Source organism: Mycobacterium sp. NTMscope_Eco_3 (assembly GCF_976985685.1).
Window position 1 is genome coordinate 57672 of the sequence record NZ_CDRJYZ010000001.1, and the last position, 57671, is coordinate 115342.

At 64.7% G+C, this 57671-nt stretch carries 46 protein-coding genes and 1 pseudogene (1 of these 47 only partly in view); 29 read left to right on the forward strand and 18 right to left on the reverse strand.

Translation table 11 applies throughout. The annotated features are described in order from the left end of the window. The 13 genes from eccCb to AC0KTM_RS00345 all read left to right on the forward strand — a co-directional run. Window positions 1–2215: the 3' portion of a type VII secretion protein EccCb gene (eccCb, locus tag AC0KTM_RS00285; protein WP_007172149.1), read on the forward strand. Its footprint begins 884 nt before the window's first position; the window shows 2215 of its 3099 coding nt (coding positions 885–3099); its start codon lies beyond the left edge, outside the window; its stop codon occupies window positions 2213–2215. Beyond that, window positions 2212–2628, forward strand: coding sequence for a helix-turn-helix domain-containing protein (locus tag AC0KTM_RS00290; protein ID WP_007172150.1), 417 nt, complete (start codon window positions 2212–2214; stop codon window positions 2626–2628). The genes eccCb and AC0KTM_RS00290 overlap by 4 nt, the downstream gene beginning before the upstream one ends. 236 nt (window positions 2629–2864) lie before the next feature. Beyond that, window positions 2865–3161, forward strand: a complete 297-nt coding sequence (locus tag AC0KTM_RS00295; protein ID WP_040624290.1) for a PE domain-containing protein — start codon at window positions 2865–2867, stop codon at window positions 3159–3161. 15 nt (window positions 3162–3176) lie between these two features. Beyond that, window positions 3177–4658, forward strand: a complete 1482-nt coding sequence (locus AC0KTM_RS00300; RefSeq protein ID WP_007172152.1) for a PPE family protein — start codon at window positions 3177–3179, stop codon at window positions 4656–4658. 78 nt (window positions 4659–4736) lie between these two features. Continuing rightward, complete coding sequence (locus AC0KTM_RS00305) at window positions 4737–5039, forward strand: WXG100 family type VII secretion target (RefSeq protein WP_007172153.1); 303 nt, start codon at window positions 4737–4739, stop codon at window positions 5037–5039. A gap of 48 nt (window positions 5040–5087) precedes the next feature. Beyond that, entirely contained in the window at window positions 5088–5381 is a 294-nt protein-coding gene (locus AC0KTM_RS00310) for a hypothetical protein (RefSeq protein WP_042910680.1), read from the forward strand. Window positions 5382–5437: 56 nt separating this feature from the next. After that, the gene (locus AC0KTM_RS00315; RefSeq protein ID WP_157859019.1) at window positions 5438–6319 is read left to right on the forward strand and encodes an ESX secretion-associated protein EspG; all 882 of its coding nucleotides are present in this window, start codon (window positions 5438–5440) and stop codon (window positions 6317–6319) included. Window positions 6320–7087: 768 nt separating this feature from the next. Beyond that, window positions 7088–7969 (forward strand): MinD/ParA family ATP-binding protein, encoded by an 882-nt coding sequence (locus AC0KTM_RS00320; RefSeq protein WP_007172156.1) that lies wholly within the window; start codon window positions 7088–7090, stop codon window positions 7967–7969. Beyond that, window positions 7966–9462: a type VII secretion integral membrane protein EccD gene (gene eccD / locus AC0KTM_RS00325; protein WP_007172157.1), complete on the forward strand. Its 1497-nt coding sequence runs from the start codon at window positions 7966–7968 to the stop codon at window positions 9460–9462. Before AC0KTM_RS00320 ends, eccD begins: the two co-directional genes overlap by 4 nt. Continuing rightward, window positions 9462–11099, forward strand: coding sequence for a S8 family serine peptidase (locus AC0KTM_RS00330; RefSeq protein ID WP_040624272.1), 1638 nt, complete (start codon window positions 9462–9464; stop codon window positions 11097–11099). Before eccD ends, AC0KTM_RS00330 begins: the two co-directional genes overlap by 1 nt. Next, the gene (eccE, locus tag AC0KTM_RS00335; protein WP_007172159.1) at window positions 11099–12643 is read left to right on the forward strand and encodes a type VII secretion protein EccE; all 1545 of its coding nucleotides are present in this window, start codon (window positions 11099–11101) and stop codon (window positions 12641–12643) included. Before AC0KTM_RS00330 ends, eccE begins: the two co-directional genes overlap by 1 nt. Before the next feature lie 200 nt (window positions 12644–12843). Further along, window positions 12844–13530, forward strand: a complete 687-nt coding sequence (locus tag AC0KTM_RS00340; protein ID WP_232538305.1) for a DUF2637 domain-containing protein — start codon at window positions 12844–12846, stop codon at window positions 13528–13530. Window positions 13531–13624: 94 nt separating this feature from the next. Next, window positions 13625–15028, forward strand: a complete 1404-nt coding sequence (locus AC0KTM_RS00345) for a type IV secretory system conjugative DNA transfer family protein (RefSeq protein WP_040624275.1) — start codon at window positions 13625–13627, stop codon at window positions 15026–15028. Window positions 15029–15227: 199 nt separating this feature from the next. Here AC0KTM_RS00345 and AC0KTM_RS00350 read toward each other — a convergent pair whose 3' ends face one another. The 3 genes from AC0KTM_RS00350 to AC0KTM_RS00360 form a co-directional block, all read right to left on the reverse strand. Further along, window positions 15228–15506, reverse strand: a complete 279-nt coding sequence (locus tag AC0KTM_RS00350) for a hypothetical protein (protein WP_007172162.1) — start codon at window positions 15504–15506, stop codon at window positions 15228–15230. A 99-nt stretch (window positions 15507–15605) separates the two neighbouring features. Then, complete coding sequence (locus tag AC0KTM_RS00355; protein ID WP_101930852.1) at window positions 15606–16202, reverse strand: hypothetical protein; 597 nt, start codon at window positions 16200–16202, stop codon at window positions 15606–15608. A gap of 211 nt (window positions 16203–16413) precedes the next feature. Next, the gene (locus AC0KTM_RS00360) at window positions 16414–16797 is read right to left on the reverse strand and encodes a helix-turn-helix domain-containing protein (RefSeq protein WP_073877511.1); all 384 of its coding nucleotides are present in this window, start codon (window positions 16795–16797) and stop codon (window positions 16414–16416) included. A gap of 130 nt (window positions 16798–16927) precedes the next feature. Here AC0KTM_RS00360 and AC0KTM_RS00365 point away from each other — a divergent pair, with 130 nt between their 5' ends. From AC0KTM_RS00365 to AC0KTM_RS00395, 7 genes are all read left to right on the forward strand, one after another. Beyond that, entirely contained in the window at window positions 16928–17374 is a 447-nt protein-coding gene (locus AC0KTM_RS00365) for a hypothetical protein (protein ID WP_007172165.1), read from the forward strand. A gap of 38 nt (window positions 17375–17412) precedes the next feature. Beyond that, window positions 17413–18453: a hypothetical protein gene (locus tag AC0KTM_RS00370; protein ID WP_042910684.1), complete on the forward strand. Its 1041-nt coding sequence runs from the start codon at window positions 17413–17415 to the stop codon at window positions 18451–18453. Between the two features lie 10 nt (window positions 18454–18463). Further along, a complete protein-coding gene (locus AC0KTM_RS00375; RefSeq protein WP_073877513.1) occupies window positions 18464–19387 on the forward strand; it encodes a conjugal transfer protein in 924 nt (307 codons plus the stop codon). 61 nt (window positions 19388–19448) lie between these two features. Continuing rightward, entirely contained in the window at window positions 19449–19739 is a 291-nt protein-coding gene (locus AC0KTM_RS00380; RefSeq protein ID WP_225325409.1) for a hypothetical protein, read from the forward strand. Beyond that, window positions 19733–22648 (forward strand): ATP-binding protein, encoded by a 2916-nt coding sequence (locus AC0KTM_RS00385; RefSeq protein ID WP_225325408.1) that lies wholly within the window; start codon window positions 19733–19735, stop codon window positions 22646–22648. Before AC0KTM_RS00380 ends, AC0KTM_RS00385 begins: the two co-directional genes overlap by 7 nt. Before the next feature lie 65 nt (window positions 22649–22713). Then, window positions 22714–24804, forward strand: coding sequence for a hypothetical protein (locus tag AC0KTM_RS00390; protein WP_139273186.1), 2091 nt, complete (start codon window positions 22714–22716; stop codon window positions 24802–24804). After that, window positions 24801–26606 (forward strand): AAA family ATPase, encoded by a 1806-nt coding sequence (locus AC0KTM_RS00395; protein WP_007172172.1) that lies wholly within the window; start codon window positions 24801–24803, stop codon window positions 26604–26606. Before AC0KTM_RS00390 ends, AC0KTM_RS00395 begins: the two co-directional genes overlap by 4 nt. Here the strand turns inward: AC0KTM_RS00395 and AC0KTM_RS00400 are convergent. From AC0KTM_RS00400 to mobF, 4 genes are all read right to left on the reverse strand, one after another. Further along, the gene (locus AC0KTM_RS00400) at window positions 26596–26769 is read right to left on the reverse strand and encodes a hypothetical protein (RefSeq protein ID WP_154074410.1); all 174 of its coding nucleotides are present in this window, start codon (window positions 26767–26769) and stop codon (window positions 26596–26598) included. The two genes, AC0KTM_RS00395 and AC0KTM_RS00400, sit on opposite strands and share 11 nt — an antisense overlap. Before the next feature lie 553 nt (window positions 26770–27322). Then, window positions 27323–29119, reverse strand: coding sequence for a DEAD/DEAH box helicase (locus tag AC0KTM_RS00405; protein ID WP_007172175.1), 1797 nt, complete (start codon window positions 29117–29119; stop codon window positions 27323–27325). A 46-nt stretch (window positions 29120–29165) separates the two neighbouring features. Continuing rightward, complete coding sequence (locus AC0KTM_RS00410) at window positions 29166–30680, reverse strand: serine/threonine-protein kinase (RefSeq protein WP_197083339.1); 1515 nt, start codon at window positions 30678–30680, stop codon at window positions 29166–29168. Window positions 30681–30928: 248 nt separating this feature from the next. Further along, the gene (gene mobF, locus AC0KTM_RS00415; RefSeq protein ID WP_046182041.1) at window positions 30929–36784 is read right to left on the reverse strand and encodes a MobF family relaxase; all 5856 of its coding nucleotides are present in this window, start codon (window positions 36782–36784) and stop codon (window positions 30929–30931) included. A 295-nt stretch (window positions 36785–37079) separates the two neighbouring features. Between mobF and AC0KTM_RS00420 the strand changes: the two genes are divergently transcribed. The 3 genes from AC0KTM_RS00420 (at window position 37080) to AC0KTM_RS00430 (ending at window position 39232) form a co-directional block, all read left to right on the forward strand. After that, window positions 37080–37592 (forward strand): hypothetical protein, encoded by a 513-nt coding sequence (locus AC0KTM_RS00420; protein ID WP_007172179.1) that lies wholly within the window; start codon window positions 37080–37082, stop codon window positions 37590–37592. A gap of 9 nt (window positions 37593–37601) precedes the next feature. Next, window positions 37602–38114 (forward strand): hypothetical protein, encoded by a 513-nt coding sequence (locus tag AC0KTM_RS00425; protein WP_225325864.1) that lies wholly within the window; start codon window positions 37602–37604, stop codon window positions 38112–38114. A gap of 494 nt (window positions 38115–38608) precedes the next feature. Then, window positions 38609–39232 carry a hypothetical protein gene (locus AC0KTM_RS00430; RefSeq protein WP_007172181.1) on the forward strand — a complete coding sequence of 208 codons (624 nt, stop codon included), beginning with the start codon at window positions 38609–38611 and terminating at the stop codon, window positions 39230–39232. Between the two features lie 81 nt (window positions 39233–39313). Here the strand turns inward: AC0KTM_RS00430 and AC0KTM_RS00435 are convergent, their stop codons facing one another. From AC0KTM_RS00435 to AC0KTM_RS00480, 10 genes are all read right to left on the reverse strand, one after another. Further along, complete coding sequence (locus AC0KTM_RS00435; protein WP_007172182.1) at window positions 39314–39907, reverse strand: hypothetical protein; 594 nt, start codon at window positions 39905–39907, stop codon at window positions 39314–39316. After that, window positions 39904–40488 carry a hypothetical protein gene (locus tag AC0KTM_RS00440; RefSeq protein ID WP_007172183.1) on the reverse strand — a complete coding sequence of 195 codons (585 nt, stop codon included), beginning with the start codon at window positions 40486–40488 and terminating at the stop codon, window positions 39904–39906. The genes AC0KTM_RS00435 and AC0KTM_RS00440 overlap by 4 nt, the downstream gene beginning before the upstream one ends. Window positions 40489–40712: 224 nt before the next feature. Continuing rightward, complete coding sequence (locus tag AC0KTM_RS00445) at window positions 40713–41183, reverse strand: hypothetical protein (protein ID WP_007172184.1); 471 nt, start codon at window positions 41181–41183, stop codon at window positions 40713–40715. Then, window positions 41180–43381, reverse strand: a complete 2202-nt coding sequence (locus AC0KTM_RS00450; protein ID WP_007172185.1) for a site-specific integrase — start codon at window positions 43379–43381, stop codon at window positions 41180–41182. The genes AC0KTM_RS00445 and AC0KTM_RS00450 overlap by 4 nt, the downstream gene beginning before the upstream one ends. Continuing rightward, window positions 43378–45102, reverse strand: a complete 1725-nt coding sequence (locus tag AC0KTM_RS00455) for a hypothetical protein (protein WP_007172186.1) — start codon at window positions 45100–45102, stop codon at window positions 43378–43380. Before AC0KTM_RS00455 ends, AC0KTM_RS00450 begins: the two co-directional genes overlap by 4 nt. Beyond that, window positions 45102–46571 carry a tyrosine-type recombinase/integrase gene (locus tag AC0KTM_RS00460; protein WP_162839945.1) on the reverse strand — a complete coding sequence of 490 codons (1470 nt, stop codon included), beginning with the start codon at window positions 46569–46571 and terminating at the stop codon, window positions 45102–45104. The genes AC0KTM_RS00455 and AC0KTM_RS00460 overlap by 1 nt, the downstream gene beginning before the upstream one ends. Window positions 46572–46660: 89 nt before the next feature. Continuing rightward, on the reverse strand, window positions 46661–47290 hold the full coding sequence (locus AC0KTM_RS00465) for a hypothetical protein (protein ID WP_007172188.1): 630 nt from the start codon (window positions 47288–47290) through the stop codon (window positions 46661–46663). Next, a complete protein-coding gene (locus AC0KTM_RS00470; RefSeq protein WP_007172189.1) occupies window positions 47287–48510 on the reverse strand; it encodes a hypothetical protein in 1224 nt (407 codons plus the stop codon). The genes AC0KTM_RS00465 and AC0KTM_RS00470 overlap by 4 nt, the downstream gene beginning before the upstream one ends. Continuing rightward, window positions 48507–49439: a tyrosine-type recombinase/integrase gene (locus AC0KTM_RS00475; RefSeq protein ID WP_007172190.1), complete on the reverse strand. Its 933-nt coding sequence runs from the start codon at window positions 49437–49439 to the stop codon at window positions 48507–48509. The genes AC0KTM_RS00470 and AC0KTM_RS00475 overlap by 4 nt, the downstream gene beginning before the upstream one ends. Then, window positions 49408–49671, reverse strand: coding sequence for a hypothetical protein (locus tag AC0KTM_RS00480; protein WP_225325868.1), 264 nt, complete (start codon window positions 49669–49671; stop codon window positions 49408–49410). The genes AC0KTM_RS00475 and AC0KTM_RS00480 overlap by 32 nt, the downstream gene beginning before the upstream one ends. 150 nt (window positions 49672–49821) lie before the next feature. Between AC0KTM_RS00480 and AC0KTM_RS00485 the strand changes: the two are divergent. From AC0KTM_RS00485 to AC0KTM_RS00510, 6 genes and pseudogenes are all read left to right on the forward strand, one after another. After that, window positions 49822–50389 (forward strand): annotated as a pseudogene (locus tag AC0KTM_RS00485) (tyrosine-type recombinase/integrase); the annotation flags it as partial. After that, a complete protein-coding gene (locus tag AC0KTM_RS00490; RefSeq protein ID WP_007172192.1) occupies window positions 50349–51458 on the forward strand; it encodes a tyrosine-type recombinase/integrase in 1110 nt (369 codons plus the stop codon). The pseudogene AC0KTM_RS00485 and the gene AC0KTM_RS00490, both read left to right, overlap by 41 nt. Beyond that, window positions 51455–53710 carry a tyrosine-type recombinase/integrase gene (locus AC0KTM_RS00495; RefSeq protein WP_007172193.1) on the forward strand — a complete coding sequence of 752 codons (2256 nt, stop codon included), beginning with the start codon at window positions 51455–51457 and terminating at the stop codon, window positions 53708–53710. The genes AC0KTM_RS00490 and AC0KTM_RS00495 overlap by 4 nt, the downstream gene beginning before the upstream one ends. Next, entirely contained in the window at window positions 53700–54140 is a 441-nt protein-coding gene (locus tag AC0KTM_RS00500) for a DUF6262 family protein (protein WP_007172194.1), read from the forward strand. The genes AC0KTM_RS00495 and AC0KTM_RS00500 overlap by 11 nt, the downstream gene beginning before the upstream one ends. 225 nt (window positions 54141–54365) lie before the next feature. Further along, window positions 54366–54692 carry a helix-turn-helix domain-containing protein gene (locus AC0KTM_RS00505; RefSeq protein ID WP_007172195.1) on the forward strand — a complete coding sequence of 109 codons (327 nt, stop codon included), beginning with the start codon at window positions 54366–54368 and terminating at the stop codon, window positions 54690–54692. 848 nt (window positions 54693–55540) lie between these two features. Continuing rightward, window positions 55541–56161: a hypothetical protein gene (locus AC0KTM_RS00510; protein ID WP_007172196.1), complete on the forward strand. Its 621-nt coding sequence runs from the start codon at window positions 55541–55543 to the stop codon at window positions 56159–56161. On the opposite strand, the gene AC0KTM_RS00515 is transcribed toward AC0KTM_RS00510, so the two are convergent. Further along, window positions 56162–57418 carry an IS30 family transposase gene (locus AC0KTM_RS00515; RefSeq protein ID WP_420492635.1) on the reverse strand — a complete coding sequence of 419 codons (1257 nt, stop codon included), beginning with the start codon at window positions 57416–57418 and terminating at the stop codon, window positions 56162–56164. Window positions 57419–57671 lie beyond the last annotated feature (253 nt).

Below are 57671 nucleotides of genomic sequence, written 5' to 3' on the forward strand. Positions count from 1 at the left end.
CATCATGAGTAACATCCCGGTGCGGGTGGCGCTGCGAACTGTCGGCGACACCGATTCCCACGAGGTGTTGGGTAGCGATGAGGCCAATCATCTGCCCAAAAAACCTGCTGGGGCTGGGCTTTTGAAGGTAGGTGCCAACAAGAACCTGACGAGGTTTCAGACGGCGTTCGTGCTCAAGAGCTATGTACCGCCCCAACGGGCAGCAGCTGCTGCGGCCAGGCAGGAAGCCGGTTACCTTGAGCCACAAGAGTTCCAGGCGGTCGGTATGCCTGCTCTGCAGATGGCCCGCGACGGCGAGGGCGAGCAGACCAAAATCCCGGAACCACGCGCCATCATTGGCGCCGATGGCCGCACCGTCAAACAGGTGCAGGCAACGGTGGATTGCTTGAATCGGCTGAATCTTCCTCCACTGCAAGCGATGTGGCTGCCGCCGCTGCAGCCGGTCCCTGCTGATGAGCTGGTGCGGCGGTTGCGGGGCCAACCGTGGGATGTCGACTATGGCTCGGCCCAAAGCGAGCTCTCGAGGCTGATGTTTCCGGTCGGGATCGAAGACAGGCCGCGCGACCACCGCCAGCTTGTCTATGCGCCCAATCTGGCCGAAGGTAACTGCGCGGTCATTGGTATGGGGCAATCGGGTAAGACGGTGGCCATCGCGACGATGATCTCGGGTGCCGCTTTGTTGTATCATCCTCGGCGGCTTCAGTTCTACGTCATCGCACTCAGCGGGCCGGACCTCAACCTGGTAGCTGGTTTGCCGCACGTCGGTGGTTTCGCACGCGAGGTGGACCCCGAGCAGGTCAAACGAATCATCGCCGAGATGCTGGCGCTGATCGATCAGCGCGAGCAGGCGTTCACCAAGCTAGGTCTGACGCTAACCAAGCTGCGTGAACGCAAATTTGGCGGCGTGCCAGGTGAGGTGCCTCAAGACTCGTTCGGCGATGTGTTTTTGGTGATCGATGGCTGGCCAACGTTTGTGAAGAACTGGGAGCTGTTGGTTTCTGACGTGGAACGAATCTTGGCTAAAGGACCCGATGTTGGGGTGCACGCCATTGTGTCGACCAGTGGCTGGGTGGCCAACAAATTCCCGTCAGGAATGACCAAGAATTTCACCAGCAACGTGGAGCTCAAGCTCGGTGACAACGATGACATGACGGTCAACAATGTGAAGGTCGCGCGCGACGTTCCCTTCGGGGAGCAGAAGATGTTCCTCGACGAAGAGGACGACACTGGCGGTGAGGTCGAGCAGGTCAACGTGGTCAAGATCAGGGGCCGCGGCACGACGATGGAGGGGTACCATTTTCAGGCCGGGTTACCGGAGATAACCGTGCAAGGGCGGCGCGCCGACGTGGCAGCAGCCGTTGAGCCAATTCAGCGGCTCGCTGGACCTGACAGTGCGGCCGCGCGGGTACGGATGCTGCCCAAAATCGTCGGTATCGACGAGGTCTTCGCGCAATGGGAGCAGCGTGAGCATGGGCCGGGTGGGGTCGACTGGAGTGGTGTCGTGCCGTTCGGGATTTCAGAAATCGGTTTGGAGCCGGCGGTCGCGAACTTCGCTGCGACCCCGCATCTGCTGCTTACCGGTCGGCCTGAATGTGGATTGTCGAGCGGGTTGGCCACGGTGGCCCAAGCTGTGATGCGGGTGTACGGGCCCGAGCAGGCCCAGATCTATGTGGTGGACCCTCATAATGAGTTGCTGCGCGTGGTCGAAGGTGAACATTTGGGCGCCTACGTTTTCCGGGAGGACCAGGTGCGTGCCTTGGGTGACAGCCTGGGGGCGATCCTGACTGAACGTATGCCGATGACAGACCTAAGCCAGGCGGAGTTGGCTGCGGGGACGCGGCGTTGGAGCGGGCCAGAGATCTTTGTCTTCATCGATCGTGAAGAGACCCTTGCTAGTTGGGACACTGGTGGGTTCGTGGCAGGAACCGGATACCCGTTGGGCCCGCTGGCGCGGTTTATTGCGCGGGGTAAAGAGGTCGGCCTGCACCTGGTCGTGTCGCGGCGGATCGCTCAGTGGGGCCGCACGCTGACCAATCCGATAATCGGGGAGTTGCTCAAGGCCAAAGCACCTGTCGTGGTAATGGACGGCGACCCTGATGAAGGGCCGATCGTCGGCAAAACGAAAGCCGTGCCAGCTGACCCCGGTCGTGGCCTGTACGTCACTGACCGGATGGTGGCGCCGGTGCAGATCGCGTTCCCGGCGAGCGCCCATTGAGCGAGGATGACCCCGCGTGGCTGCTCGTCCACGCGGTGGAACAAGCCCGCTTAGAACAGGGGTTGTCCAAACATGATCTGGCACGCCTGGCGCGCGTGGCGCGGCCTACGATCTCGCGGCTGATCAACCATGGCATGGTCCCGTCTCGTGCGGCCACGCTGGATAGGATCGGCTCGGCGCTGGGCTGGGAGGCCGGGACGTGTGCGGCCTTGTTGGCCGGCCAACCCCTACCGGGTCCACGCGCGCCGGTGACTCGCTCGGCCCAGCTCGTCGCAGCGCGGCTCACCGAGATTGCCGAGGAGGCGCGGTCGGCCGCCGGTGCTGCCGAGCAGTCGATTCTGCGGCTGAAAACCATCGAGGAGCGTGCGCGTGCGGCTGCGCAGTTCGTGCTGGGCGGTTCAGTAGCTGATTAAGCGGTCGATCTGGACCGATTCATGCGTCGGCATGGGCCTTTGTCGCTCGGTGATGCGTGGCGGTATTTCGCCAGGTGAGCGGCGCCGTAGAGGGTGTCGGGAAACAGGGGGTGTTGCCTTGTGTGGAATGTCGGAGGTTTGGTTGCCGGTGTCCCTGGGGGCGGTTATCGTCGCATCAAACGGCGGCTTTATTGCTCGTGGGGCGAATGGGATATGTGGACAGGGGTGGGATTGCAATGATGTTCATTGAGGCGCCGGCGCTGGCGGCGCAGGCAGCATCAGAGGGCGCAGGCGGGGCGACCACGGCGGCCACTCTTGCCGCTGGGGCACCAGCGATGGGCGCTGTGCTGCCGATGGGCGGCGAGGAAGTGTCGGCAATGTTCGCTCAAGCTATCGCCGCGCACGGCGCGCAGTTCTTGGCGGCAGGTGCTCTAGGTGTGGCTCAGCGGGAGGCGTTCGCAGCCACCGTGGCTACGTCGGCGGCCACCTACACCGCTATGGATGCGGTCGGCAAGGCGCTGCTGTCGCTGTAGCGCGGCGGTGCACTGATGTACTGGGGTATCCCACCAGAGATCAACGCATTTCGGTTGACCAGGATGGGCGCGGGTCCAACGGCGCACGTCCCACAGATCACCGCCTACACGGCTGCTGCGGCCACGCACTTCGAGCAAGGGATGCAGCAGTCGGTGACCGCGATCGCGACCGCGCCGGTTTTCCAGGGCTCTGGCGGAATGGGGATGCTCGATAGTGCCACGCCGATGGCGGCCTGGCAGCAGACCGCCGGGCTGCATGCAGAGACTGCGGCGGCCACCATCCAAACTGGGTTGACTGCGTACAGCGCGGCCGTGTCCGCGACCATTCCTCATGAAGTGGTGGTGGCCAACCGGGTCCGCGAGGCCACTTTGGAATCAACAAATTTCATGGGGATCAACACCCCAGCGATCGCCGAGGCGAATGCTGAATATGGGGAGTATTGGTCGCAGAACGCCGGGGCCATGGTCGGCTACTTGGGCGCTATGGCCCCTGTCGTGAGCGCGCTGACCGTTCCCTTGCCGACGTTGCCTGATATGAGCAATCCGCTGGGGGCGACGGCCGGCTTGGCAGGGTTGGTCGGCGACGGGGTTGGTGCTGGCGTGCAGGCCTTAGGGTCGGGCATTAGCGCCGGTGGGGGAGTGGTGTCGGCTGGCAGTGGGATCAGCACAGGCGTGGCCACTGGGATCTCGAGCGGCGTGTTCAACGGCACGGGAGCAGGCGTGCAGGCCGCAGGGTCGCCCACTGGTGGGCAAACCCCGGCACCGCAGCCAGCGACCACCGGCACGACCGCGGGGCAGGGCGTGCCCGCAACGACGGGCACCGGCCAGGGCGTCACGAGTAACGCGCCGCAGGGAAAAGCTCCACCGTTGCAGGCGGGTCAAGGCGGTCAGCCGCCCCTGGAAGAGTCTGGACAGTCGTTGCTCGGCCAACTCACCCAGGCGCCAACCGAAATGATGAGTTCGCTCAGTTCACCACTGGAGTCACTGGGGCAGCTCCCGTCGAGTGCCAGTGGCCAACTAAGCGGCCTGATGGGCCCGTTGTCGGCGCTGACCGGTGGAATGTCCGGTGGATTGGGTGGGCCCCCAGCCGGGGGAGCACCGGGATTCAGCGCAGCCAGTGCACCGTGGTCGGGACTAAGTGGCGCCAACGGCGGCTTCGCCGGGGGCGCGTCAGCGGTTGCCGCGGCGTTGACGAAACCGTCTGCTGGCGGGCTAGGTGGGCCTGTGGGCGTGCCGGGCGGCTGGTGGGCCGACGTGGCTGATGGCGCTGAAACAGACGAGCAACCGGCTGCGGGACTGCGAAGCGGCGCGGCAGCGGGCAGAGGAGCCATGGCGCCCGGAATGTATGGACCCATGGCGGCAACGGGGCGCTCCGGACGCGGCAGTGAATATGCCGATGTCAGCGAGCAGGATAAGACGATCACGCTACCGGCCTCCGCGCATGCGGCGCCGGTGCTCACGTCTGAGGGCGTGGTCCACGTCGGGCAGGGAGGATAACTCCCGGCAGGGGCCCGGGTCATTGCTGAACTGATCGAACCAGCGGTAACCACTTGCTAGTGAAGGAGATACACCATCATGGCGTTGAACGCCGATGTCGCCCAGATGCTTTCGGGCGCAAGTCAATTGTCGAACATTCAACAAGAGGTGCTGTCGGCGTTGGGCCGTTATGTCACCATGAACCAGAACCTCACCGGTACTGGGTTTAGTGGTGATGCGGCGCTGGCCTCCATGGCCACCACCGAGGACATCAACCGGACCGGCCAACAGGTCAGCCAGCGGTTTCAGAGCGTCATCGACATAATGAAGCGCTCGGCGCACCAGTACCAAGAAACGAACGCGCAGAACCGCGCGGCGCTGGGCTCCATCCAGTCGACCTGACCGCGGCCAATCTTTCAGACATCGAACGACTTTCAGAGGAGAATGGTTATGGATTCAATGCGTTACGACCACGCCATGATCGCCGATCACGTGTCGGCCCAGGCGCAGCTGGTCGCTCACATGAACGATCTGCGTACCCGGGCCATGGGAACAATCAACCAGGTCGCCACAGTCTGGACGCAGCATGGTTCTGACGCTGCCCAGGTCGCCATGCACGAGATCGATCAGGCGTTCCAGGCGGTGTTCACCACGATCGAGCGCCATGGACAGGCCCAGGGGCACGCGTCGACGAATGCGCTGGGCACCGACCACGCGGTCCAGGCTGGTTTCCGGGGCTTGTGACCGAGACCGGAACCGCGGTTGCAGCGCGGCTGTCGACCACGTCGGAAGGTTTGTGGTTGACAGCCGCGCTTTGCGGTGTGGCTCAATTGCCACCTGCCCTCAAGATCCGGCCCATTGGGGCGGTGCAGGCCACCATCGCGGCTCACCCCGGGATGGAGGTGCTCGAAAACGCGGGGATTTGTCAGGGCGGCGAGGTTGACCCCAGCGTGGCCTCTTGGGTGCGGGCCTTGGGGCGTCCCGACGTCGAGATTGACGTGACGATTACCCGCCCCGAGATCCGACCGGAGCGGCTTGAAGGCCCACCAGCGGTCTTCACCGCCCCGGAGGACGCGATTGAGGCCGCCGAGGCGCTGGCACGGTGGTACGCCCAGCGGCCTCCCCAGCGAGTTGTGACATTGTGCCGGCGCGATAACGCGTGGGTGGCCGCCGCGCGGCTCTGGCGCCCGGGCCAAGACACCAGCGATGAGGTTGTGGTCACCCCGCTGGGTGGGACCGAGATCGCGCACGTCGTCGTCGACACGATAGGGCCGGCCGACCCGGCCCAATTCCACGGCATCAATAGCGAAGCAGCGGTACTCAATACAGTTCTGTCGGCCTGGCAGGCCAACCCCGCCATCGACATCATCGCGGGCCTCGTAGAGGTTGGACTTTCAGTTCCCCAGGCGCGGCTAGTCGAAGCGGTCGCCGACCGGGGCACCACCCGCGCGGTTATCGGCGCGGCCGAATTCTCTATCAGTGGCCCGGCGCGGGCGCCGATGGCGGTGACCGTGGCTGACACCTTGATCGGCCGCGTCGTTGTCAGCAACAGCGTTGGTCCTGACGGCAGGCAATGGACCACACTGCTGCCCGGCGCCGATCACGCAATCCACACGGCTGTGGTCGAGCTGCTCGAAACTTTGCCCTCGGGACGCGGCTGGGCGACTCATCAGCGGACATAAAATTTCGATACAGGCGAATATGGTGTCCGTTGTAGACGGATGAAAACCGTGGTTGTTACTGTCGCGCTGTGGCCAAATTATGTGGCGCTAAGCGAAATTCGAATACGTCTGGTGACGAGGGGACACGGTATGACAAGTCCGCATGAGCGTGAGGAACGCGACTTTTTCAATGGCCTGGCGGCAGGTCCGCCGCCCGAGACGCAGCCCGCGCCAGGCGCAGTTGAGCCCAGCCATCCCAACAACAGCGGCGAACCGACGAGCGATGATGGGCGGCCGCGGTTTTCACCCCCGGAGGCCGCTCTTGGGCTCCCCGCCCAGGATGCGACGCCGGCGCCGTCTTCGGCGCCCCAACAAGCCCCGGGTTGGCAGCCGCCGCGGTTTTCGCCCCCGGAGGGCACCTTGGCACCCCAGGGCCAAGACACCCCTCCGCCACCTCCGTGGGCGCAGCAGGCCGGTCCCCATCAGCAGGGGACGCCCAGCGAAAGCTACGGTTCCTCAAGTCAATTGGGCCGCCCACCGCAGGGAGTGTCGGAGGCGGCGCTCGGTGGGCGTCACGGCGCACCGCAGCCAGCCGGTCACGCAGATCCCAGCCAGGTTGCGCGTCCGTATCCGCCGGCAGAAGAACATGGTTGGCGTGCGCCAACACCCCAACCGTCGCCTCGCACCGCGGGCACGCCACGGTCTTCGGACGCGCTGCGAGAGCACCTGCGCGCCACGGACTTGATTGCCCCACACAAGGAGGCGCCATCCAAGGGGTGGCGCAGGGCGTTGCTCAAGGTTTCTGGTGGGCTGATTAACGTCGGTGAGTCCAGCGACGAGCGCACAGTGCGTGGCCTCAAGGCTGCGATCGGGGCCAATTTGCGTGGCACTTATACCGTCGTGGTGCTTGGTGGCAAGGGCGGTTCGGGCAAGACCGCGATGACTGTCGCGACCGCCAGTGAGTTTGCACGCAATCGTAACGACCAAGTGGTCGCTGTCGACGCCGATCCGGCACAGGCCGCAAATTTGGCGGCTCGGGTGGATCCCAAGGCGTCATCGCTGCGTGCGATTAACGACGACCTTAATCTTCATCGCTACGCCGATGTTGGGGCCTTGACGGGCCACAACCAAGTTGGTTTAGACGTTGTGGCTTCCCCGCGCCATGGAGGCGCTCGCGGGGAGGGGTTGACCGCTGATGAGTTCAGCAAGGGCCATATGCGTCTACAACGGTTCTACAGTGTGCTTTTCGTTGACTGCGGTGTCGATCTCGAACACGAGGTGATGAAGGGTGTGTTCGAGCGCGCCGATGCGGTGTTGATGGTGGCCTCGGCCGTCCCGGACGGCGCCGAAGGCGCGAGCACCAATTTCGAGTGGTTGCGCGACGAAGGCTATCACCAGTTGCTGTCGCGAACAGTGTTGGTGATCAACCACATTCGCCCGGCGCGCAATCGGAAGGATCGTAAGGAGGCGGCCAAACTGGTCGCCACACTCAGGGAGCATTTCGGGAGCTGGGTCAAAAACGATCGCATTATCGAGGTACCCTTTGACCCCCACATCGCCTCGGCGGGCGAGTTGGACCTTCGAAGGGTCAACCCTAAGACCGCCAGGGCGGTGCTTAAGACCGCCGCCGCATTGGCGGCAGGGTTCTCGACAGCGGCCGATGCCCGATGACCACCGCCAATTCCGCACAACAGGCGCCGGAAGTCCCTCGGCTGTGCAAGGTTCATTTGCTGGTCGGGGATGACACGCTCATCGATTACGTCCTGCCTGCTGGGGTGGCGTTGATTGCGGTGATCGAGGACCTCATCCCGCGGGTCAATGCGATTCTCAAAGATCGCGGGCGGGCACCTCTTGATGACACGTTGACCTTTCAACTGTGCCGTGCAGACGCCACTCCGCTCGATCCGCAGCGATCCCTTGATGACAGCCGTGTCTACGACGGGGACTTGTTGTGTCTCTTGCCTACTGACGCCACCGAACGCTTCGCACCTGTCATTGAGGAGGTGTCGACGGCGCTGGCTCGTTCAGCACGCCAGCAGTTCGCCACAGTCGATGTCACGGTCGCGCGTCGGGTAGCCGGGGGGCTTTTCGCAGCGCTGGTCGCGTGGGCCGAGGTGATGTTGGCGCAGTTGTGGTGGCAACAGCACGGCTGGCTGCCCGCGGCGGTGTCGTGGGGATTAGCCGCCGTTTTCTTGGTGTCGGCGAGGGCGGCGACGCGGGCACGAGATGAGCAGCGACGCCGATCGGCGGACTTCCTGGTGTGGTCGGCGCTGATTTGCGCCGGTGCAGGCGCGGCGATGTCGGTGCCGGGACCACCCGGTGGCTGGCATGTGGTGGCCGCGACGGCCACCGTGTTGGCCGGCGTGGCGGCATTGACGATGCTGACCGGCCGCTATCTGACTGTGTTTGCGGGGATGGCTGTGGTCGGGTTATCTGCGGGCGCGGTGGCGGCGATCCACGCCAGCGGTTGGCGAGTGCTGCCAGCGCATCTGGCGGTCGTCTTCTTGGTAGCGGACCTGGTGCTAGTGACGTTTGCAACCAGCATCGGGATCGTGGGGGCCGGAGTGCCCGGGCCATGGTTTCCTTCGGTCACTAACCGGGGGGTGTTTGAGACTCGAGAAGGCGCTGCCCTAAACACGGTGTCGCCGGTGGAGCGTCCGGGCAATGAAACCGTTGAGCAGATCGCGACGTGGGCTCGGCGCGGCACCGCCATCGTGACGGGTCTGCTGGCTGGCGGCGCTGTGGTGTTGGTGGCGGCCGCGCGCTATGCAGTGATGCCCGAAACTGGCGGCGGGTGGCGGTTTTTGGCATTCACGTTGGGGATTTGCGCAATCTTTCTGCTCCGGGCGCGCTCGTTTGTTGATCGCAATCAATCGGTGATGCTGGCCGTTGGTGCGGTCGTCGCGGTAGCGGTGGTGATCGGACGATACGCAAGCGCTCCCAACCCGGCTTCGCCGGTTGTCACCCTGATATGTGTTGGCGCAGCGCTAATGTTGGCCGGGGCGGGCCTGCTTGGAGCGCTGGTGGTGCCCAATGCGCGGATCAGCGCACCGGTAAACCGCGCCGTCGAAGTCAGCGAGTACATTCTGCTGATTTTCGTTGTGCCATGGGCGATCTGGCTGCTGAATCTGCTGTGGGTGGTACGAAATGCGGTCCACGGCTGATGATTAAAGCCGTGAGTACGCTGGGCGCGATCGGGCTCGCCGCAGCACTGGTTGCCGTATCTGGCGGCGTGGCCGGCGCGATTGATCCCCCGGTGGTGCCGCCTGGGCCACCCCCGCCCGATCCCGCACCCGGGCCGGATCAGCCGATGCGCCAGATCGCGGCGTGCACAACAACCGGCGTGTTGCCCGGCAGTGATTTGCGTGAGTTGCCCGCGGCGCTGCAGCTGATGAACATGCCAGAAGCGTGGAAAGAATCCACCGGTGTTGGCGTGGTCGTCGGGGTTATCGATACCGGCGTGGCTGCACAACCTCGGCTGCCGCACCTAGTTTCTGGCGGGGACTATGTCATGGGCCCGTTTGGCGACGGCTTATCGGATTGCGACGGGCACGGCACAGTAGTGGCTTCACTGATTGGGGCGGCGCCTTCAGGGCTCGCACTGGTCCCCAAGCCGGCGTGGGCGGCGCCTGCGGCCCCGCCGGCCGGGGCTCCGCCGCCGCGCGCGATTCCACCGCCACCGCCTCCGCCGACGGTCACGGTGACCCAAACGGTGGCGCCGCCGCCGCCACCACCGCCGCCGCCGCCGCCGCCCGACGAGCCATCATGGGTGGGTATGCCGCCGTCTCCGGTTACTCTCGGCCACGCTCGCGGGCCGGCGCCGCTGGAACCGTCGCCCGGTGGTGGTCCAGACGGGCTGATCGGCATCGCCCCAGACGCGGTGCTGCTGTCGATTCGCCAGACCGCGCAGACTTTCGGCCTGGTTGATCCCGGCGTGGTCGACAACCCCGAGGATGTTCGCCGCGCCGGTGACATCAATTCGTTGGCTCGCGCGATCGTGCACGCGGCGAATCTGGGCGTCAAAGTGATCAACATCAGTGTGGTGTCGTGCATCTCGACAGCCAAGCCCCAGGATCAAAGCGCCTTGGCCGACGCGGTCCACTATGCCGCGGTTGACCGCGACGTGGTGATCGTGACCGCGGCGGGCAACGTTCATGCCCAGGGCTGCAATGGGCAAAACCCGGACCCATTACCGGGTGATCCCACTCGGGGGTGGTCGTCAGTCAAAACGATCGCCACCCCAGCATGGTTTAGCGACTACGCGTTGGCGGTGTCGGCCACCGATTCGACCGGCGTTCCCGCCAGCGGCGACGCCGCCTCATTGCACGGCCCGTGGGTAGGACTGGCTGCGCCGGGAGCCGACATCGTGGGGCTGTCGACGAGCGGGCAGGTGATCAACGGTTCAGTCGATGACGACAAGCTGCACCCTATCGCTGGTAGCTCGTTTAGCTCGGCGTTCGTCGGGGGAGTGGCGGCTTTGGTGCGGGCCAAATTTCCCAACCTGACAGCCCATCAAGTGATCCACCGGTTAGAGGCCACCGCGCACCCTCCCGCTGGTGGACGTGACAACGTGGTCGGTTATGGAACTGTGGACCCCGTTGCGGCGCTGACCTGGGATGTGCCGCCGGGTGAGACGTTTGCCCCCGGGGTTCAGCGCGCCCAGTTGAAAGTGCCGGCCCCGCCCCCGCCACGCGACGCACGTCCGGGCTGGGTCGCGATGGCCATCACCGGTCTCGCCGTCGTCAGCGTATTGGGACTTGCTGTGGGCCTGACCGTCTCGCGTCGCAGGGAGCGAATCTGATGAAGCAACGGTTTGTCTCGGCCCGTATCGCACCCCGCGCCGTGGTCACCGGCGAAGTGGTCGCAGGTCTGGTTGCGCTGGCACTGAGCGCCACGCTGGATTCGTGGCCGATCGCCGTCGCCAGCGGCGCCGCGACCGGACTGGTGATCTGTGTGCTGACCTTCCGGGAGCGCACCGTGTGGCAGTGGGCGTGGCGGGCCATGTCCTGGACGCGCCGCCGGGTGCGCAGACTCCAGCTGCCTCAACCGGTCGATGTCACCCTCAACGAGCACACAGTCGGTGTTGTGATCGACGGGCACACCGTGTCCACGATGATCACTGTGCTGGGCAAGCCTTACATCCCCACCCTATTGCACGCCGACCACACCAAAACACTTAATACCGTGCCGATTAGCGTAATCGCACAAGAGATGCAGCGCTGCGGGTTGAGTGTTGATGTCGACATCATCTGCGAGGGCAGCCGCACAGCCAGAGACAACTATGCCGAACTGTATGAAGCGGCGCTACGGGGGCTGCCGGCGGCCGGTCAGCGTAGCGTGACGTTGGTAGTCCGCTTCGATACGCGCAGCGACCGCATTCTGCCTGGACTGCTGTGGCGGCGAGACACGATCGGCGCGGCGGTGGCGGCTTCTCAGCGCATCACCAGAGCGCTGTGCCAAACAAACTGTCGTGCAAGGCTTTTGACCGCAGCGCAGATGAACGACGCGGTAGCGGCCAGCCTGGGTGGGCCCGAAAACGCGACAGCTTCTTACCAGGACCGCTGGACGAATCTGCAGCGCGGCGGGAAGGCCTATGTCACAGCGTATTTCTTCAGCGCCAGTGACGTGCGCTCTGCTCAACTCGACGACGTGTGGGCCTACCAGAGCGACCACACGACCCTGGTGATCGCGTTGCGCAGCGATCCTGCCGGCGTGCGGGCTTCAGCCCTCGTCCGGTTGACCACCGTGCAACCGCTTGCCAGCTCGCCGCGGCTGGTGCTCAACCCGATGGCGGGCCGACAGTGGGAAGCGTTGGCGCTGACCTTGCCTGGGTGCAGGCGGCTGAGGTTGCCATCAACGCCAGTAACTACCGAACTCAACACAGCTGTCGTAGCCGGCGCATCGGGTGTTCTGCTGGGTGAACTGCGAGACGCTATGCTGTTGATGCCGATATCAGATCCCGCGGCCCCCACCCGAATTGCTCTGCACGCCGATGATGACCAGGCGGTGAAACGGCTGATTCGCCGGGCGGCCGCAGCAGGCGAACAGGTCGCCGTTTACGACCCCACTGGGCGTTGGACAATGACGTCTGCTTCCCCACGGATCTGGACGACGCGCGACGTCACAGCCCAGCCGCCACGTCCTCCGACGATGGTGGTACACAATGGTCGCGTCAACAACTACCCACCCGCGCGCACATCGATCACGGTCGGCGATGTGCCCGCCAGCGCTGCACCCGATATCCGTATCGAACAGCGGGGCGAGCGAATCACCGTGAAAACACAGCGTTTTCGCACCACGTTGAGGTCTGTGACATTCCGCAACGAGGATGCTTATCTGCGGTAATCGATCCTCCCAATGTGGCTGACTTTGGTAGACGAATACCGGGGTGGGAGTGCACGATTGCGGGTATGGCTTGCGATAGCGCCCGCAGCACTCCCGCCGATACCGATCCGAAAACCCACCGGCGCGCAGTGCGTTTCTTTTGGGTGGTGTTGATAGGAGCAAGCGCGGCCTCGATCGCTGGCAACGCGTTACACGCGATCGTGCAGGCCGATCACGTCGCCCCGGCGCTGGCGGCCGCGGTGGCCACGGCCCCACCTCTGGTATTGCTCGGGTCCACGGAAGGGCTCTCGCTGCTCATCAAGGTGCACCGCCGGCCCACCTTGACGTTCTGGGCGGCGGTGATCATGACGCTGTTACTGGGGGCCGGTGCGTTTCGCCTGTCATTTGATGCGTTGTGCAGCTTGGCTATCCGGTGCGGTATCCGCCCAAGCTTGGCATGGTTGTGGCCGCTGATCATTGACGTCACGACCGCGCAGGCCACCGTTGCGCTGGTAGCCCTGACCCGGCTCCTACACAGCCGCGCCGAGGCGCCGCCGGCCCTCGTCGAGGAGGACGTCCCGGTGTCCCTGTCGGCGACACCTCTGCCAGTCGCTGGGTCCTCAGCAGGTGAGCGTGATAGGGCCATGGTGGCGGTCGAGCCGGACCGGTCGCTGTCATCGGTTCCAAGAGTGGACGCCGCTGTGCCCCCGCGAGAGCGTCATGAACACGCCGTACGCACAGTGATGGCATCGAAAAGAACCAAGCAGCCTGCAGAAATCATTGACGCTGTGCTGCGCCGCCACGCTGACGGGCAAAAGCCGGGTGAAATCTCAGAGGAACTCAAGCTGCACCACACAACGGTGAACCGGATACTGGCGACGGCGCTCCACTCGGCAGCGGCGGTGTAAACCCGAAGCTTCCGCCGCAGTGACCTACGTCCGGCGATCGCGAATGTCGCTGCTTTGATAGACGTTCGCGGCCAGTGGCGCCCATGATGACGTAGTGGTCAACGAACCGTACACCCCGTACTGCGGCCTCACCTACAATCGCCAAAACGTTGCCGTGCGTGCGGAGACAGCACCTCACATTCTGGTAAGCGCACCAACACGTACGGGTAAAACACGCAGGATTTTGGCCCCGGCGGCGCTCGTGCATCCTGGGCCGGAAGTTTTGGTGTCGTCGAAACCCGACCTGGCAGAGCTTGTTCTAACACGACGCAATATCGGGATTACCGGTGTGATTGATCTGCGGCCTGAGCACACTGAGGTATGGCCGGCCGGGGTTAGGCGTATGGTCACCGACCCGACCCGCACGATCGCCAGCGCCCATGAAGCACTGACCGTTGCTGAGACCATGCTCGCGACCTCGGGCGTGGGTTTCAGTGGCGCATCGGGCGGCAACGCTGTTGCTGCGGGCGGGCTTTGGGAAAGTCAGGCCGCACCGCCGTTGGCATGCCTGCTGTACGCGGCCAGCCCGCAGGGCAACAGTTTGGGAATGCCCTGGGTGCTCGATGCCGTGCAGGATTTCGGTATCGACGAAACCGGCGGCGACCAACCCATCCCCGAGCTCGGACGCCCGTCGTGGCTGACCGCTTACGGGCTTTGCGAACAACCGAAACTCGCGGCCCCGCTGTATTCTGTTATCGCCGGGATGGATTCCCGGCTGCGTGACAGCATCAAGATCACGGTGTCCAAGGCCGTAACACCGTGGCTGCGCTTGGGTTTGAGCGCCGACGAGGGAGCACCGTACTTGAGCGCGGTCGAACGTGTCGCTGTGGAGTCATTCGACGTCCACATGCTTGATGAGCCGGACGCCACATTGTTTGTGATCGCCCCGAACACCGGCTCGGTCGCCGGAGCCGCGGTGGCTCTGATCGATTCCATCGTGCGTCATTTCCGCCGCAAGATGGCCAATCATCAACTGACGCATCCGCTGCTGCTGGAACTCGACGAGGTATGTAACTCATGTCCGTTGCCGGATCTGTTGACCTACGTGGGGGAGTCAGCGGGACTGGGTGTCAACATCTTGGCGACGGTGCAGGCGTCGGCGCATTTCGACGTTGTATTTGGGTCCAAGTACGCTGAAGCGCTGCGGGAGATGTTTCCGGGCACGCTGATCATGTATGGAGCTCACGAGCGCCATTTGCTCGAACAGGCCTCACATTGGCTGGGAGAGACAACCCGACGTACCGAAGCCTATGAGCCCACAGGGGGGAGTCGGGGCCAATCGTCGCAATTCGGCCAGGCGATCGGTTGGCAGGAACTGCTTCCCCAAAGCCGGGAAGAAGCCCAGCTGTTGCAGCGCGGCACGGCTGGCGAGCGAGTTCATATTCCAGACTGGACCGAGTTCCTGGCTCTGTTCGACCAGGCGGTTCAGCGGCGAATCAAAAAGGCGCAGTGGGGTTGACGGGCGGTTGCCGCGACGGGCGCAATCTATGACTGACGCATTGGTCTCGGTGCTCGCGTCCAGCTTCCCAAGTGCGACCGCTGGGCAGCTCCGGGTAGCTGCACCGTGTAATCTGCCTGTGCTGCAACTAATTTGCTGTCGACGCGATCAAGCGTTTCTCGACGCTGGCCGTGTCCGCAGTAGCACTCCAGCTGCGGACCTACCGACGAATGTTGCCCTCACATGACCCTGGGTCCTGACGCGTGTTTTTCACGATATCGCTTGCGTCTGAGGCGATTTGACGCAGGATCTTCAAGAACAGCACTTGCCCGGCCGAGGTGTTGAGATACCACGGCGGATCGCTGAGCATGGCAATGATCTGTTGCCGCATCGCCTCGAGCGACTGCGAACCCGGCGGCGTGTCACAAACCTGGCCAGCTCGCTCGAGCGCGGCTAACACCCGATGCACAACTGCGTCTACGGTCGTACCCCGATCCATACCTTGAACCGTATCTGTGCCGCCACCCCCCGCTCACACCCCAATTTTTGCAAAGCGGTGTAGGCATCAGCGCGCCAGAGTTGGCCCCGAGCAGCGAACTCAGTTCGCGAATAGCTGCATCGAGGTTGACCGGGAGCTGACCGTGTCGAGGTGCTGGTTGGTGGAGCCGAACAGGACGCTGATTGCGCAAATGAGACACCAGATGGAGATCGCTGCGATGACCGCAGTCCCGCCAAGGATGGGGACCCAGTGGATAGGTGGTGGGGTTCGCCGGCGCGCGTGCAGGGATGGCGGTATGCGGCGGGCGGAGCCCGGTTCGGGGAGTGGATCTAAGACGGTGGTGATGGGCAGCGTCGGCCCGAGAATGAGGTCGTCGTCAACCTCGACAGCTTGGGGTGTCAGTGGCCACCAGTCGCTGGATCCTTCCACGGCTAGCCAGCCTTCGAGGACCCCGCAGACGGCTGCGGTGAGCAGGGTTGCGGGCAGTTGTGTTAGAAGCCAGGGGATGATCAGCTCGCCCCAGAGACTAGGGGAGGGGTTATAGAACGGCAAGGGCAGCGCTGCGAGCGCGGCGCCCCAGAGCAGTGCCGGTATCGGGTAAGCGCGGAGCCGCTCGGGGATGAGCGTGACGATTAGTCCGTAGGCGAGTTTGCCGGCCAACCAGCCCAGCGGCGCGATGGCCGCACAGGTTAGCACCAGTGCGACTTCAAATGATCCGCTGGCTGAGGTGGCGGAGCGCATCGGTAGTGGCAGGGCGACGACGTCGTCGTGTGGGTCGGGTCGGGCACCAACATGGCTGCGTGTGCGAGCGCGAATCTTTTTGGCGAGCAGCTCGGCGCGACGCTTTTGGAAGACAAATATCCCAGCGTGTGCGGCTATCCATGCTCGGCGTTGGTCGTCGAAAATGTCAGCGGGCATGCTCGGCCGGGTCCCGGCTTGTCAGGAGTTCGGTGAGCAGCTGACGGGCGTCGGCCAAGATTGAGTGGCATTGCTCGACGAGGCCTTCGACGGCGTGCAAAACGGTGTGTACGTGGGTGTCTTGGGGCGGTGGTGTGGCTGGGACCCCGCCGTCAAGGATCGCCCTTGACGACCCGTGGGCCCACCCGAGCGCCTCATCGAGTCGGGCCAGCGTGGCCAGCGACATGGTGCGTGAGCCGTTACTGGATTTGTGCAGTGTCGAGCGGTTGGGTCCGCCGCGGCGGGCCAGTTCGACACGGGACATGTGCAGGACCGCCAGCCGTTCAGAGACGAAGTAGTCGAGTCGCGCTGGCCCATCATTAGGTGCAATCACGCCCACAAAACTACCTAAACGCAACCATTATCGTCTAACCATGTGGACAACCTTGCCTATTACCGCTTACGGTTGCGTGCATAGGCGCCCACCCGATTTAGCGGCGCCGAGACGACGAAGGGACACCGCGATGAAGGGGCTTGTGGCGACGGCCGCAGTGCTGATGACAGTCATCGCCGCGATCGTGTTGGCGATCGTCGAACTGCTCATCAAACTCGCTCCGTTGCTGGTCGCGGCGGCGTGCTTGTGGGGAGCGGCCAAGCTAATAGGCGCACACCGCGCCCGAGGGGCGGCCGACGAGGAGCGTCTTAAGCAGGACTGGAGCCGGACCGCTCCCCAAGGCCCACCGCAGGCGGCGCCATCCACACCGCTGCCGCCGGTAATTGCTCATCGCGAACGCATGTATGTGGTGCGCGGTGAGGACACCGGCTTGGCCTCTGACCGCGACGACGGCTATGTCAAGGTTTCGGCGACGGCATTGCCGCGTGTGCAGCGTTTGCCGGCCACCTACCATCACCGGCGCAAATTCACGCCGCGCCGGGCTAGCGGGCACCGTTCGGGGCGGCGGCGGCCGTGAGCTCGGTTTCTGATCAGCAATGGCTGCGTCAGATTGGGGTGAATCTCGACGCCGATGCAGAACACGACCAAGACACCCTCGACAGCGGCGCGGCCGGGGAGTCAGCCGACGAGCATCCCGATGATGATGGCGCGATCAGCGACAACGACGCCGCACCCTTCGGCGAGGATCAAAGTGCCGACGCCTTTGCGGGTGCGTTCGTTTCCGACGGCGACGACCACACCGACTCGGCAGAAAACGAAAGCCCCGGTGCCGACGCTGATTTAGATCACGAGGCGGAGCGGCGTACGCGCCGATTTACGCCGTGGGTACTCGGCGCGTTCGCTGGCGTCGTGTTGTTGGCAACGGTGATAACCACGCTGGGCGTCACACTCTCAGGTCCCGACAACCCTTCGCCGAGTCTGCGCCAGCACGCAGTCAAATCGGGCCCCGCACCGACAATGGCGGCAGCACCAGCGCCGACTCCTGCTGATGGCGGCGATCACCCACTGCCGTTTACCGCCTCAGCCGACTGCCCGGCGGGCGCCTCAACTTCGGCGAAATCGATTGCCGATCCCGACAAGCCATCGCCGTGGATCTGCGTGCGGCATACGGATGGACAACCGCTCTATATCACGCTCGGGCCCGCCGGAATCGAACGCGCTTACGTGATCACGGCGGTCAGTATCGTGCCGGGGGATACTGCTGCGGCCCAGGGGTCCGGCGGTGACCCATGGCTACAGCATCGGGTGGTCACGTTGCTGCAGTGGCAGTTCAATGACACTGCGCACACGGTCGTCGACCAGGACACCGGCAATGCTCACGGCGAAGCGGTCAAACTGATTCCCGGGATCAGCGCCTCAAAAATCACTGTGATCATTCGGCACACCAGCCGTCCGGTCGCAGCCCCCCAGCCCAGCGTGTCGGCCCCAGACGGCGGACCGTTCGGCGGAATCCTGGGTGGGCCCACCCCGGCCACCGGCCCGGAACCGACCAACGGGCCTGACCCGACCGGCTTTGGGTCGGGACACGACACCGATCCCAGTGATGGAACCTTCGCGGTGTCGAGCATCAAAGTCATTGGGCACCAGGCGACATGAGGACGATGTGGTGAGAATCAGCAACGTATGGAAGAAGCGCATCACGGTGCTGGGCCACAGCGCCGGCCGGGTCGCTCTTGTGATTCTTGTGGCCAGTTCGTCCATCAACGGTATCGCCCTGCTGTGGGGGTTTGTCTTTCCCCCTGAACCAGCACCAGTGGCGGCGGTGGCCCGCGACGTGATCAACGAGACCGATCCCGTGAAGGCTTTCGCCGTGAATTGCGTGAAAGGGCTACTTGTCGGAACCACCTCGGGTGCTTCGAATTTGACACGCTGCTTTCCCGGGGGACAAAAGTACGAGTTGCCCACGACATCGTCGATGACGGTGTCGAACCCGGCGGCGTGGGCATCTAAGCGCAAGACCTCTTCCAACGACATCGTGCTCTATAGCGTGAAGGTTCAAATCGACGAACTGCCCTACCCGTCGGCGCCGCCGACGACGGCTTTCTACCAGCTGCCGGTGGCGGTATACCGGGATATGGGCATTCAGGCTCTTGATCGGATCAGCAGAGTCGATATGCCGCCTCCGGGAGCCTATGTGCCGCTGGGCTATTCAGCACCAATCGCTGCCAACAGCCCACTTTTTACGATGCTGTCTGGGTTTGCGACGTCGTTTTTAACCACCTCGGGTGGACTGGAACGGTTTATCACCACCGACTCGGGCATCACAGCCGTAGGGTCGTACTCCTCGGCCACAGTGACTGCTGCTCAGGCCGACAACACTCCACCCGATGCTCCCTCCGATAACAACGAATTAGCCACGCACATCGATGTTTCGGCGCGCCGATCCGATTACACCCTCGTATCGCTGTCTTATTCCCTGACGCTGCGTTCGGTGGGCGGCACCTGGTTTGTTGCCCAGATCGACGCGATCCCGCTGTTGGCTGACGCGACACCGACACCGGTGCCCACCACGGCGGTAGCACCGCACTGACCATCACTCACGTTGAGAGAAAGAGGGATTGATCATGATTAGACAGCTAACATTACAGACGTTGGCTACCCACACGACAAATGTGGCTGCCGGGGCCGGCGTGATCAACATGAGCCACGAAGTGCTTTACATCATCGTCGCAGTCGGCGGCACATACTTCCTGGGCAGCGGCATCGTGCGCGGTATGAGAGACCATTGGAAGCGCGGCACCGGTGCCGGATTGTCGGCAATCGCCGGCGGGGTGGCTCTTGCAGTTGTCGTAGCCCACATCGTCGGGCTGTATCAGCGCGGTAACCAGGAATTTGAGCACCTGCCCGGCAGCGTTGGCCACTCCAATACCCGCGGATGGTGACCACCGGCCCAGTTGCCCCACCACGGCCCGTCGACAAGGCCGAAGCGTGGTCGGGCATCCGCGACATCGACATCCAGATCGGGGAAGCCGCTCCCGGGCAGGAATGGCCCGGCGGGCCCTACCGCGGGGTGGAATGGGTGGCCATTGCCGCGATCGCGGGTCCCACGCTGCTATGGGTCGACAGCCAGCCCGCCGGAACCACGCTTCCGGTCCTCGCCGGCGGGGTGGTGCTCTGTGTGGTGACCGTTGGGCTGATGCGGCTACTTTTGCCCAAGGGACGTCCATCTCTTTCAGCACGTCTCGTTTTTGCCCGCAACACTATTCGGCCACCTCACCTGATCACCTCGCAGCCTCGTGCCGCTGAGAGGAAGCTGCGTGTTGACTCCAGTTTTGACCCTCCTGAACGTGTCGAGGACAATCTGGTCTTCACCGGCGGAGGCGTCTATGCCGAATTCTTGATCGATGGTTTGTCGGTCAATATGCGCTCGCTTGACGTCCACCGGCGAGCCGCCAGGCTGACGCGGAACTTGGGGCGCTACCTGCCCTCAGGCTCGCAAGTGCGCGGGTTGCTGGTCGCCGAGGACCAAAACGCCATCATGCGGGCAATGGTGGGTCCGCACACCAACAAGTCGACATGGATTGGGCAGTGCAAGCACTGGGTCCCAACTATCGCCCAAGCGAACAAGTGGATCACCAAGGGATATCGCGGTCCCGTGCGCCCACGGTTTTGGCTAACGGTGCCAGTCGATGCTGGCACCGCGGGACGCACACCGCTCGGACAGGGCAGGCGGGCTTGGGACTGGGTCAGCGGGCGTGACAAAGACTCAAGCACATCGATTCAGCACTACGCCAGTGTTGCCCGCCAGATCTGTGGTGCCCTACCTGATGAGTTTCACGTTCGCGCGGCTAGTCCAGCGCAAATCCATTGGTATCGGCGACATCGCGCCATGCTCGGCGTCATCCATGAGCCGATGCCAGCGGCCAGCACGGGGCCGTCCTCACTGAGCGCTCACGATTTCCCTACCATCGCTTTCGATGAAGGCGACAACGCCGGGCGGCCATGGTGGCGACCCAGTTTCAAAGCCTTGGTTCGCGTCTATGATCCCCACGAGCCCACCTGCAGATCGAGCTACCAGTCGTTTTTGACCGTCGAGCACTTCCCGGAGACAGGCCTGGCCTTTCCACGCGCTTCGTATCTGAATGCGCTGCTCAACGTGAACACCCAGGCCAGTATTGAGTGGACCCAACATATTTACATTCGCACACCCCAGGATGCGCAAGCCCGCAATTTCCGCTACACCAAAAACATCAAAGACCAGATGCGTCAGCGTGGTCACCGCGGAGCTGAAAACGACGAATTGCCAAGGAAGCTAGCGCGCACGCGGGCCTACACATCGCATCTGAACGGCAATCCCGCCGAACGCGAGCTTGACCACACGGTGATGATTGCGGTCGGTGCCGACTCACCGCGGGTCTTGGAGGATGCGGTCAAACAGGTCCGCCAGGAGCTTGACACAGTCGGCATCGCTGTCAAACGCCACCGTGGCGCCCAGGCGTTGCTGTGGAAGGCATTCAATACCGGAAGTGAAAACACCTGCCCGCTCGATGAATTTCGCAATCCCACCAGCGCACATAAGTGGTCGCTGTTCTTGCCGCTGATTTCGGGCCGCGTGGGCAACGTCAAGGGCAGTGCGCTGGCCATCGACCAGACCACGATGCGACCGGCGATCATCCTTCACGATCCCGAGGGAACTGCGCGCCGAAACAAGAACACCGGGCTGGCCGTCGTCGGCGATCCCGGCGGCGGGAAGTCCAACCGCACCAAACTCTCGGCGTATGAACTGATCCTGCGTGGCGGACGCGTTGTGGTGTTCGAGCCAGACACAATCGCTGAATGGAAGCAGGCCCTCACACCCATCGAGGGTGTACGGTTCATCGACCCGACAACGCCGCAGTACTTGTATGACCCGCTGGTGATCTTCCCAGCGCACCTGGCAGGGCGCATCGCGGCCTCGCACATCCTGCCCTGGATTGGGCTGTCTTATGACAGCCTGCTTGCCAAGCGTTACCGACGTTTGGTGCGACCGGAAACCCGGGCCAGGCAAGGGATTACGAGCCACCGCACACTGCTGGACTATCTGCGTTCACAGCCGGACGCCGACAACGACGAGTTGCTGCTGCGCTTAGAAACAGCCCAGGAGGATTTTCCCGGGCTTTTCGATGACCACTTGCCGCCCTACCGGCCAGAAGACTCCCCGGCCACGGTCTACCTGACCGGCAACCTGGGCTTGCCCAGCACCGAGGATCTCACCAACGCCGATCTCTACGCGAAACTGTCGGGGACCCAGCGCGCCGGAATGGCTATCTATGGCCTGCTCATTGAGCTAGAGCAGCGATACATGTTCGACCGCCTCGACGTATTCGACGTCATGATCTTCGAGGAGTGCGCCGAACTGCTTGCCTTTCCCACCACGGCACGCATTGCGCACAAATTCACTCGGCGGGGCCGTAAGCACGCGAGTGGAATCTGGTTCATCACACAGGATTTCAGGGACCTTGCCCGCATGGGGGATGAGTTTGTCACACAAAAATGGATCTTTCGTGTTCAAGACCCTGAACTGGCCTACGCGACACTGAAGTGGGCGCGCATCGACCCAGAAATGTATCCAGAGCTTGTCAGCGCACTAAGCGAGGACACCAGTCCTGGCTCCACCGCTGATGAAGACGTGTTCTCTGATCGCGGGGAATGGGGCGGCTACGCCACCGAGGCCGGGGCGGTCGATCGTGCCCGACTCGGCGAGGGATTCTTAGTCGACGAACTTGGACGTCCCGCACGCGTTCAATTTTTCGGCGCGCCAACCGAAGAGCAGGCACGCGCATTCGATAGCACCGCATCGGTGATCGCATGACTGCCAGCGATTCCCTCGCAGTCTGGCTAGTTGAGCACCCACGGTTGCGCCGCGTGATCGGCGCGATGACAGGTGTCTACGTGCTGTGTCTGTGGGCGGTGGTGGCCGCACCTAAAGCCTCGGCGGCGGTGGGTGCCGCTGCTCTGGGGTGGACGGGACTGCATGACTTGGACAACGTGCCGATCGCTGACTACTTCCTCTCGATGGTCGATACCACCGAAGCCACCTTCAACAACGGCCAACACGTCAGCGCGTTCGATCCCGAATCGTGGGGGTCGTGGATCGTCAAAGCCACCCAAACCGCGATCGCGCATACCACCGCAGCCTGGTGGCTGACCAATGAAGCTGCTCTTGTCGTATTCGCTATCGGGATTGCGCTGTGGCTTCTGCGATTTGCAATGTCGAGCTCGTGGCTCTTGGCCCTCGTTCAAATCGGGCGCCCCGTTTTCGCTACAGTGAACATGCTCGTCAACCAGATGTGGCTGGGGCCATTGGCGGTCGCGGTTTGTGTGGTGTTGGCGGGGTATCACCAACAGCGAGGGCGGCCGGCCCAGGCCCGCAATCTGCTAGGCACCGCCGCGGTGCTAGCTGCATTGGTGTGGACGGTCTTTCGTGACCCCATTGACGATCTAGTCAGCGATCACGGCCTGCTGGGCATGGGTCGAGCGACAGGCTTTCAGATCGCCCAGGACGCCCGCCAGAGTTCGTACGCTCCGGGCCAGTCATTGGATACCCAGCTCGACGCCCTGCTGGCGCAGCTGGTGTCTTCGACGGCGCGACCAGCTCTACAGTTACAGAACTTCGGCATGGTCGTTGATGATGTGGGCACCTGCCGCCAGGCCTGGTCCCAGGCCATCTTGGCCGCGCATAGCCAAGGTCCTGGACCGGCGCACGCGATGGCCGGATGCGGTGCTCCCCAAGCCTTGGCGCACGCTCAACAATTGGGGGCCAACGACTTTGTGCTGGGGCTGGTGTTCTTGTTCGCCGCGTTTTGGATCGGCCTGTTCATCTGGTACGTCGGGGTGAGCACGTTGCTGGTCGGTGCCAAAGCCACCTACTACTGCATCGTGGTGGTTCCCGCGGCGATGGTCGGCATGAGCGGTTGGCAGCGCGGCAAGAAATACGCGGTGCGCTGCGTCTCGCAGGTGTTGTTGCATGGCGTCGAGATGATGATCTTCACTGTCTTTTTGGCGTTGAGTGCGGTCGGGATGGGGTGGGCGCTCACCACGCCGCAACTGGGGCATGGCGCCACCGCGGTCCCGCGCCTGTTGTTGGTGAGCCTGGGTTCGGTCGTAGGCATCTTCTTGTTCCATTACATCGACAAGCATTTCTACACAGACAGTTTGGGCACGATCGCCCACCACATCACTGGGGCGTGGTGCTCCACAAGCGGCGCTGTGCGCGATGAGTACAACGATTACGCCGAGGCGGGACGCAAAGCGCGCGGGCTGTTTCGACGGGTCGCGCGACGCGGCGATAGCGATGGCGCCGGCGACGATGACGGTTCTAACGGCGACGCCGACACCTCAACGCCGGGGTTCGATGCGGTCAAACCTCGGCCCAGCCGGATGCGCGGTGAGGAGGAGACCACGGCGACCCGGACGACCGGGGCCACCACCACCCGGATGGCAGCAGAAAAGGCCGGGGCGAGCGAGGCCGCGGCGACCGCAGGTGGACATGCCGCGGCTGCGGCAGCAGAGGGGGCCGGCGCCACAGCGGCAGAAGGCGCCGCCGCGGCCGCCGCGCCAGAGGTGGTGATTCCCGCCGTCATCACCGAAAAGACCGTCCAGCACATCCGCGGACACCACCACCGCAACGGCTCAGACCCCGGGTCCCAACAAGGCGTCCCGGACAGCGACACCAGCCCGCACCTGGCGGCGTCCAATGCCCTCAGCAACGGCCAGCCAGGGGAACCAGATCAAGGCGAGGTGGCGCCGATGGCCGGCTCAGATGGGCTGCCATCGCTACCGAGCCATCCGCGCCGCCCGGCCCAGGGCGTGGGTCGCCACCAGGCGCCCCCGTCGGCAACCCCTGATGAGGACCCCGGCCTGCCGCTAGATACATCATCTGAGCAGCAGCGATCGTTCGAGCTGTCTGAGTCGCCCGTAGAATTTCCGTCACCACCTCGACCACGAGCAAGGGACTATCACCAGTGAGTGCCCGTGACTATTTCGACATCGGGATTAGCCGCCTGGGCTTCGGTGGGCCCGTGGCCGATCACGCGGGAGCGCGCGAAGCCTTCACGCAGGCCACCGACATGGATCCCGGCATGTGCGACGCGTGGATGGGGTTGGCGGTTGCTGGCGACGTCAGCCTTAACACCATGCGCGGCGCATATGATGCGCTATCGACTTTGCATCGCGAAACGCGTCGGATTGGCCTGGCAGATTCTGCGCTAGCGCCAACCGTGTCTACGCCATTCCTCATTGACCTTTACCCGCACACTCCGACCGGGATCACCATCGCCTACGCGGCGACACTTGTTAGCCAAGGCGACTACGACCAGGCCGAAAAGATCCTCGACGGGGTTGACCTCACCGTCGAGCCCGCGCAAGCGCAGATACACCGGTTCATCGGGGCCACAATGTTTTTCCTGACGCGCCGCTGGCCAGACTTGTTGACGTGGACCTCGCAGGCCTCGTCGAGCAGCGGTGGAATCGTGGAGGCCGCCACACGGCTGCTCAAAGGAATCGCCCAAACCGGGCTGGGACAGTTCGAGGCGGCGCTGGCCACATTGACATCCGTCGTGACGCAGGCCGACCAGGCCAAGCTCGACCAGAGCGGCATCGATACCTCGCACCTGCTGGCCGAGGCGGCCGTATATCGCGGCTTGTGCCACCGCGCGTTGGGGGACGAGGCCGCCGCCCGCAAAGAGTTCAGCGCAGCCAGCGTAGACGGTCAACTGCGCCCGGACGCCGCCGCCGCGCTCGATGACCCCGGCTACGGCGTCACCGTCACGACCCCAGACGTGATTGCCGCCCGGTCCAATCGGTGGGACCCGGATTCTGGACCGAGCGTGGCCGACCTGCGCAGAGCCCGGCAACGCAAGGAAGCCGTACGTGTGCTGGAGCGCGCCGAACGCGAACTCGACGAATTCATTGGGCTCCGCCGCGTCAAAGAGCATGTCAAGGAACTCAAGTTCGTCAAGGTCTACGACCAGAAGATGGCCGAGCGCGGCGTCCAGATCGGTGAGCGCGACACCTTGCACATGACTCTGGTCGGCCCGCCGGGGACCGCGAAAACCTCGATAGCACGGCTGATTTGCGAGATGTATTTCGGCCTGGGCATCCTCGAATCGCCAGAATTCATCGAAGTCTCCCGCAAGGATCTTGTCGACGAGCACATCGGTGGCACCGAGAAGAAAACATCAGCGATCTTGCAAGCTGCCAAAGGCTGTGCACTGTTCATCGACGAGGCACCCGAACTCTACAAACCGGATAATGAGCGCGATTTCGGCCACATCGCCGTTGACGTCATCATGAAGTGGGCAGAAGACCATCGCCACGACACAATGATCGCCATGGCTGGCTACGCCAGCCCAATGAACCGGCTTTTGAGCGCTAACCCGGGACTGCGGTCACGGTTCCCGTTCCAGCTCGAATTCACCTCCTGCGACACCGACGACCTGGTACGGATCGCTGAGCTGTTCGCAGCGCGGTTCCATGTGGCCATCGAACCCTCCGCTCTTTCGCGCTTCAGCAGCAACGCTGAGTGGCTATGCAACACGCCAAGTACACGCCCCGGTGAACCACACATGCTCATCGATGTCGCCGCCAACGGCCGGTTCGCCCGAACCGTCATTGAACAAGCCCTGCGCAAAGCCAAAGCCCGCATCGCAGCGGACCCGACGGTGGACTTGCTCACCGCCGACCTGAGCAGCATTAGCACAATCACGCTGGCAGACATGGACGCTGCCCTCACCGACGTCCTGGCGGCCTTTGAGCTCGTCACGCCCTAAGCCCATCGTGGGCGCTGAAATGCGGATCGTTGTAGGCCACACTGATGCTGGGGATGCTGTCCAGGTGGACGTGGGTCAGCATGGCCTCGTGGTGGTCGCCGGCCGTGAGCTCGTCGGTGCGACGTTCATCGACTACCTCGCACTTGGCTGCATCCGCTATCACACCTGGCGATCTAGATGTCTGGGTAGTCCGGTCGGGCCTGCCCGAGCCGGGCGCGGCAGCCGCAGCCTTCGAAGAACTGCAGCAACAACTGCCCACCTCGGACCTTCAGATCGTCTACGACGATATGAGTCGCGACCGTGACCGCTTCGACGCTCTCACAATGCTTTCCGCGCTGCCGAGAGTCGCGACTGCGATGGGACCTGTGGTCGACGAGCCCGACATCACGGACTACCGCCTTGGCACGCCAGAACCATCGGAGGTCTGTAAGGCTGTCCCCGACGATTAGAGAGGTGGACGGGATCCTGAGTGCGACTCTGGATGTCAGCTGCTTGGCGGGGTTGTTCGCCCGAGCTCTTCTTCAAGGGCAGACAGCTGTTGTCGGGCGGTGTTGATGAACGTTCGAGCGCAATCGCTGCAGTAGTGGGCAGTGTCACGGTCGACCTTGACGATAAGTATCGGGTCGCCCTTATTGAGCACGTGGTTTTTGTCTGACCGACACGGGTGCCGTCGTCCTGCCGTGCCAATCGACAGCGTTCGCAGCAGTGAGCGGGGCTTACCCATGTCGCAGTTCCTCCTCGACCGCAGCAACGATCTGAGGCAACCGCGCGATGAGGTAGTCGCAGTCGTCCGCGGTGTAATCCTTCCTATTGGTGGCACCGCTGGGAACCATTGTCTTGATCCGCCTGTCGATGGCCGATTTCACGGTGACGAAGTTCTCCCGGGTGCGGTCCAGCTCGCGGCCAACGCGATTGAGGCTGTGTTTGGCCAGAAACTTGCCAGCCTCGTTCTTCACCAAATCGTCGAGCAGGGTCTTTTTGGATCGACGTGTCTGTTGTTTGGTGGGCTGGACGCGTTGTAGCTGATCGAATTTGACTCCGGTGTCGATACCCTTTTCCTTGAGCACGGTCAGGGCCTGCGCAACATCTGGGTCGGCGCTGAGGGCGATCAGGGTCAGGTTTTCGAGTTGGATGTCGGCCTGGCCAGTGATCACCGGCAGCGGAGCGTTCTGGCCACCTCCAGGTGGGGGTTCGCGAGTGGGCAGGGGTTCAACAACGGTCTCGTCGATGAGCTGCGCGAAGAACTCTTGGTCTGCTTCGGCGAACTCCTGGAAGTCGTTCCAGACCCCGGTGATGTTGCCGCCGACGTGAAAAACGACGACGCCATCGTTGACGGCATCGAAGGGGTCAACATCTGGAATCACCCGCATGATGCGCCCCACGAACTGCATGAAAGGGCTGAGGTTGTTGAAGATGCTGAAGACAGCGGCGACGCTGAGATACGGGTGGTCGTATCCTTCACCGAGTTTGCGCACCTGTACGATCACGTCGAGTTCGTGGTTCTCCAACCGCTGGTAAACTCGCTCGTTCGCTTTGCTCTTGCCTTCGATCAGGCTGTGAACGAAGTCGGCGCGGAGCCCCAGTTCGCGGAACTTGGCGACGACCTGTTTGCAGTGCTCCATGTTCAACGCCGCCGCAATGATCTTAAGCCTGGCCTCGCCGGTCTTTTCCCGCAGCTCGAACAATTTCTGGCGGGAGGCCTCGGCGATGGTGGTGAGGGTGGCGTCTGAGCTCACGACGCTGCGCCGGAAGCCTGCGTCGCGCTCGCCGAGGCGGCGGACCTCTTCCAAGGACACCTCGACTTCGGTGTTGTCGTCAGGGCGCCGGACGTAGTGCAGCGTGGTCGGGTTGAGGCGGTAGCCGTTGATGCGCTTGACGTATCCCTTCTCCACCGCGCGAGAGATGGGGTAGCTGTAGATGATTTCACCGGCCATGATTCGCCCGTCGGCACGACCGGGGGTGGCGCTCACGTTCACGATGCGTGCGTCCGGGAAGTGCCGCCGCAGAGTGTCCCAGCTCTCGGCCACGTTGTGATGGCCTTCGTCGAACATGATCAGATCGAAGAAGTCGGCAGGAAGCTTTGCAAGCCAGGTGTTTTCGGCTCGCTGGAGCTGATGAATATTCGTCACCACGATGTCAGCCACTTCGAGATCGGTGACGTTGGTCGACGTGCCTCGGATTTCTGCGGGCTCTGGGAACGGCGCGGAGTCCAACACTTTGCGCTTAAGGTAGAAGAACTTCGGGTCGCTAGGTGTCAGATCCTTCAGCAGCTGGTCGGCGATCTTGAGGTTCGGTGCGACCAGCAGTGCGCGGTGAGACTGTGCGGCGAACGGCGTGAGAGCCAGGAGGCCTGACTTCCCGCAGCCCACCGGCAGCACGACGGAGACTTCGCGGCCCTCGGGAGCGTCGAAGTCGTGCCCGGTGAGCGTTTCGTATGCCTCGATCTGCGGCTCGCGCAAGGACGCATTGCCCGTCACGGTGGGTCGCAGGGTGACGTACTGGTCGATTTTCATAAAGCTACCCCTTTTGTGGAAAACGTTGTCGGCAAGGCGATCTGGTTCAGGATGCGGAACTCTTCGGAGGCCGCAGCTTCTCGACGCCGCTACGGATCGCGGGGGGCAGCGTGCGGATCGCGAAATCGCTGATCGACCACTCGACGTCATCGGCGTCGGCCGCCCGCAACGCTTCCACTGCTGCCGAGGCCATCTCGTCAGACTTGACCTCCTGCAGGATCTTGACCAGGACGTCACGCACGTGCCACCGGTTGTGGCGGGGCCCCAGCGACGCGAGCGCGCCCACGCTCATCCGCATCACGCTGGAGTCCTTCGTCTCGGCCACGACAATGCGGGTGAAGTCAGCCAGCACGTCGCAGTACTCGAACGAGAAGTTCCCATGCCTCAGAAAGTCGGTGAACCGCTGGTAGACGCGCTGGAACGCGCCCCGCTGTTCGCTCCAGAGGAATTTGACGGACCCTCGAGTGCACCAGGGCAGCACTCGGGTCAGCACGTGCATGTCGTCGTGGCTGGACTCATCCAACGCGGCTGCCCACTCGATCATCTCGATCAAGTCCGCGTCGGCGACCGACGGACTGCGCATGCGGTCCTGCAGGCGCTCCGCTGCCTCTTCCTTCGACTCGTTGGCCACGTATTCCTCGTGTGCATCAACAGCACGCTCGAGTGCATTCATGAAGTGCTCGATCGACTGGTAACGGCGATCAGGCGAGTTGGCGATCGCGGTCTCGATGACAGGTCGCAGCGGGCCGGGCTCCACCTCGTTGTTCACTGGGAAGTCCTGAGTCACGAGCTCCTGCAGGATCTTGCCCAGACCGTAGATGTCGGAACGGTGGTCGGCGCTTCGGGCCCGTTGCCACTGCTCCGGTGCTGTGTAGACCCACGTGCCCAACCCTTGTCGCAGCGTTGAGGTCAGCGGGTCGGTGTGCCGCTCGGCCTCAACGGCAAGCCCGAAATCCGATACCGCCCAATCGCCGTTGCTCAGCCGCAAAACGTTGGCCGGCTTGAGATCTCGGTGATAGATGCCCCGATCATGGACGTAACCGAGCCCCGTGCAGATCTGACGCATGATGTCGACGATCAATCGCGCTTGGCCGCCCACCGTGTCGACGTAGTCGGTCAGGCTGCCCTGCGCCAACGGCATCGCATACCAGATGTTGTCGTCGTCGGTCTCGCCGTGGGCAAGCACCGAAATAACGTTGGGGTGGTGCAGGTCTTCGAGGAGCCGAAGCTCACGCCGAAACCTCTTGATGGCTTCGGGGTCAACCGCGACGGTGTCCTTCAGCACTTTGACGGCGACCAGTTCGCTGGTCTTGCGGTCGGTGGCACGGAAGACGTCGGCGAAGCCGCCACCACCGATCCGAGCGTGTTCCAGCAGGAATCGCCCACCCAGCGTGCGGGTCTTCTCGTCCGACTTCGGCCTGCCGGCCTTGGTCTGACGGAGGCCTGAGCTGTTCCATCCAGCGACAACATCGAGGTCCCAGATAGGGCCCTGCGCAATCTCCCCCACCGCGTCGGGGAAGTCGTTTCGCTGCCGCAGTGTCGCGATGCGCTGAGTGCTCACGCCGAGCTCCTCGGCCACCTCCGATATTCCGCCAAGACGCACGGTTGCCTCCAGAAATAGTTGTTCTCAAATCAAGTATAACACCGAATTGGTTGTGGTTGGCTCAACTATTTATCGCGTCGTCGCCGAGCGGCGACAAAACCGGTTGCCCACGTCCGCGCGTCGTAGCACGGTGGGGACGACGACGAGTCGGTAATTTGGCTGCGAGAGACCCCGAACGGAACGGATCCCTGTTCTAAGCAGATCACTCAGTCATCGGTGATGCCGATTTCTGGAGATTGTTGCTTGGCGTGGGGGCCGCGTTCGCGAAGCCAGGTGGCCTCAAGGTGTCGCTGGTAGGCGGCGTGGATGGTGGCGTGGAGCTGGGCGGCGCGTGCGAGGCTGTCGCGCAGTCGCTCGTCGAGTATGGCTGGGTGCAGGCGCCCTGCCTGGGTGAGCGCGGGGTCGAGGTCGGGCGGGGTCCCGCGGTTGATGACAGCCGACGTTGGGGGCGCGCCGATGGTTGTCGTCCAGGGTAATTCGGTGGCGACGAGTCGCAGGAGCCGCTGGGCAGGCTTGGGTGGCCACGTTTGGCCGGTCGTGTCGAGCAGGACAAGGCCGGACTGGTTGGCCGCGGCGTGTTCGGCGAGGTCGGCGATTATTGCAGGGTCGGCGCTGGCGGCGTCGTCGATGATGATGAGACTGCCGGGGGGTAACGGCGACTGCGACTTTTTGTTGGTGATGGTGGCGTGGGTTTCGGTGATGGTGGCAGCGGTGTCGGCGAGCTCGTTGGTCACGGCGTCCTCGGCTTGTTCGCGAGTAGGGCTGCACCACAGGATCTTTCGTTCGGAGGCTGCAGCCGCGCTGTGCAGGGTGTGCAGGGCGGCGCGGCGCTCGGGCGAGGGTTGGGCGTGCACGACCGTGACGGCGAAGGGCAGCCTTGCGGTGCTGGTGATGGCGGCGGCTATGGCGGGGGAGAGGTCGGCGGCGGCACTGTTGGCAAGGCTGAGGGGGCGGTGCGGTTGGAAGCGGCTGGCGGCTTCGAGCACGCGTAGCTCGATGGCCAGTTGGCCGAGTTGGGCGGTGATGTGCTCGGCCGAACGGGTTTCGGCGGCCGCGAACGCGGCGGCGGCAGCCAGTTCTGCGCGGTCAAGGTCACGGCGCAGCTGGCTGGAGCGCCGGCGGGCGGCCAGCACGGCGCGATCGTCTTCGGATCGTGCTTCGGCGATGACGTTGTCGACGTCGTCACCGCTGATGACGCGGTCCGCGCCGCCGGCGGCCTTTGCACGCGCCGCGAGTGCTTCGCGAAGCGCAGCCTGATAGCGCTCGGCGGGCGCAGTGTCGGGGAGTGCCATGAGTCGCAGTTGGACATCGAGTTTGGCCGAGGCGATGTCAAGTGGGTCGACGTCAGGTTGAGCCTGCAGCTCGTCGAGCTGGTTGCGCGCCCAGTCGACATGGCTTAGCGCTGTCTCGTATTCGGCTTCGGCGTCGGCCCATTCGGCGGTCACGTCGTGAACGGCGATCAAGTAGGGGCGGTCGGCGTCGGCGCGCTGGCGCAGTTCGCGGATGCGCGGGGTGGCTTGGCGCATTGCCGGTCCGTCACCAATTGCGGCGCGGGCATGCAGGGCCTGATGGTCGGCCAGCGCCTGCTGGTATTGGGTCCGCAAGCTGGTGAGGTCAAGCAGAGCGGCCGGCAGTGGCGGGGGTGCCACGCGGTGGCGGGGGAGGTCGTCGAAGTCCAGGCCGGCGAGTTCGTCGGCGGTCTCAAGCGGGGTGTTGGTCGGGTCGGGCTCAACGAGTTCGGGGTGCCACGGTTGCGTAGACAGGTCGGTGGCAGGCATGTCAATCCTGGTTGCGTGGGGGTCGGGGGGAAGTTGTTCTTCTTCCTCGGGGTGCAGTGGGGGTTGTTCGGGTAGCGGGTGGTCGGCGTGGTCGTGGTGGCCGCCGATCAGGTCGACGGTGTAGGTGATGGTGCGGGCGTATTGGTAGGCGGGGATGGTGTGGTCGGGGTCGACGTCGGCCAGGTGCTCGGCGGCGACGTGAAGAAGGTCGGCGGGGGTCCAGCGGGTGGGGTCGGCGGCATTGACAGCTGAGACGAGGCCGGGCCAGGCGGGATCGGCGACGATGGATTGCGCGGTTGCTGACCCAAAGACGTTGTGCAAGTCAGCGATCCAGGCAGGGCGCAGGCCGGTGTGGGGGGCATCGACGGTGGCCGCGGGCGTGAGTTCGGCGGCAAGACGCCACCACAGCGCGGCGGCGGGCAGCTCGTCGGGGAGCGGACGTTGGATGGCGGCCGCGCGAACGAGGCCGGGCAGGTCGGGCCGGCTGGTGGCGGCTTGGGCGAGGTGGGCGGCCAGTTGGGGCCAGTACCCGTCGGCGCGGATGCGCGGATCGATGGAGTCGATCAGCTGCTCAAAGCGGCGAGCATGCGGGCTTTGGGTGCGCACCACCGCTTGAGCCCGGTTTTCGAGGAGTTTTTGGATGGTGCGGGCGCGCACGGCGTATTGGGGTGGGCCGAGCAGGGTGGTGTCTTCGGCAACCACGTTGTGGGCGGCGCGGAAGACCGCGATTTCGGCGGCGAGTTGGGGGTTGGCGGCCAGCACGGGTTTGGCCCAGGCCGGCGCGGTCGCCGGTGTCCATTGGTGGGTGACGGTTTCACGGATCTGGTCTGCCAGCTCGGCAACCAGCACGGCGCGACCGGTCAGGCAGTTCTCCCATGCGGGGTCGTTGGCCAGCAAAGTGGGAGTGGCGGGCAGCCAGCGCAGCGGCCCGATACCGGCAGAGTGTCCGCCGGTGGGGTCGATGCGCCAGTCGAGCACCGCGGCGGGATCGTGGGCACTGAAAAGCTCGCCTACGCTGGCGGCCTCGGTCAGTGTGGCGAACGGGTCGCGCCCGTCGGCGCCGATGATCGCCAAGTGTTTGCAGAGCACTGGCCATGCTTCGGCGCGGGTCAACCCTGGATAGAGCTGATCGGCGGTGATGTGCAGTTGGGCCAGCAGGGCCGGGGAAGCCAGGGCCTGGGCGGCGTCGCCCAAGGCGTTGTAGTACATCGCCGCGGCCGGGCCCAACCGCACGAAGGGGTCGCGGGCTTCGCGTGCGGCACTGGTGGCCGAGACTTGTGCGCCGTCGCGTGACAGCGTTTTGGTCAGGACATCGACGGCCGTTTCGGGGTGAGTTGCTTTGGGCGACAACACCCGGTGCGGGTCGGATTCCGCGGTGGATAGATAGATGTGGTTTTCGATGCGGCCGCGAGTTAATGCCACGTAGAGCAGTTGGCGAGTGAGACTCCCGGCACCGACGATGTGGCAGGCGTGTCCGGCGGTGAGTCCTTGTGCGGAGTCAATGGTTGCCGCATAGCCGAGGGTGACGTGCTTTATGACGTAGTGGGCGGGGAGGCGCACTGTTTGGCCGCTGCCGAGGTGGCGGGCTTTGATGCTGCCGTTTCGGTGGATTTCCAGGATTTGGAAGCGGTAGCCGTTGCGCACGTAATCGGTGGGGCTCAAGCGCAGCCGGCGGGCATTGCGGCGGGTGCGAATAAGGTCGCCGGGAGAGGCGGCAAGCCGATCAGAAAGGGTGATTTCGTGGCCGCGCCGTGTTGCCGGGTCAGCCGCGGCGAGGCGATCGAGTCGGGCTCGGGCGTTGAGGGTATCGACGATGGCGTTGGTGGGTGCTAACAGGAGGGAATCGCGGCCCGCGTCGAGGTCGGCGGCCCACGCGGTGTAGGCCATGTCGGCGGCGGTCTGATCGGCACCGACGTGCACACGCTGGTGGTCGATGTAAAACCCGAGTCCAGAGGGGTCTCCTCTGCGGATCGCCAGGGTCGCTGCGCTTTCGGCGGTGGAGCCAAAGCGAACCAACTGAGACAGCGTCAGTGAATCGGTCTTGTGGGCGATGTTGCGCAGCACGCCACCGGCTGAGATCGACGCGAGTTGGCAGTCATCACCGACCAGCCGGATGCTGGCGCCACGGGCTAAGGCGTGGGTGATCACCGCATCAAGTTCGAGCGTTCCGGCTTTGCCGGCCTCGTCGATGATGATGAGCGTGTCGCGTCCGACGTTGGTGAACCATGGCGGTGGGGCAGAGCGACTCGACCCGCTGGCCGGGTCGGCCGACCAGACGTATTTGGCGATGGTGTCGGTCGGGGCCGACAGATCCTCACCCAGTTCGATGGCTGCCGCCGCGGTGGGGGCTAAGCCGACGATGGTCGCGCCCGAGGAGCGCCACGCATGCGACAGCGCGGCCATCGCCGTGGTCTTCCCGGTACCGGCCGGGGCCAGCGCCAACGCCACTCGGCGCCCGCTGCTTGCCATTTCCCGGACCAGTGCGACCTGGCCCTCGTTGAGTTGCTTATCGCGTGCGGCCGAGTCTGCCAGCGCCAGCTCGATATCGATGTCCTCGACCGTGCGCCCGCCGCGTCGGAGGGCGGCAGCAACGATGCGTCGCTCAGCGGCCAGCAGCTCCTGAGAGGTGTAGGTAGCGCTGCCGTGGCGGCTATGCACGCTGGTTCCATCGCGGCGACGCAGCTGCGCAGGTTCTCCCATTTCACCGTCGTCGATATCGATGTGCTGAACCGACAGCGGCTCGGCCAAAGCAGTCTCGGTGATCTTGTCGGCCAGCGTCTCGTCGGCGGCGTGCCCGCTGCCACGAACGAGGCGCTGCGCCTCGGCGAACACGTGGTGGCGTTGCCAGGTCGCGCGGGACCGGGCAACCGTGGCGATGACTTGGGCAGCGCGCGCGGTGATCCAGTCGTCATCGACAGCATCGATTTGGGGCGCCGGCGCGGACAAGACGGTGCCCAGCATCGCGGTCAGCTCCCGCACAGCGCCGAGCACCTCGATCGCTTGGCCGCGCCACATGTGGCGCTGCTCGGCGAATGATCGGGGTTCGTGTTTGGCTTCGCGGGTCTCTAGGGTCGCTTGTTGAGCCAACGCGATGGTTTCCACGTGGGTCGGCTCGCGGCCGTGGGCGGCTTGAAACTGCTTGGCCAGATCGGCGGTGCGGGCTTCGATGGCCAGCCGCCGCGACGACCACGCGGCCATCAGCTCGACTGAGATTCCCACGATTTCACGCACCGGCCTCTTGCCGCGGCCCTCGCCGACCACATCAGCGAACCGCAGCTGCAGTCGCTGTCCAAGGTGGGCTTCCAGGCGCGTGTTGTACAGCTCGGAGGCGGCCACGGTGAACTGGTGCACAGGCTGCCCGTCAAGCGCCAGCCAACGCAACACACCGTCAGGGCCCACCGTGGCGACCTTGTTGGAGATCGCGACATGGGTGTGCAGATCAGGATCGCCAGCGCGTGAATCGCGGTGGGTGAACGCCGCCCCGAGCAGCCCGGTGGTGTCGACCTGGGCGACACCACCCTTACCTGAACGGGTAAATGCGGCGTGAGTTTCTAGCCACGCCAGCGCATCACCGACCGCTACGTCGTGACATTCCTCTACCACTGTTGCGACGGCGCGCGGTGCGATCGCCCACAGCGTCGACACTGACTTCACGGGCGAAAACGTCAAGTCGTAGCCGGCGACCGCGGTCGTGCGCGCGCGAGTTTCCCGCGCGATAAACCCACTGAGTTCGCGATCGTCGGCGGGCGCGCGCTTGTACTGCTCAGCGAACATTCGGCGCGCGACAACGGTGCGGATCGCGGCGCGCGTGGGCGCGGCGATGGGCGCGTTCCAGTGCAGGCCGGCTTCTTCGTTGTGATCGCGGTAGGCCACTGCCAGGGCGCGCACAAAGGTGGTTTCGCTGTCGCGGATATGGAACTTGCGGCCCAGTTTGGCGGCTTCGGCGGCCGCGAGGCCGCGCACGCCGCATTCGGCGACATACTTGGTGATCGCATCGGCGTTGGGGTGCAAGCCTTCCCCGAACAGGGCCTTCATTTGGGCCTCGGTGACCGGCGAATCAACCGGTACGGCCCAAACTTTCGCGAGGTCTTCGGGGGGCACCGGACGTGCCCTTGTCGAGGACAGCGATGCCAGACCCGATCCCACCCATCGGCCCGGAGATTCGCCTTTGGTCGAGTAGTAGTCGATCAGCGGGGCCCGGCCGCGCGCGGTGGTGTCGACAGCAGCGACTTGCCGGATCAGGTACTGGTAACCGTCTCCGGCGGTGAGCTTGTGGCTAGTCATCGTCACTGCAGTGCAATCCCTTTCGAGGCGCACGTTAGAGACGACACCGCAGATCTGTCCTACACAGATCAGGCGGTTCTTAGGAAACTGTGACCTTAATGCAAGAGGTGTGTGGTGTCTGGGGTGGTTCAGAACGGTTGATGCCGGTGGTCATTGGTGTGTGGTGCATGAGGGTGGGATCGGCTTATGTTGTGGGACTGGGGGATCGGGAAACATTGGTGGTGGACAAATGTGGACGCACTGATGTTGGTCAGTGTGGTAGAGCGGGACAGCCGGTTCGTCGTATGGTGCGGCGATGGGAACGATCAACTCGAAATCAGCGGCGCGTAGGCGGGTTCGCGAGGCGCAGCTTAGAGCGAACGAGGCACGCGTGGAGTGCGAGCGGCAAAACGTCGATGACGCGGCGTCGTTACTCGTTGAGCTGGGTCGCCTGGCGGCCGTGGAGGAGTGGGAGGCAACTCGCATCCTCGAGATTCGGGCAGAGGCAGAGCGGCGTCGGCACACGCACCGCCAGGCCGGCGGCATCGCGGTGGCTCGAATGCAGGGTCGCGGCGAATCACTCGCGGCGATAGCGGAATTGGCTGGGGTCAAAGTCGGTAGCGTTCGGATGATGTTAAAGGCGGCGAGCGCGCACACTGGCGCGGCGGTGCAAGCACTAGGTGAGGGCAACGGCGCGGCGGCCCCTGGCGCGGCGCCGTTGGCACTAGGTGCGAACGGCGTTACTGCGCATGACGATGGCGCGGCGGCGCAAGCACTAGGTGCGAATGGCGCTGCGGCGCATGACGAAGGTGTCGGTGGCCGGGTTTAGCGTGGGCGCGTGCGTGTTCATCTGGGGATGCCGCTGTGGGTCGATCCTGTTGTGCACGCCGACGAATGCCGGCGCTTTGACTCCGACGTGGTGCAAGGACCCGGCGCTGACGACTGCGATTTTTTCACGGGGGCTATCGGTAAAGACGGATATGGCCGGTTCTTCATTTACCGTGGGGGTAAAGGGATTTGCGTGCGGCCGCACCGGTACGCGCTGGCGCGTCGACTCAGTGTGCTCCTTCAGCCAGACGAGTTGGGCCTGCACGAGTGCGATAGCCCGCTGTGCGTGAAAGTCTGTGCGGCCGAGGCGACATTCCAGCATGTGGTAATCGGCACTCAGAGTGAAAATATGCGACGAATGGCCCGGATGCGGCGCGGAGGAGGCCGCAGGTCGATTCCCAGTGATGGGTTATGGGCTCGGCGGGAGCGCTCGGTCGCGTTGCACACGGTGTTGCGGGAACGCGGCTGGGATCGGGCCGCAGTGGAGGCGGCGCGCCTCGGTGATATGCCGATGTTGTGGTGAGGGTGTAAGCACTGTTGGTGATTTAGCCGGCGAGTACTGCCGGTCGTGCTGCGCTGCTGTGGGAACGGGGTGGATGCGATCCAGCCGATAGACGGCGGTATGCATCGCCCAGTAGACGGCGACGATGTTGGCCCCGGGTATCACGCTGGCTAAGACGGGCCCGCACGTCGGCCGGATTGCTTCACCGTATGCGGCTGCGGCGCACTGCTCGGGGCTGGGAAGAACCCTGGCCGGGGCGCTGTGGGCGGTGTGAGGCGACGCTTGGCGCCAACAGGGTGCTTGTCGGACTAGTTCAGTGCACTTGCGGGTCGATGCACCGTACTCACTTCTGCCGCAGGACGAGCGGAATTGCATCTGCTGCAACATAATTGCTCGGTTGAGAGCGAGTATAGCGCCCAGTAAAGCGCGTCCCGCGGACATCGGATCACACCTCAGAAAGGGTGCTGTCTCGACACTTACGTCTGGCGCATCATTGTCGCATCTAGTACAACAGGATGGTGGGCGTCGAGTTGCCGGGGTCAGCAGCGCTGTCGCTGGTGTCGAAAGTGCTTCCGTTGGATCCAGAAGCCACGGTCTTCACCGCGATGCTGTCTGGCTGGGCTGATCAGCAGCGAGCCCGGGTGTGCAAGCCACCGACGGTGCAGGCGCGGGCGAGCGTGGTGCGCCGTTTCGCCGAGTTCACCGGGACGTATCCCTGGCAGTGGCAAGCAGATGACGCGGATGCGTTTTTCTCCCAACTGCTTTCCGGTGCGGAGCCAAAAGCTGACTCGACGGTACGGGGATACCAAAACGCATTGCGGTTGTTCGGCGACTTCGTTACTGACACGCGATATGGATGGGCGTCTTTGTGCGCTGAGCGGTTCGGGCAGGCCCCGGCACAGATCCTGCATGACTGGAACACCGTGCGTCACGTCAACGAGTTTGAGGGGCGGCCGGGACGGCGCCCGCTGAGCTATGACGAGGTTCAAGAGCTCTTCGATGCCGCCGATGGCTTGGTAGATCAGGCGCGACTTCGCCACCGCAAGGGAGCGTTGTCAGCGTTGCGGGACTCGACGCTGCTGAAGACCGTCTACGCGTATGGGCTGCTCTCCGGGGCTCAACCAGATGCAGCGGCGTGATTCTCTGAGTTTGTGCAGTTCAGAAGCTGATGTTGGGATGCTATCTGCTGCAACAGGTGTGGTGCAAGTCGACTCGCGGTTTCAGCGGGGCCGGCCTGGCGCGTTGAGTCGGGCCATGAGTTCGCGGTTGGTAGCGCGGGCGGCGGCGAGGTCTTCGTCGCGTTCGTCGAGTTGTTGTTGTTGGTCGAGGACCTGCTGTTCGAGATGGGTGATCCGTTGGTGGAGTGCATCGATGTCGGTTGGGGCGTCGAGCCCGGACTCGCGCCATGTTTGTTCGCCGAGTGCTTGGGAGAGCCGCTGCTCGAGTTGGCGGATGCGGGCGTTGAGCCGGGCGGCGCGTTCGTGGGCGGCGAGCAGGTCGGCCTGCAGTGAGGCTTGGGTGACCGTGGGGCCGGTGTGTTCGTCGGGGACTGGATCTGTTTGCAGCGCATGGATTTTCTCGAGTAGGTCGCGGTACCGATAGAGGAATGTGCGGTCGACTCCGGCCGCACGAGCGATCGCGGCCGCGCTGAGCCGGTCGCCGGCGGCTGCGGCTTGGTCGATCGCGGCCAGCACGCGCCGGCGTCGGCGCATCGAGTCGCCGCGACGGCCGTCGAGCATCGATCGGGTGCGTGTGCTCGACGAGACAGATTGTGCGCGTGTGTGATTCGACGTGGTGTCGGTGGTTGTGGTCATGCGGTGGCCTCCGAAGCGGGGGTTGCTGGTGCGGGTGGGGTGGCGGCGAGGGTGGGCATGCCGAGCGGGACCGTGTGGGCCGCACGATGACGACGCACGATGGCGACCGCGTCGTTGATCTGCGCTCGCTCCGTGTCGTCGAGTTCGGCGATGTCGCCTTTGATCCTGTTGATCAGTCGCCGGATTCGGGTGATCTCCTCCTCGGTGGGGGTGGCGTCGGCGCGGGCCCATTCGTCCACTCCGTCGATGGTGGCGGCCAGCCGTTCGCGGGTGCGCAGCAGGTCGTCCAGGTATGCCTGCAGGTCGGGCAGGAAGGCGATGTTGGTGCGGAAGTGATCGCAGCCGACGCAGCGGAATCGGATCGGGCAGGCACCGCCGCCGGCCTTGACGTTGGTTGGTTCGGTGCAGGTGCCGTCGGGGACGGCGACCTCGCCGATGGCGTGGCGGGCGCGCTCGGAGTCCAGCAGGGCGTGTGCGTCACGCCAGATCCGGTTGCCGTGCCGGTCGAAGCTGAGCGTGGTGACCGTGTCGACGGCGTCGCGGCGGCGGTCCTCGCCGATGCGGTAGTAGCGGCGGGTCACCGAATAGCTTCGGTGATCGAGCAGTTCGGCCAGGACGTCGATCGGGATGCCGGCGTCGGCGTGGCGTTGGGCGTAGGAATGGCTTGTCTCCGCAGTGGCTGTGTGCGGTCGGGTTCGTGTTGCGTTTGACGTGGCCGATTCTCGGCGTGGAGTTCGTGACGCTGATCGCCGTTCGTGTGGCGATAACGCGAAACCGATTGTGATGGACGTCACTGCCGGGTCGGTCAGCATGGTCCCATTACCCTCTGCTGGTATTTCGGGCGATTCGACGCGAGGCGGGTGATGCCTGCCGCCGGGTCGTTGGCCGTGCGGAGCCGAAGGATCTCGTCGTGCTGGGCAGCGATCCGGGCCAGGGCCTGGCTTCGGAAGTTGGTGAGCTCCTGGATTGTCGAGTTGACGTGGGCGAGGTTGTTTTTCAGCTTCTCGACCTCCGTCTTGAGGCGTTCGATCTGTGCGGTTTTCGGGTCCGGGGTTTCTCCGGCCTGCTGAAGCTGCTGGAGGCGGTGCTCGAATTCGGCGCGTAGGTGTGCGTAGGGCCGGGTGCCGTAGAAGGCGGTGCGGTCGACCCCGGCTGATAGTGCGAGGGTCTTGATATCGCAGTTGCCGCCGGGTGAGATCTCGCCGCGCAGAAGCCGGTCCATGGCGGCGCGGATGCGGTTCTCGTTGTGGATGCGTTGGGCGGCAGTGATTCTCATGCCTGTTCCTCGGGTGCGCTGGTTCCTGTGGCAGTGTCGATGCTGGTGATGACCTGGACGGCGCGGTCGTAGTCGGCCTGCAGACGAGCGCGTTCGGCGGTTCGGGTTTTGCCGAGTTGGCCGAGGAAGGTTTTGGTGCGTTCGGCGTGCTCGGCCCAGACGGGCCGGTGGTGCTGGTGGTGGGTGGCCTGCGGGCAGCGTGCGGAGTCACACATGCCGATCATCGGCCGGTCCGCGGTCAGGGTGCCTGCAAGTTTCAGGCAGAGCGCGCGGGAGGGGTCGGTGAACCAGCAGTAGTTCGCTGGGCCGAGGTGCAGCGCCGTGGCGCGTTTGGACAGCAGGTTGAGGATGTCGCGGTCGTTGCGCTGGATCTTCGGCGCCGCAGTGGCTTTGGTGTTCGGGTCGGTGTCGATGGTGGCGAAGAATTCGGTCAGGCTGCGGGCGCCGGGTCCGGCGGGCAGGATGCCTTGCTGGTAGTTGCGGAACTCGGCCAGCACGAGCTTGAGTATGTGGTCGGCCTCGAGCTTGTTGACCTCGGCCAGCAACTCTGCTTGAGCGCCGCCCGGTCGAGCCGCGTAGCCTTCCGTTGTCGCCGCGGCGATATGTTTGAGGTGCAGTTTTGCGGCGAGGACACCGCCAGGCCGGTAAGCCATCTCCAGGGCAACCGTTCTTCTGAGCATACGCAGTGCTACTGGTTCGTCGGGGATCGGGACGAGTCCGAGACGGGCTCCGGCCGGGGAATTCACCCAGGCGCGGAACCAGAGGTAGCGGACTCGGAAGCTGAACCGGGACAGCAGGAGAACACCGTCACGCGGGTCGTCGTGGAGCTGCTCGATGAGTTCGATCGCGCGGTGGACCGGTTCGATGACGACCCATTCGTCGTCGGTGCCGCCGAGGCCCTGACCTTTGATGATTTTGCTGGCGATGCGATAGCACTTCAGGCCGGAGATCGGTTCCTCGACCCGGCGGCAGCCGACCCGCAGTTCCATCAGCTCACTGGCCCGCATTCCGGACGCGCCAGCCAGGACAACGATCGCTGCGGTGCGGGCGATGCCGACCATGGCGACCGCTTCGGACCGGTGCACTGGCAGTGTCCAAGGCAGCAAGGTCGCACCATCGGCGGCCGGGACTTCGGCGGCGTTGCGGCCGAAGATCTTCTCGACTCCGACGGTGTTGAGGGTGTCGATCAGCGGTTTGCGCAGTGTGGGCATCCATTTCGCCCAGAACTGGACGTATCCGGCCTGCCGCGCCAGGGTCCCGGTGGAGACCGGCAGCAGCGGGTCGTTCGCGTCCCAGCCAGCCTTGAGTCTGCGGTTGACGTCGTGTTCTTCGAGCATCGGCAGCGGTGTGTCGGTCGCCCTGTGGTCGGCCAGCAGCATCGTGATGTCGCTGACCATCGCCGGGGAGCCGTGACGAAGCCCGGGGGCTCCGGTAGCCCAGACACGGTCGATCTTGCGGATCTGCTCGTTCAGCTCGACAACGTGCGGGCCGAGGATCTGCACCAGGTGCAGGGCCGCGGCCAGCATCGGCTGCAGCACTTCGGCAGGAACGGCAGGTGTCTTGTTTCCGTCGCGACCAGAAGGCATTTCGGCGACCGCGGATGCTGTTGCGCCGCCCCAGGGGCGCAGATCGGCCGGAACCCGGTCGGCGGTGAACAGGTCACGGTAGTCGACCAGATCGACGATCATCTGCGCGGCTGCGCGCCGGACGCCTGGGCTCTGCTCGCCAACGATGACGCCGTCGGGGTCGATCACGTAGCGTCGGAACGCCAGGTATTCCTCGCAGAGGTGGGTGTCGAGCTCGGTGAGGGCAGTGATGCCCCGCTGATCGAGCCAGCCGAAGAACTTGCCGGCCTCGTAGAGGCGGCTGTAGCAGCTGGTCAGATGCAGTGGGGTGCGGTAGGCGCGTGGCAGACGGACCACGGCATTGTGATTCGGGGCCAGCAGCGCCAGGATCAGCTCCTTGGCGACCAGCCGCCAGCGGGTGTCGGTGATGGTGGTGAAGTCGAATCGGCGTCGGTAAAGGGCCATTTGGACCGGGAGCCCGACCACGTCGGTGAAATCCCACAGGTCGTCGTCGAATACCGGTCGTGGCGTGCCGCCCGGCAGCGTGAGCCCGGCGTCGCGGCAGATGTCCGCGCCGGTGAACGGCGACCGTGGTTGAACGCCGGGTGCTGCGGTCGCGATTGTGCTCGTCATGCGGTGCGTTCCTCTGGGCGCAAGGGGATTTCGTCGTCGCTGTCGGTGACGCGTGCGGCTGCGACAGCGAGTTCGGCGGGGTCGAAGCGGTCGAGGATCTGGTCGATCCGGGCGGCGTAGGGGCCGAAGACGGTCATGAAGTGGGCGGCGGGCATCTGCTGCCACTGGCGCGAGAAGAATGCCTTGAGCCGCAGCAGGTTCACTGCGTGCCGCGGAGCGAACACCGCCAGCGGGCAGAGCAGGCAGACCCAGGGACGTGCCGGGCATGGTTTGCCTGCCGGCCCGTGTAACCCGGCCAGCTGATCGGCGCAGGCTGCGGTGAACACATCCCGCGCGCCACCGACCAGCTCGGCGAGCACGCCTTCGTCGAGCTTCATCACCGCCAGCAGCTGCGGGTAACCCTCGGCGAGCGCCGCCGCGTCTTCCTCGGTGATCACGGCCGGAGGGTGCGCGCGGCGGAGGATGTCGTGCTGGGCGTCGGCGATGATCGTCTCGACGGCGTGGCGTTGACCGGGAGTCGTCGCCGACAGGTAGTGGTCACCCTCGACCGCGGGCGTGTGGTTCGGGTCGATCGTGGCGCGCGCATTCCCGGTCCAGGACTTCTTGTCCCGCATCGCGTGATGGGTGGTGCGGATGCGGGACCGGTGCAGTTTCATCGGCTGACCGTCGTCGCCGACGATGCCATGGCGGCGCATCCACCGGCCAATCGCGGACCGGTTCACGTCATCGAGGCGGCGGGAGTAGCCGGGCTGGCTCATCCCCAACCACAGCGTGGTGCGCTCGTCCGGCGGCACGAAGCTGCGCAACAGCGCCGAGTGCGCCAGCCACTGCTCGAGCAACCGCACCGCCGGCCGCGGCAACGTCGCGCTCTCGGCGGCGGTGCGCCGTTTGATATAGGACAGCAGAACAGTCGAATCCCCGGCCCAGTCGATGTCCCCGATGTCCAAGTCGGCGATGCCGTCGGGGACGATGCCGGAATAGATCCCGAACAGCAGCCGGTAGGCGATCACGACCTCGAGATGCGGGAACATCGCCAGCGCAGCCTCGTGGAAGACAGCGATGACTCCTCGATGACGGAAAACGTTGATGGACATGCCAATTTCCTCAGCAGCTTCGCTGCTGCCAAGCGGGCCGAGTGTCGACAACAGCCAGCAGAAGTTCTGATGAGTCCACGCACCCGTGCCCGGATGCCGCCCTCCGGCGGCGGACGCCAGCGCGCGCCGATGTGCCGCGTAGGAGTCGTCGACCTGCTGTCGGCAGGCCATGGTCAGCCGCTGCCATGCGCCCTCGGAATAGGGCGGCAACGGGCGCCGATTGCGCTGAATGTTGAAGTGCCGCCCTGCGGCCAGCTCCAGCACCCCCTCGCCGAGACGGCCGCCGGATCGCGCATAACCTTCCACCAAGTACCGAGTCAGCGCCTCCAGCCAGTTCGGGCCCGCCATCCAGAACTGCGCCAGCTGTCCGCGCCGCAGATCGCCGACACCGCCGGTGAAACCCTGATCAGAAAGTGTTCGCACCATCCTGTGCAACCCACGCACGTACTGGTCGACGGTGCCAGCAGTATCGACGCTGCCGTGAGGATGGATCAGCTCCACCAACCCGGTGGCCAGATCACGCACCAACCCGGGGTTCGGCAACCCCGTGAGATCGAATGCAGCTCTGCTGCCGTCGCTGAACACGCAGGCCAAACGCAGCGGATCATCGAGCACCGTCGTCGGCATCACAGCTCCTCTTCGGTGTCGTCGTCGAACTCGGCGTCGGCTTCCCGCTGTGCGGCGGTATCCTCGGTGAGTCCCGCTGCGGCTCCGGCGGTTTCGTAGGCTTGCCGGTAAATCCGCGTCGTATCAAGACGTTTCAGGTATTTCTCGGTCGTCAGAACCGTGGAATGCCCGAGCAAATCGCGCAGCACCAGCAGCGGGTCGGCCTTGGTCAGGTAGAACACCAGCGCTGCGTCGGCGTCGGTGTCGCATACCAGCTTCGCTGCCTGTCGGTAATAGCCGGTCACCAGATATTCCAGCGTCTGCATCGAGAACGAGTGGCGGAGTCGGTGCGGGTGGACGTGCGGGAACCGTGGTTCGAACCGTGCGCGGATCCGGTCGGAGGTGCGTTCGAACACCGTCGCCCACGCCGTGAACGGGCCACCATCACCCTTCACCGCTAGCAGGCACGACCCGCCCTCGGGTGCCACCAGCCGCCGTCGCTCGGCCGGGGTGAGCGACTCCCAGGACCGGCGGACGCCGTTGATCCGGCCGCCACGGGCGTCCGGTTCGGTGACCTGCAGCGGTTCGCCCCGGCGTCGTGGTGGCCGCCAGGCCGATCCGTCGGTGACGGCAGCGCGGTCGAGCTGCAGGTAGTCGTGCAGCCCGGCCAAGGCGTCGTAGGAGATCCAGGTGGTTCTGAACTTGCGGCCCTTGGTGATTCCCGCAGGCACCGGAAACGGGATCGGGATCACCGTCGGCGCCGGCGGCAGAGCCGGGATTTCCCACGGCAGCAGATGTGTGAACTCGCCCAGCCGCAACCCGGTCGCCAGCGCGAGGTCCCCGATCGCGGCGTTGCGGGTCATCTCCCGGCCCGCGAACCCGGTGTCGCGGGTGCCATCCGGCGCCAAACCGCGCAACCCCTTCCGGAACAGGTCGGTGAAGTCCGGCTCCAAATACTTGATGGTCACATGCGGTTTCGGGGTGCGGCGCACCGCCAAGTTCACCCGGACATCGCGGCCGGTGCCGGCGAAGACCGCTCGCGCGGATCGGTAGGTGAACGGCTCCGCCTCGGCGTATCCCTCGTCCATCGCCCACCGGTAGAACAGCGACAGGATGCTCATGTGCTGCGCCCACGTGGTCGCCGCGAATCTCGCCCGGATTGCTCCGGCGGCGCGGTGCTCGGCGTATCGGCTCAGCCCTGCCTTGAGCCGGTCTCGCGAATCGAACAGGCCCACACCGTGTTCGGCGAGGAATTCCGTCCATTCCTTGACCGCCCGCGCGTAGTTCTCCCACGAACTCGGCGCCGGAGCCCCGCTGGCCGGAAGCAGCCGCAACCACCGATTGATCACCGTCGTCGGCCGCGGCACGGCCGGGCCGTCCTCGAACAGCAAGTCGTCATCGATCAGCACCGGCATCCCCTCTGGGATCACCGGCCGGTGCTCGACACCCCAGGACTGCCAGCCCTGCGACGAGAAAAAGCTCAAGATCACGACTGGAGACCATACAAACACCACACGGCCTCACCAAAGCAGAAACGCCGAGCACGCCCGGGCCTTTCAGGCCAATCGCAACACGGGAACTAAGCGGGGACAATGTGCCGGTAGGCGTAGGGCACGATCTTGGTCATGTCAAACTCGACTCCATCGCGGGTGCGCAGTGTCGGCAGGTCGGCCACCCAGTCGCGGTGGCGCGCCTGCAGGGTGGTTCTGCTGATTGCCTTGTGCCCGTCGGGATTTCGATAGGGCGTGGGCAGCAGCTTCAGCTTCGCGGCCAGGGTGTGGGGGAAGCGTTGACGGATTCGTTGTTGTTGGCCGGTGATCACCGCGGCGGTGGCCGTGCTGATCGGCAGCCGTCGGCCGAGCCGGTTGGCTTTGATGTTGTCGTAGACCAGTACGTCGCCGCCGTCTTTGTCGCGGGCCAGGCAATCCAGCGGCAGATTGAGGATGTCCTCGGGGCGGCGGCCGGTGTCGATGCCGATCTGGGTGGCGACCCTGACCTCGACGGGTTCGAGGGAGTCGAGGTTGGCGCACAGGACGGCCATGATCTCCGGTGGCAGGCATCGGCCGGGCTCGCCGCGTTCGGGGTCGGCGGGGATGTCGGCGCGTTCGATGGCGCAGTCGCCGGGCAACCCGGCCGCCGGCCGTCCGGTTCTCGTCAGCCCCAGGGATCGGATCCCGGCCAACACCTGCCGCATGTCACGGCAGATCATGTTGCGGCGGTAGCGACCGATCTGGCCGGTGAACTCCAGATGGCCGAGCCGGTTGAGGAATCCCTCCAAGTCGGTCCGGCCCAGCGCGGTCGGGTCAAGCCCGTGATCGGGTCGGCGATGCAAGTGCTCGGACAGCAGCCCGATGCTGTTGATCTTGCCGCGAACGCGAGAGGCGCCGCTGCCGCGGTGCTGGGGCAGTTGCTCGGCAGCCCACCGCTTCGCGGCCCCGGCCAGCCAGGGCTGGGTGATCTTGGTGAACGACAGCGTGCCGGGGTACCGAAGATCGCCAGATCCCAGCGGTCCTTATCCTGCTCGACACCCGGATCGGCCAACACGCGGCGGGCGTCGCGGGCGAACGAGGCCAGCACCGAGCGTGCACGCTTGCCGGGAGCCAGGCCCGGATCGCAGTCGTGGATCGAGCCGACCTGGTGGCGACGCAGCGTGTCGCAGACCGCTCGCAGCACAACGTCGGTGAGCCGCAAGCCATCCCTAACACGGGTCTGCAAGCCCGTCAGCACTTCCACAACTACCAGGGAAGGCAGCGCCCGCAGGTTGACCTGCCCCGGCTCGGCCACGCCCGATTCCCGGACCCGCCACCACTGTTCATCGAGTTCGGCATGCTCTTGCTGGTCCACGCTCCATCGCTGATAGTGGGTCGTGCAGTAGCCGATCGCGCCGTCGGCCGTGCGGGTGCACGCCGGCACCAGGCATGCCGGCAGCGGCGGCCTTGGCCGCACTCGCGGATCGCTCACGAACTGTTCCAGCGAGATCGGGATGCGCCTGCCCCGGAACTGTTGGGCGTGCGGTTCACACATCACCGCGTCCCGCACCGTCGGCGTGCACCGGCACTGCGGGACGGCGCAGCGTTCCGCGGGAACCGGTGCGGCGGGCAGGCTTTCGGCAGCGGCGATGTCCTCGACGCTCATGCCCATGCCGGTCAGCCTGGTGAAACATCGGTGGCAGATCTCGGGGGCGTCGTTGTGGACGGTTCCGACGCATCGTTCCACCCGGCACACCTTCCGGCCGAGCAGCCGATGCTGCGCGGGCAAGTACAGCACCCGGGTCACCGGATCCCATCCGGCCTCGTCAAGCAGTCCTTGGTCCAGCGCCCTGGCCAGGTGCGTGGCCGCGCCACTCAGGGCGGCCCCGTCCAACACATGCGCGAACTTGCAGGATTCCTCATCGCCCGGGATCGTCCTGGCCGACGTCACGGCGGTCACCGGCTCGCTCCGGTCTGTTCGCGGGGGCTGGGCACCGCGTCCACCGCGGCCCGCAGTCGAGATGCGTCCGGATGCAGGTAGATCTGGGACGAGGAGACAGCCGCGTGTCCGAGCAAATCAGCGACCACGTCGATACCGGCCCCGGCGTCGACGACGTTGCTGCCGTAGGCGTGTCGCAGCTGGTGCGGGCGGACCGGGGTGTCCAATCCGGCCCGGCGGGAGACCGCTGCCATCAGCTCGCCGATCGCGTCGGGCCGCATCGGCGCGCCGACGCGGCCGCGGAACAGGTTGACGAACACGAAATCACTACCCGCCGCGGCCGGAACTCGCATGCGCTCGAACTCGTAGACGTCGAATGCTTGCACGACAAGGAAATCCAGCGGCACCACCCGCTGTCGGCGCGATTTGGCCCACGCCCCGTTCGGGTTGTCGTCTCGGCGCACCACATGCAGATGCGCCCGAGCGACCTCGCATCCCAACCGGCGCGAATCCACCAGCAGGTGCACATCACTGCGCCGCAGCCCGCACACCTCGCCCCGACGCAGCCCGCCCCTGGCCATCAGCAGCACGATCAGCTTGTCCCGCGTGGACCGGCAGGCCCGCAGCAGCGCGACGATCTGCTCATCGCTGGCCCGATCGATCGTCGTTTCCGGTTCCCGCAACCGGTGCCGGGCCCGCATCCGCCATGCCAGGTGGCCATCGTCGTTGCGGGCTTCCGCCGGCAGGTCTCGGTCATCGGCCACCTCGTACAGCATCGACACCAAACCCGCCGAGCCGTTGCCGGTCGCGACCGCGTGCACCACCATCCCCCGCACCGCGGTGAGCACCCCGTTGATCCGCGATGGGCCCCGCGCCGGGGCGGCCCCCGGACCGGCCAACACCACTCCCGAAGCGACGTCATCGACGCCCGCTGGCCAGCGGTCCGGCATGGGCCAGCCACGTCATGAACAACGCGAACTGCTCGACACCGGCCTGCCAGGACCGGCCCGTCCTGGCGCACCAGCGCAGGAACAACGCGATCGCGTGTGCATACGCCTTCGTCGTGGATTCCGCGCCGTCGCGGCCGAACCGCTGATGCCGCAGATACTCATCGGCGATGCCGACTACCTGCAGATCCTCATCCAGCACCGTCCAATACCGTTGCCCGGACGGCAAACTCACCGGAAACGCTCGCATGGGCCCTCGCTTTCAAGTCGACAGTCAGAAACGACTACCAGCCACGAGCACCACACCCACGGAGAAACGCCGCACCGCCCACCAGATCACCCACTACGAGCGACGTCATGCAACAGGTCGCAGACCCCCGGAGAAGGCTTGCGGCGCCAAGAGGCGGTGGGGCTAGACCTGGTGGATCTGAGATCGAATCCAAAGCTACCGTCCTACGGGCGTTTTGGCGGCGTATTCGTCCGATTCGGAAAAGCGTCCCGCGGTAGTTCGCCGAAGCGACGCGTCGTGCTGACGGTGCCGGAAATGGACTGGATTGTCCAGGTTTTCGAGTCCTACCTGGAGGAGGTTCGTCCATGCTTTCGAGCGGGCCGGCATCCGGCGTTATGGGTCACCGAACGTTGCGGCCGTCTCTCCAGACGCGCCGCGAACGAGGCCTTTGTGGCTGCGCGTGACGCCGCGGGGTTGCCGCAGGAGCTGGACCTGCATTCGCTGCGCCAGACCCTACGTCACACACCTGACCGAATTCGATTACCCGGAGCGCTTCGTGCAAGTTCTCTCGAGCCCGCACAGGGGTGTCCACGACGTGCAACACGCACGTGGCGTTGGCGGCGATCTTCGTGGCGGAGGTGGTTATCTGCAGCGGTCCATCACGCAGATTCCACGGAGGTTTGATGCTTGTGCAACGGGTACTGATGCCCACTTCGTCGCTTGAATCCTGGACGGTCCTCGGCGACGGAGGCGGCTCGGTGGAGCCAATCGAGCGCTACCTGGCCTATCTGACCGACATCGAGCGGTCCCCGAACACGGTCAAGGCCTATGCGCACGACCTGAAGGACTGGTTCGTCTTCCTCGACGCTCGCAGCCTGAACTGGCGCGAGGTCCGATTGGAGGATCTCGGGGAGTTCGTGTCCTGGCTGCGGCTGCCGCCGGCTGGCCGGGCTGGCGCAGTGGTGCTGTTGCCCTCGGCTGAGCATCACTGCTCTGCGGGAACCGTCAACCGGAAGCTGGCGGCGATCAGCGGCCTCTACACGTTTCACGCCCGGCACGGAGTCGACCTCGGCGACTTGGTCACTGAACTGCACCCAGGTCGGCGCCGGCGCTCGGGATGGAAGCCGTTCCTCTACCACCTGAGCAGCGGCCAGCCGGAGCGGCGGCGCACGATCAAGCTCCGGACCCCGCGTCAGCATCCGACCATTCTGACCGCCGGTCAGGTGCAGGCGATCCTAGATGCCTGCATCCACCTGCGGGATCGCTTGTTGTGGGCGTTGTTGTGGGACACAGGGATTCGGATTGGTGAAGCGCTAGGTCTGCGTCACGAGGACGTGGCCGCTGCCGAGGGTGAGTTGACGGTCGCGCCGCGATCCAACGACAACAGGGCGCGCGCCAAGTCGGCGACACCGCGCACCATCCCGATCAGCCCGCAGCTCATCCGCCTCTACGCCGACTACCTGCACGACGAATACGGCGATCTGGACTCCGACTACGTGTTCGTCAACCTCTGGGGCGAACCGTTCGGGCACCCGTGGGGCTATCCCGCGGTCTACGACCTGGTGTTGCGGCTGCGCCGGAGCACCGGCATCGACTTCGATCCCCACTGGTATCGGCACACCTACGCCACGCGTTTGCTCCGCCAGAACACCCCGATCGAGGTCGTCAGCACGCTGCTGGGACACTCCTCGATCGCGACCACGATGGACATTTACGGGCATCTGTCCGTCGAGGACGCCCGCCGGGCTCTGGAGGCGGCCGGCTTCCTGACCGGGCAGGAGGTGCAGTGGTGACCGCGGCAGTCCCGCCGCTACCGTCGGCTGCGGCTCCGGGCTTGCTGCGCAAGCTGGTGGCCGCGGTTCGACCGGAGTTCCGGGTGGACATCCTCGTTCCCGAGCGTGGTGCGCTGGTGTTCGACACCGCGCCGTGCCGGGTGCCGGGCTGCGTGCGCCAACCGCGCACCCGCGGGCTCTGCAAAGGCCACTACGTCGGTTGGCAGCAAGAAGGCCGCCCGGACATCGACGTGTTCGCCACGACTGCAGCACCGGAAGGGCTCGGGCGCAAAGAGCTCACGGTCTGCGCCGTCCAGGGCTGCCGGTACGGAGGTGCTCGCCGGGGTTTATGCCCACGCCACCAAGGGTTTTGGGAACGGTCCGGCATCGCCGACCGAGACGTATGGCTGGCTGCCGTTGCTCCGGTGGATGATCCCGATCATCCCGTCTGCGCGTTGTCCTATTGCACGCTATGGACGCAGGGACGGTCGCCGTTCTGCGTCAATCATCGGTCCCGATGGGCAGCGGTGGGATGTCCCGACATCGACGAGTTCATCGTGCTCTGCGAGTCCTATGGCGACGACCGGTTCGACTTCCGACCGTTCGGTGATCGCCGACAGCTCAAATTGGAGATGCAGTACGCGCTGCAGTGCCGGCACGATGAACGCCAGGTCAAGACTCCCGCTGCCGTCGCGCGTCCTGTCATCGCACTCACGGCCGCCAGTGGGGTGGCCTCGCTGCTGGACTGGCCGATGGCACGTTGGATCGAGTTCTTCGACGCCAACCACGCTGCGCAACACGGCCAGAACGGACAGCTGGCGTTTCTGCGTTACGCCTATCGCTGTCTGGAGGACCTGCACTGCGGCAGCGGGTGGGAGGCCGAGTTCCCGCGCGACGTGTGGGAGCTGCACCGGCTCGGCGTCGAGGGCCGCAAGCGGCTGCGCTTCGACGGCATTGCGCAACCGTGGCTGCGGGATCTGGCCAAGCGGTTCGCCCGCTGGCGGTTAAGCATCGGACGCAGCCCCAACCAGACCTACATCGACGTCCAGGCGGTGACGCGTTTGGCCGGCTTCTTGGCGTCCCCGCCGGTCGACATCACCAGCCTGGCCGGCATCAACCGCGCGGTATTGGAGCGCTACCTGGCCGACCTGTCCACCGACCCCCGGGCACTGCACTCCCGCAGCCGCGACATCAGCTCGCTCGGTGCGTTCCTCGACGCGATCCGCCGCCACGAGTGGGACCACGACCTGCCCGCGAGTGCCGCGTTCTATCCCGACGACTTCCCCAAACCCGCGAAACGCCTGCCCCGCGGGCTGGCCGAGCACATCATGGCCCAGGTCGAACAGCCCGCGAACCTCGACGGATGGAACAACCCCGAGAGTCGGCTGCTCACGATCATCCTGATGCGCTGCGGACTGCGCGTCGGTGACGCCACCAAGATCGCCTTCGACTGCGTCATCCGTGGCGGCGACGGAGCTCCCTATCTGCGCTACACCAACGGCAAGATGAAACGCGAAGCTCTCGTCCCGATCGACGAGGAAGTCGAGCAGGCCATCGCCGAGCAACAACAGCGGATCCTGCGCCGCTGGACCAACGGCAGCCCCTGGCTGTTCGCCGCTCCGAAGATGAACCCAGACGGCCGCCGGCCGCTGACTACGCCCTCCTACCGCGGCCAGCTACGGGACTGGCTGGCGCGCTGCGAGATCCGCGACGAGCACGGCCGTCCAGTGCATCTGACTCCGCACCAATGGCGGCACACCTTTGGAACACGGTTGATCAACCGGGACGTGCCGCAAGAAGTCGTACGGGTGTTACTCGATCACTCCAGCGGTGAGATGACAGCTCACTACGCCCGCCTTCACGACACCACCGTCCGCCGGCACTGGGAGTCCGCCCGCAAGGTCGATGCCAGGGGCCAAACCGTTGCGATCGACCCCGACGGCCCACTGGCCGAAGCGAACTGGGCCAAGCAACGGCTCGGGCGCGTGACCCAAGCATTGCCCAACGGCTTCTGCGGGCTGCCAGTTCAAAAGACCTGCCCGCATGCCAATGCTTGTCTGACATGTCCGATGTTCGTGACTACGCCCGAGTTCCTGCCGCAACACCACGAACACCGTCAGCAAGTCCTGCAGATCATCTCCGCTGCCGAGGCGCGCGGTCAGTTACGCCTCGTCGAGATGAACCAACAAGTCCTGGGAAACCTCGACACCATCATCACCACACTCGAAACCGACTCCGGTTCAGAGGAATTGGATTCTGCTGATGCGGGCTGACAACACCCGGCACCTCATCGTCGCCGCCCGACAACGCCACGAACTCACCCGAGCCAAGGCGATCCAGGCATTGAGGACCCTCGACGCCGAAGGGCGCCCGGTCACCTTCGAGGCCGTGGCTCAAGCAGCGGCGGTGTCTCGGTCCTGGCTCTACGCGCAATCCGACGTCCGAGCTGAGATCGAACGGCTTCGCGCTGCCCACCGTCGAGCACCCGCGACACCGGTCCCCGCGCGGCAACGAACCTCGGACGCCTCACTGCTACGCAGGCTCGAAGCCGCCAACCAGCGCAACCGGAAATTGGCCGAGGAGAACCGCACGCTCCGAGACCAACTCGCCCGAGCACTCGGCCAGCAGCGCACCGCATCCGAAACCACGTCAACCCGCACCCCCCGGAAACGTCTCAGCTCGATAACGATCGGTCCCTGCTGAAAGGCCTCCCCCATGACCCCACCTCAAACGTCGACGACAACGTCCACAACGAAACACCGCAGGTCAAAGCCCCGAATAGGCCAGCGGCTCAAGATAATTCAACACCAAGTCGGACATTCCTATGCGAGCACCACGTCGATCTATAGCCACGTCTGACGAGTACCGCAACCGTTTGCTCCGTGAAGCGCTCACCAAACGCGGCATTGCCGTCGGGGAGGATCAACCGTGATCAAGAAGATGGGTTATCAGTGGCGGCTGCGGGCGCTGATGGCGCAACGGGAGCTGTACCAGACGACTGATCTGGTTCCGCTGTTGGCCGAACGTGGCGTGGTCCTGTCGCGAGAGCAAGTGTTTCGCCTGGTCACTGCGCCTCCCCAACGGCTCTCAATGGACGTGCTGGCAGCGTTGTGCGACATCTTGGAATGCTCGCCCAACGACCTGATCGAAATCGAAGCCGTCAATCAATCGGTGAAGAAGGCGGCCGGGGACTCACCGCGGGAGGTGCCGAAGGTGCGGCGCACGACTGTGCGTCGACCTGACCGCAGCTCATGAGAGGATCGGCGAACTTCAGGCCCGACGCGTGGGATCGAGTCCGCGCTCACGTAGTCCGCGCTCTTGGCGACCTATCGCTTGCAGATGCCGACCGCCTCCTGAAAGCTGCTCGTGTCGACCGGCCGAAAACGCTCAATCAGGTCGACGCGTACCTGGCCGCTCATGGCGACGGAGTGCTCAACCCGGACGCGTCCTGCCCGCGGGGGCTTATGCGCTTGACGCACGTACTGGTGGCTGATGGCCACGCGTCGGTGAAGCCGCCGGCCTGTACGAATTGTCAACAGCGCGTGTCTCTGACCGCGATCGGTCCGACCGGCCGCATTTGTGGTCGCTGCAGAGATCTCGATCGATCGTTCACGTGCGCGCGATGCGCAAAGACCTCTGTCAGCAGACGCGTCAATCTTCCCGACGGACCCGTGTGCACGAACTGTTACAGCCGCGACCCGTTGTCGCGCAAGGAATGTAGCATCTGCGGACGCCTCCGTCCCCGGGCACGTCGACTCGTCGACGGCGGCGTGCTGTGTCCCACGTGCGCGCCACCGCGCCTATACACCTGCTCGGGATGCGGACAACGGCGCCGCGCCCCGTACGTGGCATCGGAAGGACGCATCTGCACGAACTGCTACGCCAAAGCCAGCACCGTGTGGGTATGCGGATTATGCGGAGCCACCCGGCGCCGCCAAAGCAGCAGCGTCCTCGGCCCGCACTTGTGCGGCACCTGCCGCGCCATCACAACGAGGACCTATTCCGGGATACGTTCACCACACTCGAAATCCACCTGCGCGTTCTGCCGACAACGGCGCGTTGTAGCCCGCCATTGGCCAGCGGGGCCTGTCTGCACACCGTGCGTGCGCAAGGCGAAGATGTACCCGTCACCATGCGCGGCGTGCGGCCAGCAGGCGGTGCTGATCGGATTTGACCCCGACGAGCGCCAAATCTGCGGGCCATGTTCTGGCTCCACGCTCGACTACCGCTGCGCCAATTGCGGTCAACCGGGTATTCGCGCGCATAATCGATGTAGCCGCTGCCACACCGCCGAATTACTGCACAACGCCTTAGCCGGGCCGGATGGCCAGATACCGGCGCAACTGAAGCCACTGGCGGACGCTCTTGCCAACGCCAATGATCCACGCAGCGTCGCCGTCTGGCTCGGCAAGAGCGCCGCCGCGGAGCTCCTCATGAATCTGGCGCGCACCGGACAGACCATCACTCACCACGCACTCGATCAGCTCCCACCCGGTGGGCATGTCAACTACGTACGTGAAATCCTCGTTCGCACAGCAGTATTGACGCCGCGTAACGAATACCTCGAACGTATCGAGCCATGGGTGGATCGCCACCTAGCCAACTATCCCGCCGAACACGCACGGCTGGTCCGCAGCTACACCATCTGGTACCTCCTGCACCGAGCCCGCCGAGCCAAACAACCACTAAGCAATCCCGGGTGTCAACGGCGGGGTGGCTTCTAGTCAACGTCGCAACAGTTGATGGTCTGGTGAGGTTAGCAGCGCGGTGAAAAGTTCGGCGGGACTGCGGTCTTCGAGGGTGTGGCGGGGGCGGTTATTGATCTCGTATTCGACAGCGCGCAGATGGTCGGGTGTGTAGGTGCTTAGGCTGGTGCCCTTGGGGAAATATTGGCGTAGCAGCCCGTTCGCGTTCTCGTTGCTGCCGCGCTGCCACGGCGAGCGGGAGTCGCAAAAGTAGACCGGCACGCCGAGGTCTGCGGTGATGTCGGTGTGTCGGGCCATTTCGATGCCCTGATCCCAGGTGATCGATCGGATCAAGTTCGATGGCAGGCCACCCATGGTCGTGGCGATCGCGATACGCAGGGAGTCGGCGTCACGGGTGGGAAGGTGCATCAGCCGAATCAGGCGGGTCTGGCGCTCGACCAGGGTCCCGATCGCCGAGCGCTGGTTCTTGCCGACGATGAGGTCACCTTCCCAATGCCCCGGCTGGCTGCGGTCGGCGGGAGCGAATGGCCGCTGATGGATCGACAACATCGGCTGGGCGAACCTCGGACGCCGCCGACCCGGCCGCTGGTGCGCGCGGCGATGGGTCCTGCCAGTGCGCAACGGACCCCGGTGTGACGACCTGACCTGTGGCGGCCGTATCAAGCGCGAATGGGGTTGGTACACAGCCCGGTAGATGCTTTCGTGGCACAACCACATCAATCGGTCCTCGGGGTATTCGCGCCGCAAGTGTCGGGCGATCTGCTGCGGGCTCCACCGTTGAGCGAGGAGCTCGGCGATCAGGTCACACAGGGCGGGATTCTTGTCGACCCGCCGCTGGTGACGACGCGCTCTGCGCTGAACCGCCCAGCGGTGGGCTTCAAACGGCCGGTACTGGCCGTCGCGGCGGCTGTTGCGGCGCAACTCCCTCGATACGGTCGATGGTGCCCGGCCAAGCGTGGTGGCGATCTGCCGAACACCCATGCCCGTGCGGCGCAGATCGGCGATGCCGATCCGCTCCTCTTCGGATAGATAGCGATCGCTGATCTGGCGCACAGCCAAACGATCGAGTGCGGGCACGAATCCCACGGCCTCGCCACGCCGATAGGTTTTGTACCCCCTTGCCCAATTGTTTGCTGCGGTACGGGACACACCGACTTCACGACCCGCCGCCAAGATGGACCAGCCCCGGGCGCGCAGCTCCGTAAATCGCTCACGCTTGGCGGACTGTGGCCGTCGGCCCGGGCCTTTTTTCACGCGACGCGACGATGACAACACAACCTCCAGAACCTAGAGAAGTGTTGCGACCGCCCCTAGAAACCACCCGGGGACACGGGGTCAGTTTTCAGACGACGCCGACACCGGGGCAGCACGCATTCGCCGCCAGGTGTGCGTCGCACTGGAATTCCTCGCTTGGCTCGAGACCCGGGGACGCACCCTCGCCACCATGGACCAAGCAGACATCGACAACTGGTTGGCCCACGGCACCTGGCGACACCGAGAGATCCGGCCCTTCCTGCACTGGACAACT

Bases quoted from the DNA above. Each gene is read 5' to 3' on its own strand.
- AC0KTM_RS00295 (WP_040624290.1), top strand. From the start codon at position 2,865: ATGATGTTCATTGAGGCGCCGGCGCTGGCGGCGCAGGCAGCATCAGAG.
- AC0KTM_RS00300 (WP_007172152.1), top strand. From the start codon at position 3,177: ATGTACTGGGGTATCCCACCAGAGATCAACGCATTTCGGTTGACCAGG.
- AC0KTM_RS00305 (WP_007172153.1), top strand. From the start codon at position 4,737: ATGGCGTTGAACGCCGATGTCGCCCAGATGCTTTCGGGCGCAAGTCAA.
- AC0KTM_RS00310 (WP_042910680.1), top strand. From the start codon at position 5,088: ATGGATTCAATGCGTTACGACCACGCCATGATCGCCGATCACGTGTCG.
- eccD (WP_007172157.1), top strand. From the start codon at position 7,966: ATGACCACCGCCAATTCCGCACAACAGGCGCCGGAAGTCCCTCGGCTG.
- AC0KTM_RS00330 (WP_040624272.1), top strand. From the start codon at position 9,462: ATGATTAAAGCCGTGAGTACGCTGGGCGCGATCGGGCTCGCCGCAGCA.
- eccE (WP_007172159.1), top strand. From the start codon at position 11,099: ATGAAGCAACGGTTTGTCTCGGCCCGTATCGCACCCCGCGCCGTGGTC.
- AC0KTM_RS00350 (WP_007172162.1), bottom strand. From the start codon at position 15,506: ATGGATCGGGGTACGACCGTAGACGCAGTTGTGCATCGGGTGTTAGCC.
- AC0KTM_RS00365 (WP_007172165.1), top strand. From the start codon at position 16,928: ATGAAGGGGCTTGTGGCGACGGCCGCAGTGCTGATGACAGTCATCGCC.
- AC0KTM_RS00385 (WP_225325408.1), top strand. From the start codon at position 19,733: ATGGTGACCACCGGCCCAGTTGCCCCACCACGGCCCGTCGACAAGGCC.
- AC0KTM_RS00390 (WP_139273186.1), top strand. From the start codon at position 22,714: ATGACAGGTGTCTACGTGCTGTGTCTGTGGGCGGTGGTGGCCGCACCT.
- AC0KTM_RS00405 (WP_007172175.1), bottom strand. From the start codon at position 29,119: ATGAAAATCGACCAGTACGTCACCCTGCGACCCACCGTGACGGGCAAT.
- mobF (WP_046182041.1), bottom strand. From the start codon at position 36,784: ATGACTAGCCACAAGCTCACCGCCGGAGACGGTTACCAGTACCTGATC.
- AC0KTM_RS00420 (WP_007172179.1), top strand. From the start codon at position 37,080: ATGGGAACGATCAACTCGAAATCAGCGGCGCGTAGGCGGGTTCGCGAG.
- AC0KTM_RS00430 (WP_007172181.1), top strand. From the start codon at position 38,609: ATGGTGGGCGTCGAGTTGCCGGGGTCAGCAGCGCTGTCGCTGGTGTCG.
- AC0KTM_RS00435 (WP_007172182.1), bottom strand. From the start codon at position 39,907: ATGACCACAACCACCGACACCACGTCGAATCACACACGCGCACAATCT.
- AC0KTM_RS00445 (WP_007172184.1), bottom strand. From the start codon at position 41,183: ATGAGAATCACTGCCGCCCAACGCATCCACAACGAGAACCGCATCCGC.
- AC0KTM_RS00450 (WP_007172185.1), bottom strand. From the start codon at position 43,381: ATGACGAGCACAATCGCGACCGCAGCACCCGGCGTTCAACCACGGTCG.
- AC0KTM_RS00455 (WP_007172186.1), bottom strand. From the start codon at position 45,102: ATGCCGACGACGGTGCTCGATGATCCGCTGCGTTTGGCCTGCGTGTTC.
- AC0KTM_RS00465 (WP_007172188.1), bottom strand. From the start codon at position 47,290: ATGATCTGCCGTGACATGCGGCAGGTGTTGGCCGGGATCCGATCCCTG.
- AC0KTM_RS00475 (WP_007172190.1), bottom strand. From the start codon at position 49,439: ATGCCGGACCGCTGGCCAGCGGGCGTCGATGACGTCGCTTCGGGAGTG.
- AC0KTM_RS00490 (WP_007172192.1), top strand. From the start codon at position 50,349: ATGCTTGTGCAACGGGTACTGATGCCCACTTCGTCGCTTGAATCCTGG.
- AC0KTM_RS00500 (WP_007172194.1), top strand. From the start codon at position 53,700: ATGCGGGCTGACAACACCCGGCACCTCATCGTCGCCGCCCGACAACGC.